Origin of the sequence: Rhizobium sp. LCM 4573 (genome assembly GCF_001854865.1) — a bacterium.
Lineage (GTDB): Bacteria > Pseudomonadota > Alphaproteobacteria > Rhizobiales > Rhizobiaceae > Neorhizobium.
This window is the reverse complement of sequence record NZ_MDDW01000012.1, coordinates 1-57,671: the sequence shown is the minus strand read 5'-3', so window position 1 is coordinate 57,671 and position 57,671 is coordinate 1. Positions and strand designations below refer to the sequence as shown.

At 61.5% G+C, this 57,671-nt stretch carries 47 protein-coding genes (1 of these 47 running past the window's edge); 28 read left to right on the top strand and 19 right to left on the bottom strand.

Features of this window, described 5'->3' with window-relative positions; genetic code table 11:
* The 3 genes in view from xdhA to xdhC are tightly spaced (at most 48 nt apart) and all read left to right on the top strand, a layout consistent with a single transcriptional unit that may run on beyond the window.
* A protein-coding gene (xdhA, locus tag LCM4573_RS16415) for a xanthine dehydrogenase small subunit (protein WP_071007466.1) crosses the window boundary here: on the top strand, positions 1-901 show its 3' portion. Its footprint begins 581 nt before the window's first position; the window shows 901 of its 1,482 coding nt (coding positions 582-1,482); its start codon lies beyond the left edge, outside the window; it ends in the stop codon at positions 899-901.
* Between the two features lie 3 nt (positions 902-904).
* The gene (xdhB, locus tag LCM4573_RS16410; RefSeq protein ID WP_071007465.1) at positions 905-3,283 is read left to right on the top strand and encodes a xanthine dehydrogenase molybdopterin binding subunit; all 2,379 of its coding nucleotides are present in this window, start codon (positions 905-907) and stop codon (positions 3,281-3,283) included.
* Positions 3,284-3,331: 48 nt separating this feature from the next.
* On the top strand, positions 3,332-4,180 hold the full coding sequence (xdhC, locus tag LCM4573_RS16405) for a xanthine dehydrogenase accessory protein XdhC (RefSeq protein WP_071007464.1): 849 nt from the start codon (positions 3,332-3,334) through the stop codon (positions 4,178-4,180).
* Here xdhC and LCM4573_RS16400 read toward each other — a convergent pair.
* On the bottom strand, positions 4,170-5,114 hold the full coding sequence (locus LCM4573_RS16400; RefSeq protein WP_071007463.1) for a LysR family transcriptional regulator: 945 nt from the start codon (positions 5,112-5,114) through the stop codon (positions 4,170-4,172). The genes xdhC and LCM4573_RS16400 overlap by 11 nt on opposite strands.
* 139 nt (positions 5,115-5,253) lie before the next feature.
* Between LCM4573_RS16400 and LCM4573_RS16395 the strand changes: the two genes are divergently transcribed.
* Positions 5,254-6,495, top strand: a complete 1,242-nt coding sequence (locus tag LCM4573_RS16395) for a urate hydroxylase PuuD (protein ID WP_071007462.1) — start codon at positions 5,254-5,256, stop codon at positions 6,493-6,495.
* A complete protein-coding gene (gene guaD, locus LCM4573_RS16390; RefSeq protein ID WP_071007461.1) occupies positions 6,492-7,832 on the top strand; it encodes a guanine deaminase in 1,341 nt (446 codons plus the stop codon). The genes LCM4573_RS16395 and guaD overlap by 4 nt, the downstream gene beginning before the upstream one ends.
* A gap of 87 nt (positions 7,833-7,919) precedes the next feature.
* Here the strand turns inward: guaD and bhcR are convergent, their stop codons facing one another.
* Entirely contained in the window at positions 7,920-8,762 is an 843-nt protein-coding gene (gene bhcR, locus LCM4573_RS16385; RefSeq protein WP_071007460.1) for an HTH-type transcriptional regulator BhcR, read from the bottom strand.
* A 159-nt stretch (positions 8,763-8,921) separates the two neighbouring features.
* Between bhcR and gcl the strand changes: the two genes are divergently transcribed.
* From gcl to acnA, 9 genes are all read left to right on the top strand, one after another.
* Positions 8,922-10,706, top strand: a complete 1,785-nt coding sequence (gene gcl / locus LCM4573_RS16380; protein WP_071007459.1) for a glyoxylate carboligase — start codon at positions 8,922-8,924, stop codon at positions 10,704-10,706.
* A 32-nt stretch (positions 10,707-10,738) separates the two neighbouring features.
* A complete protein-coding gene (hyi, locus tag LCM4573_RS16375; protein WP_071007458.1) occupies positions 10,739-11,557 on the top strand; it encodes a hydroxypyruvate isomerase in 819 nt (272 codons plus the stop codon).
* 3 nt (positions 11,558-11,560) lie between these two features.
* Positions 11,561-12,445 (top strand): 2-hydroxy-3-oxopropionate reductase, encoded by an 885-nt coding sequence (locus LCM4573_RS16370; RefSeq protein ID WP_071007457.1) that lies wholly within the window; start codon positions 11,561-11,563, stop codon positions 12,443-12,445.
* A gap of 63 nt (positions 12,446-12,508) precedes the next feature.
* Complete coding sequence (locus tag LCM4573_RS16365; protein WP_071007456.1) at positions 12,509-13,777, top strand: glycerate kinase; 1,269 nt, start codon at positions 12,509-12,511, stop codon at positions 13,775-13,777.
* A 328-nt stretch (positions 13,778-14,105) separates the two neighbouring features.
* Complete coding sequence (locus tag LCM4573_RS16360) at positions 14,106-15,050, top strand: Bug family tripartite tricarboxylate transporter substrate binding protein (protein ID WP_407071744.1); 945 nt, start codon at positions 14,106-14,108, stop codon at positions 15,048-15,050.
* Between the two features lie 47 nt (positions 15,051-15,097).
* Positions 15,098-15,571 carry a tripartite tricarboxylate transporter TctB family protein gene (locus LCM4573_RS16355; protein WP_071007454.1) on the top strand — a complete coding sequence of 158 codons (474 nt, stop codon included), beginning with the start codon at positions 15,098-15,100 and terminating at the stop codon, positions 15,569-15,571.
* Positions 15,572-15,580: 9 nt separating this feature from the next.
* On the top strand, positions 15,581-17,080 hold the full coding sequence (locus LCM4573_RS16350) for a tripartite tricarboxylate transporter permease (protein WP_071007453.1): 1,500 nt from the start codon (positions 15,581-15,583) through the stop codon (positions 17,078-17,080).
* 75 nt (positions 17,081-17,155) lie between these two features.
* On the top strand, positions 17,156-18,037 hold the full coding sequence (locus LCM4573_RS16345; RefSeq protein WP_071007452.1) for a GntR family transcriptional regulator: 882 nt from the start codon (positions 17,156-17,158) through the stop codon (positions 18,035-18,037).
* A 120-nt stretch (positions 18,038-18,157) separates the two neighbouring features.
* Positions 18,158-20,782 (top strand): aconitate hydratase AcnA, encoded by a 2,625-nt coding sequence (gene acnA / locus LCM4573_RS16340; RefSeq protein WP_071007475.1) that lies wholly within the window; start codon positions 18,158-18,160, stop codon positions 20,780-20,782.
* Positions 20,783-20,799: 17 nt separating this feature from the next.
* On the opposite strand, the gene LCM4573_RS16335 is transcribed toward acnA, so the two are convergent.
* On the bottom strand, positions 20,800-21,552 hold the full coding sequence (locus LCM4573_RS16335) for an IclR family transcriptional regulator (RefSeq protein WP_071007451.1): 753 nt from the start codon (positions 21,550-21,552) through the stop codon (positions 20,800-20,802).
* A gap of 199 nt (positions 21,553-21,751) precedes the next feature.
* Between LCM4573_RS16335 and LCM4573_RS16330 the strand changes: the two genes are divergently transcribed.
* The 8 genes from LCM4573_RS16330 to LCM4573_RS16295 all read left to right on the top strand — a co-directional run bounded on the left by LCM4573_RS16330 (position 21,752) and on the right by LCM4573_RS16295 (position 31,043).
* On the top strand, positions 21,752-23,326 hold the full coding sequence (locus LCM4573_RS16330) for an ABC transporter substrate-binding protein (protein ID WP_071007450.1): 1,575 nt from the start codon (positions 21,752-21,754) through the stop codon (positions 23,324-23,326).
* 57 nt (positions 23,327-23,383) lie between these two features.
* Positions 23,384-24,238 carry an alpha/beta hydrolase gene (locus LCM4573_RS16325; RefSeq protein ID WP_071007449.1) on the top strand — a complete coding sequence of 285 codons (855 nt, stop codon included), beginning with the start codon at positions 23,384-23,386 and terminating at the stop codon, positions 24,236-24,238.
* Positions 24,235-25,845, top strand: a complete 1,611-nt coding sequence (gene ggt / locus LCM4573_RS16320; protein WP_071007448.1) for a gamma-glutamyltransferase — start codon at positions 24,235-24,237, stop codon at positions 25,843-25,845. Before LCM4573_RS16325 ends, ggt begins: the two co-directional genes overlap by 4 nt.
* 14 nt (positions 25,846-25,859) lie before the next feature.
* Positions 25,860-26,834, top strand: a complete 975-nt coding sequence (locus tag LCM4573_RS16315) for an ABC transporter permease (protein WP_071007447.1) — start codon at positions 25,860-25,862, stop codon at positions 26,832-26,834.
* Positions 26,835-26,838: 4 nt separating this feature from the next.
* Complete coding sequence (locus LCM4573_RS16310; protein ID WP_071007446.1) at positions 26,839-27,750, top strand: ABC transporter permease; 912 nt, start codon at positions 26,839-26,841, stop codon at positions 27,748-27,750.
* On the top strand, positions 27,750-28,724 hold the full coding sequence (locus LCM4573_RS16305; protein ID WP_071007445.1) for an ABC transporter ATP-binding protein: 975 nt from the start codon (positions 27,750-27,752) through the stop codon (positions 28,722-28,724). The genes LCM4573_RS16310 and LCM4573_RS16305 overlap by 1 nt, the downstream gene beginning before the upstream one ends.
* A complete protein-coding gene (locus LCM4573_RS16300; RefSeq protein WP_071007444.1) occupies positions 28,714-29,772 on the top strand; it encodes an ABC transporter ATP-binding protein in 1,059 nt (352 codons plus the stop codon). Before LCM4573_RS16305 ends, LCM4573_RS16300 begins: the two co-directional genes overlap by 11 nt.
* A 68-nt stretch (positions 29,773-29,840) precedes the next feature.
* Positions 29,841-31,043, top strand: a complete 1,203-nt coding sequence (locus LCM4573_RS16295) for a M20 family metallopeptidase (RefSeq protein ID WP_071007443.1) — start codon at positions 29,841-29,843, stop codon at positions 31,041-31,043.
* A gap of 54 nt (positions 31,044-31,097) precedes the next feature.
* On the opposite strand, the gene LCM4573_RS16290 is transcribed toward LCM4573_RS16295, so the two are convergent.
* Genes LCM4573_RS16290 through LCM4573_RS16270 form a run of 5 tightly spaced genes read right to left on the bottom strand, consistent with a single transcriptional unit; the run spans position 31,098 to position 36,312 of the window.
* Positions 31,098-31,844: an amino acid ABC transporter ATP-binding protein gene (locus tag LCM4573_RS16290; protein ID WP_071007442.1), complete on the bottom strand. Its 747-nt coding sequence runs from the start codon at positions 31,842-31,844 to the stop codon at positions 31,098-31,100.
* A complete protein-coding gene (locus LCM4573_RS16285) occupies positions 31,841-32,938 on the bottom strand; it encodes an amino acid ABC transporter permease (RefSeq protein ID WP_071007441.1) in 1,098 nt (365 codons plus the stop codon). Before LCM4573_RS16285 ends, LCM4573_RS16290 begins: the two co-directional genes overlap by 4 nt.
* Positions 32,935-34,059, bottom strand: coding sequence for an amino acid ABC transporter permease (locus LCM4573_RS16280; protein ID WP_071007440.1), 1,125 nt, complete (start codon positions 34,057-34,059; stop codon positions 32,935-32,937). The genes LCM4573_RS16285 and LCM4573_RS16280 overlap by 4 nt, the downstream gene beginning before the upstream one ends.
* A gap of 17 nt (positions 34,060-34,076) precedes the next feature.
* On the bottom strand, positions 34,077-35,093 hold the full coding sequence (locus LCM4573_RS16275; RefSeq protein WP_071007439.1) for an amino acid ABC transporter substrate-binding protein: 1,017 nt from the start codon (positions 35,091-35,093) through the stop codon (positions 34,077-34,079).
* 37 nt (positions 35,094-35,130) lie between these two features.
* Positions 35,131-36,312, bottom strand: a complete 1,182-nt coding sequence (locus tag LCM4573_RS16270; RefSeq protein WP_071007438.1) for a PLP-dependent aspartate aminotransferase family protein — start codon at positions 36,310-36,312, stop codon at positions 35,131-35,133.
* Positions 36,313-36,420: 108 nt separating this feature from the next.
* Here LCM4573_RS16270 and LCM4573_RS16265 point away from each other — a divergent pair, with 108 nt between their 5' ends.
* Together LCM4573_RS16265 and LCM4573_RS28315 are read left to right on the top strand one after the other, a co-directional pair.
* Entirely contained in the window at positions 36,421-37,305 is an 885-nt protein-coding gene (locus LCM4573_RS16265; RefSeq protein WP_071007437.1) for a LysR substrate-binding domain-containing protein, read from the top strand.
* A 68-nt stretch (positions 37,306-37,373) separates the two neighbouring features.
* Positions 37,374-37,706 carry a hypothetical protein gene (locus LCM4573_RS28315; protein WP_198539740.1) on the top strand — a complete coding sequence of 111 codons (333 nt, stop codon included), beginning with the start codon at positions 37,374-37,376 and terminating at the stop codon, positions 37,704-37,706.
* A gap of 163 nt (positions 37,707-37,869) precedes the next feature.
* On the opposite strand, the gene LCM4573_RS16260 is transcribed toward LCM4573_RS28315, so the two are convergent.
* The 7 genes from LCM4573_RS16260 to LCM4573_RS16230 all read right to left on the bottom strand — a co-directional run bounded on the left by LCM4573_RS16260 (position 37,870) and on the right by LCM4573_RS16230 (position 46,863).
* Positions 37,870-39,198 (bottom strand): aminotransferase class III-fold pyridoxal phosphate-dependent enzyme, encoded by a 1,329-nt coding sequence (locus LCM4573_RS16260; protein WP_116285549.1) that lies wholly within the window; start codon positions 39,196-39,198, stop codon positions 37,870-37,872.
* 61 nt (positions 39,199-39,259) lie between these two features.
* A complete protein-coding gene (locus LCM4573_RS16255; RefSeq protein ID WP_071007435.1) occupies positions 39,260-40,684 on the bottom strand; it encodes a M20 family metallopeptidase in 1,425 nt (474 codons plus the stop codon).
* A 31-nt stretch (positions 40,685-40,715) separates the two neighbouring features.
* Positions 40,716-42,323: an ABC transporter ATP-binding protein gene (locus tag LCM4573_RS16250; protein ID WP_071007434.1), complete on the bottom strand. Its 1,608-nt coding sequence runs from the start codon at positions 42,321-42,323 to the stop codon at positions 40,716-40,718.
* Positions 42,323-43,138 carry an ABC transporter permease gene (locus tag LCM4573_RS16245; protein WP_198539738.1) on the bottom strand — a complete coding sequence of 272 codons (816 nt, stop codon included), beginning with the start codon at positions 43,136-43,138 and terminating at the stop codon, positions 42,323-42,325. Before LCM4573_RS16245 ends, LCM4573_RS16250 begins: the two co-directional genes overlap by 1 nt.
* Positions 43,135-44,088, bottom strand: coding sequence for an ABC transporter permease (locus LCM4573_RS16240; RefSeq protein ID WP_071007433.1), 954 nt, complete (start codon positions 44,086-44,088; stop codon positions 43,135-43,137). The genes LCM4573_RS16245 and LCM4573_RS16240 overlap by 4 nt, the downstream gene beginning before the upstream one ends.
* Before the next feature lie 4 nt (positions 44,089-44,092).
* A complete protein-coding gene (locus LCM4573_RS16235) occupies positions 44,093-45,667 on the bottom strand; it encodes an ABC transporter substrate-binding protein (RefSeq protein WP_071007432.1) in 1,575 nt (524 codons plus the stop codon).
* 35 nt (positions 45,668-45,702) lie between these two features.
* Positions 45,703-46,863: a C45 family peptidase gene (locus tag LCM4573_RS16230; protein WP_071007431.1), complete on the bottom strand. Its 1,161-nt coding sequence runs from the start codon at positions 46,861-46,863 to the stop codon at positions 45,703-45,705.
* Positions 46,864-46,971: 108 nt separating this feature from the next.
* Between LCM4573_RS16230 and LCM4573_RS16225 the strand changes: the two genes are divergently transcribed.
* Positions 46,972-47,847: a GntR family transcriptional regulator gene (locus tag LCM4573_RS16225; RefSeq protein ID WP_071007430.1), complete on the top strand. Its 876-nt coding sequence runs from the start codon at positions 46,972-46,974 to the stop codon at positions 47,845-47,847.
* Between the two features lie 241 nt (positions 47,848-48,088).
* Here the strand turns inward: LCM4573_RS16225 and LCM4573_RS16220 are convergent, their stop codons facing one another.
* The 4 genes from LCM4573_RS16220 to dsbD form a co-directional block, all read right to left on the bottom strand.
* Positions 48,089-48,379 carry a DUF1778 domain-containing protein gene (locus LCM4573_RS16220; protein WP_071007429.1) on the bottom strand — a complete coding sequence of 97 codons (291 nt, stop codon included), beginning with the start codon at positions 48,377-48,379 and terminating at the stop codon, positions 48,089-48,091.
* 100 nt (positions 48,380-48,479) lie between these two features.
* On the bottom strand, positions 48,480-49,091 hold the full coding sequence (locus LCM4573_RS16215) for a DsbA family protein (RefSeq protein ID WP_071007428.1): 612 nt from the start codon (positions 49,089-49,091) through the stop codon (positions 48,480-48,482).
* Positions 49,091-49,798, bottom strand: a complete 708-nt coding sequence (locus LCM4573_RS16210) for a L,D-transpeptidase (protein ID WP_071007427.1) — start codon at positions 49,796-49,798, stop codon at positions 49,091-49,093. Before LCM4573_RS16210 ends, LCM4573_RS16215 begins: the two co-directional genes overlap by 1 nt.
* Complete coding sequence (gene dsbD, locus LCM4573_RS16205) at positions 49,795-51,657, bottom strand: protein-disulfide reductase DsbD (RefSeq protein ID WP_157895516.1); 1,863 nt, start codon at positions 51,655-51,657, stop codon at positions 49,795-49,797. The genes LCM4573_RS16210 and dsbD overlap by 4 nt, the downstream gene beginning before the upstream one ends.
* Positions 51,658-51,768: 111 nt before the next feature.
* Here dsbD and LCM4573_RS16200 point away from each other — a divergent pair, with 111 nt between their 5' ends.
* The 3 genes from LCM4573_RS16200 to LCM4573_RS16190 form a co-directional block, all read left to right on the top strand.
* Positions 51,769-52,431: a response regulator transcription factor gene (locus LCM4573_RS16200; RefSeq protein WP_071007425.1), complete on the top strand. Its 663-nt coding sequence runs from the start codon at positions 51,769-51,771 to the stop codon at positions 52,429-52,431.
* Positions 52,428-53,786, top strand: coding sequence for an ATP-binding protein (locus LCM4573_RS16195; protein WP_071007424.1), 1,359 nt, complete (start codon positions 52,428-52,430; stop codon positions 53,784-53,786). Before LCM4573_RS16200 ends, LCM4573_RS16195 begins: the two co-directional genes overlap by 4 nt.
* Before the next feature lie 671 nt (positions 53,787-54,457).
* On the top strand, positions 54,458-57,671 hold a 3,214-nt coding region (locus LCM4573_RS16190; protein WP_206744580.1), incomplete at its 3' end, for a DUF11 domain-containing protein.

Below are 57,671 nucleotides of genomic sequence, written 5' to 3'. Positions count from 1 at the left end.
GCGTGTCGAGATCGGCGAAGGCAAGCAACGCTTCGTCGTACCGGCCAACCTGGACGATTTCGCAACGGTCTTGGAAGCATCGCCAAACGCGACGGTGGTCTCCGGCTCCACCGATGTCGGCCTCTGGGTCACCAAGCATATGCGCGACATCACGCCAGTGGTCTTCATCGCCGGGCTCGACGAGCTGAAATCGATCGCGGTGAGGGACGGCGTGGTCTCCATCGGCGCCGGCGTCACCTATTCCGAGGCGCTTACCACGCTTTCGCAGCATATCCCGGAGCTTGGGCCTCTCATCACCCGAATCGGCGGCCAGCAAGTGCGCAACATGGGAACGATCGGCGGCAATATCGCCAACGGCTCGCCGATCGGCGACACGCCGCCGGCGCTGATCGCGCTGGGGGCGCAACTGACGCTGCGCCGGGGCGGGGCACGTCGGACCATCGCGCTGGAAGACTTCTTCATTGCCTATGGCAAGCAGGATCGCCAAGCGGGCGAGTTCGTGGAAACCGTGCATGTGCCTATTCCCGCCGCGGCTGAAAAGTTCGCCATCTACAAGGTGACCAAGCGCCGCGACGAGGATATCACGGCAACACTCGGCGCCTTCCGCCTGGCGCTTGCCGCCGACGGCACGGTGGCTGGCATTACGATTGCCTATGGCGGGATGGCGGCGACGCCGAAGCGGGCCTTCGCGGTGGAAAAGGCGCTTCTCGGCCAGCCCTGGACAGAGGCCACGGTGGAGGCGGCCATGGAAAAGTATGCGGAAGACTATGCGCCGCTGACCGATATGCGCGCCACCGCGGAATACCGCGCATTGGTCGCCAAAAACCTTCTCCTGCGTTTCCATGTGGAAACGATGTCCAGCGAGGCACCCGTGCAGGTGTCCAGATATGAGGCTGCGTGAGCCATGAACAAGCACACTTCCCACCTCACCGGCGACCTCGCGGCTGAAAAGATCATTGGCAGCGTCCATTCCAGTATTCGCCACGATTCCGCGCACAAGCATGTGGCCGGCACCGCTATCTATATCGACGATATTACCGAACCGGCCGGCACGCTGCATGCGGGTCTCGGCTTGTCGACCGTCGCTCACGGCATCCTGAAATCCGTCGATCTTTCGGCGGTGCGCGCCGCACCCGGCGTCGTCGATGTGCTGACCCATGAGGATGTGCCCGGTGTCAACGACATCTCACCGTCCTACATGAACGACGATCCGGTGCTTGCCGACGGCAAGGTGGAGTTTCATGGCCAACCGATCTTCTGCGTGATTGCCGAGACGCGCGACCAGGCTCGCCGTGCCGCGCGACTTGCGAAGATCGAATACGAGGAATTGCCGGCCGATATCGACATCTGGGACCTCGACGTCAAAACCCACCGGCAGGTGGTCACGCCGCTGACGCTGAAGCGCGGCGATGCGGCCGCAGCCCTTGAAAGCGCCCCACGCCGGGTGAAGGGCCGCATGCGGCTCGGCGGCCAGGACCATTTCTATCTGGAAGGTCAGGTTTCGCTTGCCATACCCGGCGAGGATGACGAGATCATCGTCTATTGCTCGACCCAGGGACCGAGCGAGACGCAGCACATGGTCGCCCACGCGCTTGGTGTGCCAAGCAATGCGGTGACGATCGAGGTGCGCCGCATGGGTGGCGGCTTCGGCGGCAAGGAAACCCAGGCAAACCAGTGCGCGGCGATCGCGGCGATCGCCGCCAAGAAGCTGAACCGCGCGGTCAAGATCCGGCTCGACCGCGACGAAGATATGGCCGCCACCGGCAAGCGGCACGATTTCGCCATCGACTACGAGGTCGGCTTCGACGACGAAGGCCGCATCCTCGCCGTCGATTACACGTTCGCTCTCCGGGCCGGTTTTTCGGCGGACCTTTCCGGCCCGGTGGGCGACCGTGCGCTTTTCCATTGCGACAACGCCTATTTCTTCCCGCACGTGCATGCCAAATCGGCACCGCTCTATACCAACACCGTCTCCAACACGGCCTTCCGTGGCTTCGRCGGCCCGCAGGGCATGGTGGGCGCGGAACGCGTCATCGAAGAGGTGGCGTTTGCAGTCGGCAAGGATCCACTCGAAATCCGCAAGTTGAACTTCTACGATGCGATGGGTGTCGAGGGGACACGCAACCTTACGCCCTACCATCAGAAGGTGGAGGACTGCATCATCCAGCGCATCGTCGCTGAGCTGGAGGAAAGCGCCGACTATGCCGGTCGCCGCAAGGCGATCCAGGAATTCAACGCCGGGAGCCGCTTCGTGAAGCGCGGCATCGCACTGACGCCGGTGAAGTTCGGCATCTCCTTCACCAAGACGGAATCGAACCAGGCGGGCGCGCTGGTGCATGTCTACACGGACGGCTCCGTGCATATGAACCACGGCGGCACCGAAATGGGCCAGGGCCTGCACCTGAAGGTCGCGCAGGTGGTGGCGGAAGAGTTCCAAATCGACATCGATCGGGTGAGGATTACCGCCACGACAACCGCCAAGGTGCCGAATACCGCGCCGACCGCTGCATCCTCGGGCGCCGACCTGAACGGCATGGCGGCGCAGAACGCGGCCCGTCAGATCAAGGACCGGCTTATCGATTTCGCTGCGGAGAGCCATCAGGTGCCGCGCGATCAGGTTATGTTCCTGCCCAACCGGGTGCGCATCGGTCATATCGAGATTTCATTCAACGAGCTCGTGAAAAAGGCCTATATGGCGCGCGTCCAGCTCTCGGCGGCCGGTTTCTACAAGACGCCGAAGATCCATTGGGACCGTTCCAAGGGCCGCGGGCACGCCTTCTACTACTATGCCTATGGCGCAGCCTGCTCGGAGGTTTCCATGGACACGCTGACCGGTGAATATGTGGTCGAGCGCACCGATATCCTGCACGATACCGGCCGCTCGCTGAACAGGATCATCGATATCGGCCAGGTCGAGGGCGGCTTCATCCAGGGCATGGGATGGCTGACCACGGAGGAACTGTGGTGGGATGGCAAGGGACGGCTCAGAACCCATGCCCCCTCCACCTACAAGATCCCGCTTGCCTCGGACCGGCCCAAGATATTCAATGTGGCGCTGACCGACTGGTCGGAGGCCTATGAGCCGACGATCCACCGCTCCAAGGCGGTCGGCGAGCCGCCGCTGCCGCTCGGCATTTCCGTGCTGCACGCTCTTTCGGATGCCGTGGCGAGTGTGGCGGATCACAAGATCTGCCCGCGCCTTGATGCACCGGCGACACCGGAGCGTGTGCTGATGGCGATCGAGCGTCTGAAGGTTGCTCGAGCAAGCCCAGGGAAAGTGTGATGCGGTTTTCCGTCCGGAATTGCGACCAAGCAAAGAAGGGGTAGAAATATGCCGGCCGCGCGAGAAGACGTTCGGGATTTCCTGCGCCGCGAACCGGTGCCGATCCTGGTCGAAGTGACGGGCGCGGCGGGCTCGACGCCGCGCGATACCGATGCCTGGATGCTGGTGTCGGAAAGCTCGATCTTCGGGACGATCGGCGGCGGCCAGCTTGAATACATGGCGATCGACCATGCACGCCGGGCGATCCGCTCCGGTCTTGCTGCCGAGCCGATGAGCGTGCCGCTCGGACCCGAGATCGGCCAGTGCTGCGGCGGCCGCGTCGGCCTTTCCTTCAAGGCGCTCGATCGCGCGGTTACCGAAACGCTCATCGCGCGTAATGATCGGGAGATGGCCATGAGACCGCATGTCTATGTCTTCGGCGCCGGCCATGTCGGCGATGCGCTTGCATTGGCGCTGTCGCTCGCGCCGCTACGCGTGGTTCTGGTGGACACACGCGAAGAGGAGCTCGTCGCCTCGACGGTACCGCATATCGAAACCTGCCTCACCGCAATGCCGGAAGCCGTGGTGCGCGACGCTCCGCCCGGCAGCAGCTTCGTGATCCTGACCCACGATCACGCGCTCGATTTCCTCATCACCGCCGAGGCGCTGAAGCGCGAGGACGCCGCCTATGTCGGCATGATCGGTTCGAAGACCAAGCGCGCCACCTTCCGCAACTGGCTGTCGCGCGAAGCCCGCCGGCCGGAACTGTTCGAACGCCTCGTCTGCCCGATCGGCGGTACGGCGGTGAAGGACAAGCGCCCGCCGGTGATCGCCGCGCTCGCGGCGGCGGAGATCATGACCGCAGCGCTGAGATGGGCTGGAAACCAGGTGAGCAGGGCGCAAGCCATCAGCCGGTAGACGCTTCGACCGCAGCCTCGTCTTCTAGCTGCTTGCCGATCAACCGCTGACATCGCTCCGCCATGAAATCGATCATCAGCCGGACCTTAGGATCCTGAAAGCGCTTGTGCGGATAGATCGCGGCAAGCTGTACGGCGGCGGGCGGYGTATCCCTCAGGATTTCGACCAGCCTTCCTTCCCTCAGATAGGCTTTCACTTCGAAGAGCGGCTTGTTGATGATGCCACGGCCTTCCAGCGCCCATTGGGTCAGCACGTCGCCGTCGTCGCTGTCATAGGGACCTCCGACTTCGAACTTGCGCGGGCCTTCGGCTGTCATCAGCGTCCAATAATATTCCTTTGAGCCGGGATAGCGCAGCAGAAGACAGTCATGCCTGTCGGCGATCAGCGCGTCGGCTGTCGCCGGCGTGCCGCGGCGTTCGAGATAGGCGGGCGAGGCGCAGAGGACCCGCTCGCAATTCAGGATGCCGCGCATGCGCAGATTGGAATCTTCCAGAACGCCGAGCTTGAAGGCAACGTCGACGCCTTCGCTGAGAATATCGACATTGTGGTCGGAGAGCCGCAGACGCACTTCGATATCTGGATACTTGTCGTGAAATTCCGGAATGCCGGAGGCGATCAGCCGGCGGCCGATGCCGAGCGGCGCGGTAATGCGGAGCGACCCTTTAGGATTGCGCGACAGGTCGGCGATCGCGGCTTCCGCCTCGTTCACCGCCTCGATGATCTTGACCGCGCCRTCATAGAAGACGCGGCCGTGTTCGGTCGGCGAAAGCTTTCGTGTGGTGCGGTTGAAGAGCCGCACGCCGAGATGGCGCTCCAGTTCCTTGATGCGATTGCTGGCGACCGCCGGCGTGACCCGCTGGTCGCGCCCCGCCGCCGAAAGGGTACCAAGTTCCACCACGCGCACGAAGACGCGCACATTATCGAGATAGGACATGGCTTCTTCTACCACATTGAAGAGTGGATCATACCAGATGCGATCTTATAGATTTTTTTGAAAGTGTTGAGGATTTGTCGGAATATCCTTGGAAATCGTGAGGTGTCAAAAGTCCGGAAAAAGTTTCTGGGAGGACGCCTTGTACGAATATGCCATCGCCTGGGACTGGCTGACCTTCGCCGTTCGCTGGCTGCATGTGATTACGGCGATAGCCTGGATCGGCTCGTCGTTCTATTTCGTTGCGCTCGATCTGGGCCTGAAGAAGCATCCGGCATTGCCTCCGGGCGCGCATGGAGAGGAGTGGCAGGTCCATGGCGGCGGCTTCTACCATATCCAGAAATATCTGGTGGCGCCCGCCAACATGCCGGAACATCTCGTCTGGTTCAAATGGGAAAGCTACGTCACCTGGCTCTCCGGCTTCGGCATGCTGTGTCTCGTCTATTATGCCGGCGCAGACCTCTATCTGATCGATCCGAACGTGCTGGACGTGTCCAAGACGGCGGCGATCGCCATTTCGCTGGGTTCGATTGCTTTCGGCTGGATCATGTACGATCTGATCTGCAAGTCGCCGTTCGGCAATGACAATACGCGGCTGATGGTGGCGCTCTACTTCATCCTCGTCGCGGTCGCCTGGGGCTATACCCAGCTCTTCACGGGGCGCGCAGCCTTCTTGCATCTCGGCGCTTTCACCGCGACGATCATGTCGGCCAACGTTTTCTTCATCATCATTCCGAACCAGAAGATCGTCGTCGCCGACCTCATCGCCGGACGCACGCCGGACCCGAAATACGGCAAGATCGCCAAGCAGCGCTCGACGCACAACAACTACCTGACGCTGCCGGTCCTGTTCCTGATGCTGTCGAACCACTATCCGCTGGCTTTCGGCACCGAGTACAACTGGATTATCGCCTCGCTGGTCTTCCTGATGGGCGTCACGATCCGCCACTATTTCAACACGCGCCATGCGGATGCCGGCAATCCGACCTGGACCTGGCTTGTGACCCTGCTGCTCTTCATCGTCATCATGTGGCTTTCCACTGTGCCGAAGCTGCTGACGGGTGAAACCGAGGACGCCAAGGTTTCGACCGCACAGCAGCCCTTCATGACGGCTGAGAGCTTTCCCAAGGTGCGCGACACCGTTCTCGGCCGCTGTTCCATGTGCCATGCCAAGGAGCCGGGCTGGGAGGGCATCATCGTACCGCCGAAGGGCGTGGTGCTGGAAACTGATGGCGAGATCGCCGTCCATGCCCGGGAGATCTACCTGCAGGCGGGCCGCAGCCACGCGATGCCGCCGGCCAACGTCACCCAGATTTCCGACGAAGAGCGGCGCCTGATCGTAGCCTGGTACGAAAGCGCCATCAAAGGGGAGAAGACCGAATGACCGAACTCCTGATCCGCGGCCGGGTGCTGACCTTCGTTGCCGAGCCGCAGGGCATCGACGATACCGCCTCCTATCACTATTTCGAGGACGGCGCGGTTCTGGTTCGTGACGGCAAGATCGTCGATACCGGCACCTATGCCGATATCCGCAAGCTGGCCGGCGCCAATGCGGAGATCGCCGATCATCGTCCGAATCTCGTTCTGCCGGGCTTTATCGATACGCATCTGCATTTCCCGCAGACGCAGGCGATCGCTTCCTATGGCGCGCAGCTGCTCGAATGGCTGAACACCTATATTTTCGTCGAGGAGCAGAAATTCGCCCGCGCCGCTCATGCGGCCGCCGTCGCCGAGCGTTCCATGGATGAGCTGCTGTCGAACGGCACGACGACGGCGGTTGCCTACTGTTCAGTGCATCCGGAAAGCGTCGACGCCTATTTCACAGCGGCCGAGGCGCGCGGCATGCGCATGATCGGCGGCAAGGTGATGATGGACCGCAATGCTCCCGAAGCGCTTCGCGATACCGCGCAGCAGGGCTATGACGAGACGAAGCGACTGATCGAAAAGTGGCATGGCCGCGGCCGGGCCCATTATGCGATCAGCCCCCGCTTTGCCATCACATCGACGCCGGAGCAGATGGAGATGAGCCAGGCGCTCGTCGCCGAGCATCCGGAATGCTTCGTCCAGACGCATCTTTCGGAAAACCGCGACGAGGTCGCCTTCGCAACCTCGCTCTATCCGGAGGCGAAGGACTACACCGATATCTACGCCCGTTACGGCCTGCTCAACGAACGCATGCTGCTCGGCCATTGCATCTATCTGAGCGATCGCGAGATCTCGGTTCTTGYCGAAACGGGCGCGGTCGGCGTCTTCTGTCCGACATCGAACCTCTTCCTTGGTTCCGGGCTTTTCGACCGAGACCGGTTCGACCGGCTGGGAGCCCGCTGGTCGGTTGCCACCGATGTCGGCGGCGGAACCAGCTTCTCCATGCTGGAGACCATGGGCGAGGCTTACAAGGTGCTGCACATGCAGGGTCAGCGGCTGACGCCGTTCAGTTCCTTCTACCGCATGACGCTCGGCAATGCCCAGGCGCTCGGACTGGAACAGCATATCGRCTCGCTCCATACCGGAGCGGATGCGGATATCGTGGTACTGGATTCGGGTGCAAAGTCAGCCATGGAATACCGCATGCGGACGGCGACCTCGCTTGCGGAGGAACTCTTCATCCTTCAGACCATGGGCGACGATCGCTGCATCGCAGAGGTCTATGTCGCCGGCAAACCGAAGAAGGCAGAGGGCAAGGCCGGCGTCGCGCGGCAGCGCATTTTCGAAACGGCCTGATACGTTCGGTCCGGCATGACCCCTCGTCCGAACCAATCGGGGCCTTCTCCTCTGCTTGTTGGGAGAAGGTCCCGAGCTTCTCAAAGCTCATCCCGCTGACCGGGATGATCTCAAGCGTCCGCCCATCTCCTTGGTCAGAGCCTCCGCCGCTGCGCCTACGATGGGGCCGATAGTTTCGATCCTTGCGTCCGGCAGCCGTACCGCGGGGCCCGACACCGAAATACCCGCGACAGCTTCTCCATATTCATCGAAGATCGGTGCCGCGACACAGCGCATGCCGAGCGTATGCTCCTCGTCGTCGATCGACCAGCCACGGCTGCGGATCTTTGCGATGTCATCCAGAAGAGCGGGCAGCGTATCGCGGGTCTTTTCGGTGAAGTGCCGGAGGTTGCGGCCGGTGAGCAGCGCTTCGATGCGGGCATCTGTCCAGGTTGAGAGAATTGCCTTGCCGATGCCGGATGCATGAATCGGCCCACGATGTCCGGGACGGAAGAAGGCGCGCATCGGCGAATGGCTTTCCACCTGGGAGATGAAGACGACATCGCCTTCCTCCTCGATCGCCATATTGGCGGTCTCCCCGCATTCCTCCATCAACTGCTTGAGAAATGGCCGGCTGATCGTGCCGAGCTTGCGGAAGCGMAGATAGGCCGTGCCGATCTCGAAAGCCTTGACGCCGATCGTCCAGGCACCTGTCTCGGCATCATGGGCGACCATGYCGTGTCCTGCCAGGGAAGTCAGCAGCCGGTGTGCGGTGGAAGGCGCCATGCCGGAATGGTCAGCAAGATCCGTTAGCGTCGCGCCGTCGGCTTCAGCCACGAGTTCGAGGAGTTTCAGGCTCCGGTCGAGAACCTGGACGGAAGACGGCGCGAAATTTTCGCCTGGCTTGCGGCCCGGCTTTCCCCTCGGCTTTTCGTGCTGCTGCTCGGTCATGGCGTAACTCCTCTGCACTTTCTGGCACGTCCGCGCCGTCGGGGATTACCGCAGATTACTTGAAAATGTTTATTTCCACATGATGGGAATGATTTCCATTCTTTTATTGCCCGCTGCGCTGAATGGGGTAACCTCCAGGCCAAGAGACGGAGGAAGCCCATGGCTAAGATGCGTGCTGTAGACGCGGCGGTACTGGTTCTGGAACGGGAAGGCATCGACTGCGCCTTCGGTGTTCCCGGCGCCGCGATCAATCCCTTTTATTCGGCGCTGAAGGCGCGCGGTTTCGTGCGCCATATCCTCGCCCGCCATGTCGAGGGCGCAAGCCACATGGCCGAGGGCTATACCCGTGCCCGCGCCGGCAATATCGGCGTGTGCATCGGTACTTCGGGCCCTGCCGGCACGGACATGATCACCGGCCTCTACTCGGCTTCAGCGGATTCGATCCCGATCCTCTGCATCACCGGCCAGGCGCCGCGCGCGCGCCTCGACAAGGAGGATTTCCAGGCGGTCGATATCGCCAAGATCGCGGCGCCCGTCACTAAATGGGCCGTCACCGTCATGGAGCCGGCGCTGGTGCCCTTCGTCTTCCAGAAGGCGTTCCACACCATGCGGTCCGGCCGCCCCGGTCCTGTCCTGATCGATCTGCCGCTCGACGTCCAGCTCGCCGAAATAGAGTTCGATATCGAGACGTATGCTCCGCTTGAGCCCTATAAGCCGTCCGCGACCCGGGCCCAGGCCGAAAAGGCGCTTGCCATGCTGAACGCGGCGGAGCGGCCGCTGATCGTCGCCGGCGGCGGCATCATCAATGCCGATGCTTCCGACCTGTTGGTCGAATTCGCGGAGATCACCGGCGTTCCGGTCATACCGACGCTGATGGGCTGGGGCACGATCCCCGACGACCACCGGCTGATGGCCGGCATGTGCGGCCTGCAGACCTCGCATCGCTACGGCAATGCCACGCTGCTTGCCTCCGATTTCGTCCTCGGCATCGGCAATCGCTGGGCAAACCGCCATACCGGCAATGTCCCGACCTATACGGAAGGCCGTACCTTCGTCCACGTCGACATCGAGCCCACCCAGATCGGCCGCGTCTTCGCTCCCGATTTCGGCATCGTCTCGGATGCAGGCGCGGCTCTGAAGCTCCTCCTCGACGTCGCGACGGAGTGGAAGGTTGCCGGCAAGCTCAAGGACTGGTCCGCCTGGGCGGAAGAGTGCCGCGAGCGCAAGCGCACCATGCTGCGCAAGACCCATTTCGATCAGACGCCATTGAAGCCCCAGCGCGTCTACGAAGAGATGAACAAGGCGTTCGACCGCGACACCTGCTATGTCTCGACCATCGGCTTGAGCCAGATCGCCGGCGCGCAGTTCCTGCATATCTACAAGCCGCGCAACTGGATCAACTGCGGCCAGGCCGGCCCGCTCGGCTGGACGCTGCCGGCGGCGCTCGGCGTCCGCGCGGCCGATCCGGATCGTCCGATCGTAGCCCTCTCCGGCGACTACGACTTCCAGTTCATGATCGAGGAACTGGCGGTCGGCGCGCAGCACAAGCTGCCCTACCTGCATGTGGTCGTGAACAATTCATACCTCGGTCTCATCCGCCAGGCGCAGCGCGGCTTCAACATGGATTTCGAAGTCAGCCTCGCCTTCGACAACATCAACGCCTCGGGGGATTCTGAAGCGGGCTACGGCGTCGACCACGTTGCGGTCGCCGAAGGCCTCGGCTGCAAGGCGATCCGCGTGCGCGGCCCGAACGAGTTCCAGGAAGCCTTCACCACGGCGCAGAAGCTCATGGAGGAGCATCAGGTTCCGGTCGTCGTCGAGTTCATCCTCGAACGCGTCACCAATATTTCCATGGGGGCCGACATCAATGCCGTGGTCGAGTTCGAAGAACTTGCCGAACGCGGGGAGGACGCTCCGACCGCCACGCTGATCGGTCTCGACTGAAGGCAATTGCGCCAAATAGAGGGAGAACAACCATGCCGAAATTTGCGGCCAATCTGACGATGCTCTTCAACGAGGTGCCGTTCCTCGATCGCTTCGCGCTCGCCGCGAAGGCCGGCTTCGAGGGTGTTGAGTACCTCTTCCCTTATGATTTCGACAAGGAGGCGCTACGCGCCGCGCTCGATCTCAACGGGTTGACCCAGGTGCTGCACAACCTGCCGGCGGGCAATTGGGCCGGCGGCGAGCGCGGCATCGCCATCCTGCCGGACCGGGTGGATGAGTTCCGCCGCGGCGTGGCGTCCGCGATTGACTATGCGACCCTGCTTGGCTGCAAGCAGATCAACTGCCTTTCCGGCATCGCGCCGGTCGGTGTTTCGGACGATGTGCTCAGGGCAACCTTCGTCGCCAACCTGAAATTCGCGGCCGATGAACTCGGCAAGCATGGAATCCGGCTGCTGATCGAGCCGATCAACCGCTTCGACATTCCGGGCTTCTACCTGAACACGCCGGATCAGGCGGCCTCGATCATCGCCGGGGTCGGCAGCGACAACCTGTTCATCCAGTACGACCTCTACCACCAGCAGCGCACCGAGGGCGAGCTGATCGGCACGTTCAAGAAGCACCAGGCGCAGATCGCCCACGTGCAGCTTGCCGACAATCCCGGCCGTAACGAGCCGGGCACCGGCGAGATCGCCTATCCCTTCGTTTTCGATGCGCTCGACGCGCTCGGCTACGACGGCTGGATCGGCTGCGAGTACAAGCCGCGCTCCACGACCCAGGAAGGGCTCGGCTGGTTCGCCACCGCCGTCGGCCGGCAGGCCAAGAGCGCAGACATTCTCAAGATCAGGAGCTAAGTTATGGCAACAATCGGATTTATCGGCCTCGGCATCATGGGCACGCCGATGGCGCGCCACCTTCAGGACGCTGGCCACAAGGTCGTTACCTCGAAGTTCGTCATCCCGCCGCGCCAGGAACTTCTCGACAACGGGCTGGAATTCGTAGAGACGCCGAAGGCGCTTGCGGAAACGGTCGATACGATCATCCTGATGCTGCCGGATACGCCGGAAGTGAAGGATGTCCTCTTCGGCGAAAACGGCGTCGCTTATGGTCTCGGCAAGGGCAAGCTCGTCATCGACATGAGCTCGATCTCGCCGATCGAGACCAAGGAATTCGCGAAGAAGGTTCGCGAAACCGGTGCCGAATATATCGACGCTCCGGTTTCCGGCGGCGAGGTTGGCGCCAAGAACGCGAGCTTGTCGATCATGGCAGGCGGCTCGCAGGAGAGCTTCGACCGCGCGCTGCCGCTCCTCCAGCTGATGGGTAAGAACATCACGCTCGTCGGCGATTGCGGCGACGGCCAGGTGACCAAGGTCGCCAACCAGATCATCGTGGCGCTGACGATCGAGGCGGTTTCCGAGGCGCTCGTCTTCGCCTCCAAGGCTGGCGCGGACCCCGCACGGGTACGCGAGGCCCTGATGGGCGGATTTGCTTCCTCCCGCATTCTGGAGGTTCATGGCGACCGCATGATCAAGCGCACGTTCGATCCGGGCTTCCGCATCTCCCTGCACCAGAAGGACCTGAACCTGGCGCTGCAGGGCGCCAAGTCGCTCGGCATCGCTCTGCCAAACACCGCCTCGACGCAGGAACTCTTCAACCTCTGCGCAGCCAATGGCGACAGCGGTCTGGATCATTCCGGTCTCGTCAAGGCACTTGAGCGCATGGCGAACCACGCCGTCGCATGACGGCTCGAGCCGGGTGGCGAAGAGGAGCGCCGCCCGGCTTTTCTCACAAGACGGGAAAACCTGATGCCGACCATTGCCGATCCGCGCGCCTTTCTCGAAGGGCTTTTCCATGTAGCGGTGGCTGCCGCCGATCCGGAGAAGGTGCTGGCCGCCAATTTGCCGGAAAAGCCGAAGGGCCGGACGGTGGTAATCGGGGCCGGCAAGGGTGCCGCGCAGATGGCGCGGGCCTTCGAACGGCTTTGGGACGCACCACTTTCCGGCGTCGTCGTCACGCGCTACGGCTATGCCATCCCCTGCGAGCGGATCGAGGTTCTGGAAGCCGCCCACCCGGTGCCGGACCAGAACGGCCTGATAGCCTCCGGCCGGCTGATGGGCGCGGTGCGGGGGCTGACGGAAGACGATCTCGTGGTCGCGCTCATCTGTGGCGGTGGTTCAGCGCTGCTGCCCGCACCGGCGGGCGAGCTGACACTGGAGGACGAGGTTGCCGTGAACCGGGCGCTGCTGGCCTCCGGCGCGCCGATCAGCGCCATGAATGCCGTACGCAAGCAGGTCTCGCGTATCAAGGGCGGCCGCCTTGCGGCACTCGCCCATCCGGCGCGTGTCGTCTCGCTCGTGGTTTCCGACATTCCGGGCGACAATCCCGCCCTTGTCGCCTCAGGGCCGACCATTGCCGATGCGACGACCCGCGCCGATGCGCTGCGCCTCATCGAACGCTATCGCCTCGACCTGCCCCAAACGGTCATGCGCCACATTCGCGAGAACAACGACGCGCCACCCCTGCCATCCGATGCCCGCTTTGCCCGCAACGCGGTGAAGCTCGTCGCCTCCGCCGCCGTTTCGCTGGAGGCTGCCGCCGAAGCCGCGCGCAAGGCCGGTGTCGAAGTGGTCATCCTTTCCGATGCCATCGAGGGGGAAGCCTCGGAGGTCGGCCGCGTCCATGCGGCGATCGCAGCCGAAGTCGTCCGTCGCAACCGGCCGTTCCGGAAACCCACCGTCATTCTCTCCGGCGGCGAAACGACCGTGACGATCAAAGGCAAGGGCAAAGGTGGGCGAAATGGCGAATTCCTGCTGTCACTGGCCTGCGGCGTCGACGGTCTGGAGGGTGTTTTCGCTCTTGCAGCCGATACCGACGGTATCGACGGTTCGGAAGACAATGCGGGCGCTTTCGCCGATGRCACGACCGTCTCGCGCCTTGCCGAACACCAGGCGGACGCCGCCGAATTCCTCGTTCGCAACGACAGCTGGACCGCATTTTCGCAGCTGGGCGACCTTTTCGTGCCGGGCCCGACGGGCACCAATGTCAATGATTTCAGGGCGATCCTCATCCAATAGCTGATGGCGCCATAAATCTGCGTGCGCCCGAGAAGCTACGGGCATGCCGAAAGTAGCGCTCCGGCGCTGCGGTTCGCGCATCGCGCGGTCTTCCTCTTCTGTATCCCGATCTCAAATCCCATGGGTGTTCGCTGAAACCGAGGCGCGGCACTCCGCCCAAGGCGCGAAAGCCGCGCTTCCTCATGCGGTGGTGTGGCTGCCTTTTATGATCGCTCTATTTACTTTTGTAATTATATAATGCAAATCTCTTCATCTCGGCTCCGGAGGGGAGCCGGCAAGAATATGAGGAGGGCAATCGCTCATGCGTAATTTCTTCAGGCACGGCCTCATGGTCGCGATGATCGGCGGCTCGCTTGCCGCCGGCGCAGTTTCCGTTTCGGCCCAGGGGCTCGAGTTGACGATCACGGCTCCCGCCGGGGCCGGTGGAGGATGGGATGCGGCATCCCGTTCGCTCCAGGAAGTGATGATGGCGACGGGTGCCGCGAAAAGCGTGCAGGTCGTCAACGTTCCGGGCGCGGGCGGCACCGTTGGCCTCGCCCAGTTCRTCGGCTCGGCGAAAGGCAGCCCCGACCAGTTGCTGGTCGCCGGCATCACCCTGGTTGGWGCAAGTATTTCCAACAAATCACCCGTTGATCTTACCCAGGTGACACCGCTCGCCCGGCTGACCGGTGATCCGCTGGTCATCGTCGTGCCGAAGGATTCGCCGATCCGGACGATCGACGACCTCCTGAAGACCATCAAAAGCGACGTTGCCAAGGCAATCTGGGTCGGCGGTTCCGCCGGCGGCGCGGACCATATCCTGGCGGCGCTCGTCACCCAGGCGGCCGGAGAAGATCCGAGTAAGATCAATTATGTCGCCTATTCCGGGGGCGGCGAGGCGCTGGCCGCCATGTTGGGCGGACAGGCGACCGCCGGTATTTCCGGTTACGGCGAATGGCAGGGGCAGATCGAGTCTGGCGACCTGAGGGCCTTGGCGATCTCCTATCCCGAGCCGATCGAGGGCATCGAGGCAAAGCCGCTGAAAGCCCAGGGCCTCGATATCGAACTGGTGAACTGGCGCGGTGTTTTCGCCGGGCCTGGCGTCGAAGGGGACGACCTGGAGGCGCTGAAGGCCGCCATCGAGAAGACGGTCACCTCCGACCGATGGAAAGAGCTTCTTAAGGCGCGCGGCTGGACGGATTACTACGCTCCCTCCGACGAATTCAAAACCTTCGTCGCTTCGGAAACGGATCGTGTCCAGGGCATCCTCAAGTCCATCGGACTGGCGGATTAATTCGGGAGGCGCAGGGAGGGACATCCTTCCTGCGCCAAGAGGACGTTATGAGCGGCAAGACCCTGCACACTCCCAATCGCCCGGCCGCCGTCGTGGCGGTCATACTCTTCGCCATCGCCTTCATCACCTATTGGGACGCGAGCGCCATGACGGTCCGCGCAAGCTACGGCATGGGCGCCAACGCGACGTCCTATTTCGTCGCGGTGCTGTTCGTCGCCCTCGGCGTCGGGCATCTCGTCAGCGCGTTCAAGCCGTCCGATCTGGAGACGGAAGCATCCGACTGGAAAGCCATCGGCTGGATAGGCCTGGCGCTTGCTTCGCTCATCGGGTCCATCTGGCTCGGCGGCGGGTTCATTTTAGGCTCGACCCTGCTCTTCGCATTCACAGCGCGCGCCTTCGGCCGAAGGGCCTTGCTGGCCGACATTTGTCTTGGCGCCGTGCTCGCGGTCCTGATCTTCCTGCTGTTCAACAAGCTCCTGACGCTGGCTTTGCCACAGGGGCCGCTTGAACGGCTCTTCTGAGGTGCGGTGATGGAATCCTTTGCTCTTCTGTTCGACGGATTTTCGCTGGCAACCCAGCCGGCCAATCTGATCTATGCGGCGATCGGCGTCATCATCGGCACGGCGGTCGGCGTTCTTCCCGGCATAGGCCCGGCGCTGACAGTTGCGCTTCTTCTTCCGGTGACGTTCAAGCTCGATCCCGGCGGTTCGATCATCATGTTCGCGGGCATCTACTATGGCGGCATGTATGGCGGCTCCACGACCGCGATCCTGCTGAACACGCCGGGAGAAAGCGCTTCCGTCGTCACCGCGTTGGAAGGCAATCGGATGGCTCGGTCCGGCCGCGGCGGACCGGCGCTCGCAACGGCGGCGATCGGTTCCTTCGTCGCCGCGCTCGTCGCAACAATTGCGCTGGCCTTCCTGGCACCGCTGCTAGTCAAGATCGCGGTGAAATTTGCACCCTGGGACTATTTCGGGCTGATGCTGATCGCCTTCGTGACCGTGTCGGCCACTTTCGGGTCTTCTCCGCTGCGCGGCCTGACAAGTCTGGCCTTCGGCCTATGGCTCGGGTTGATGGGGATCGACCAGCTGACGGGCCAGGCGCGCCTCACCTTCGGTGTGCCCGAGCTTCTCGACGGGATCGAAGTCACCACGCTGGCCGTGGGTCTCTTCGCGATCGGCGAGGCGCTGGTGGTGGCCTCGCGCCATCTCTACAAACCCGAAAAGCCGATCCCGGTCAACGGCTCGATATGGATGAGCATGGAGGACTGGGCGAGATCCTGGAAGCCTTGGCTTCGCGGGACCGCAATCGGGTTTCCGATCGGAGCGTTGCCCGCAGGGGGCGCGGAAATTCCGACGTTTCTCAGTTACAATATCGAGAGAAAGCTCAGCCGGAAATCCGAGGAGTTCGGCTCGGGGGCGATCGAGGGGGTGGCCGGCCCGGAGGCTGCCAACAATGCCTCGGCGGCGGGCACTCTCGTGCCCCTGCTGACGCTCGGCCTTCCCACGTCGGCGACGGCGGCGGTCATGCTGGCGGGGTTCCAGCAGTACAACATCCAGCCCGGTCCTCTCCTGTTTGCCCAGCATGCCGATCTGGTCTGGGGTCTGGTCGCCAGCCTGTTCATCGCCAACGTCATGCTTCTGGTGCTGAACCTGCCGCTGATCGGTCTGTGGGTACGTCTCCTGGCGATTCCGCTGCCCTGGCTCTATGCAGGCATTCTCGTCTTCGCCTCCATGGGAACGATCGCCGCCAATCCATCAGTCGTGGAGCTTCTCCTGCTGACCGGCTTCGGTGTGGTCGGCTTCCTCATGCGGCGCTATGATTATCCCATCGCTCCGGCGGTCGTCGGATTGATCCTTGGCCCGCTTGCCGATAATGCGCTCAGAAGATCGCTTCAGATGAGTCTTGGCGATCCAATGGTCTTTCTGCAGCATCCAAGTTCGGCGATCATGGTCGGGATAGCGTTGAGTGCGCTGGTTGCGCCGTTCATCTTCAAGGGCCTGTCCCGCTTCCAGCAGGATGAAGACTAGAGGATACTGGAATAGCCCGGCCGCCACGGCAGGTCGGTCGGAGTACGGTGGGATTGGAGAAGCGCGGGTATCTGGATGGCAAGGAACAGTCTTTCTCCTCAGATCAGCAACAGCATCATCGAGTTTGTGAAATCGAAGGAGATGCGGAAAGGCGAGCACCTTCCCCTCCAGATGTTGGCGGACGCATTTCGCGTTTCCCGCGCGCCTGTGATGAGCGCGCTTCGCCGCCTCGAAGAGGAAGGGGTTGTGCGCGCGGAGGCTAACCGGGGCTATTTCCTCGCGGTCGATGCGGAAAATCTGGGCATCACGTCCCGACCGACGGAACAGGAAAGCGGCGAGGACGCCATCTATTTCAAGATCGCGGAGGACCGGCTGGCCGGCAGACTGCCGGAGCGGGTAAGCGAAGCGGAACTCATGCGGCTCTACGAGCTACCGCGCAGCCGGCTTCTGAAGATCCTGCACCGCATTGCGGACGAAGGCTGGGTCGAGCGCCTCCCGGGAAATGGCTGGGCCTTCAGGCAGACATTGACATCCAGGCAAAGCTATGAGGATGGCTACGCCTTCCGCGCCGTCATCGAGCAGCAGGCGATGCTGCTTCCAAGCTTCGAGCCGGACCTCGAGGAACTGCAGCGTGCCCGCCAGACGCAGACGGCGCTATCGGCCGGCGGGTATCAGACCTGGTCCCGCGCCGAGATATTCAAGGCGAACAACGAGTTTCACGAAATGCTCGTCGGCTGGTCGAAGAACGAATTTTTCCTGGACGCGATCAGGAGAATCAATCGCCTGCGCCGGCTGATCGAATACCACATCACGATCGATCGCAGCCGCCTTCCCAAGCAGACGGAGGAGCATCTGCACATTCTCGACCTCATCGAGAGCGGTCGCAGAAGCGAGGCTGCAGCGTTTCTCTACACCCACATCATGGGTGCGGGACGGATCAAGGCTCCGCAGGTCTAGCGCGCGATCATGTCCCTGCGGAGGATTTTTCGTATCCTCCGAATATTGCATTTTATAATCATAATATGTAGAAACGAAATAGGCGGCCGGAGCAGGTCCGGCGGCGAGTTGGGTAGCATGATGGCAGCAGTCGATACGTTGGAAGAAGAAGGGCGCGTCTATCAATTCATCGACCTCGAGAAGGAGGCCGATGGCAAGCTGAACCGGATGCCCTTCATCCATCGCATCCTGCTCGAAAACGTCCTGCGGCGCGGGGACGAGGACGCTGAAGCCGCCAAGGCGGCGATCCTGGCCTGGCTGGATGCCGGTACGAGCGAGGCGGAAATTCCGTTCCTGCCCAACCGCGTGCTCATGCACGACACAACTTGCGGCCCGGCCCTGGTGGATATCGCGGGAATGCGCTCGGCGCTGGCCGAAGCCGGCGGAGATCCATCCCTGCTCAACCCGGTAGTGCCCGTCGACGTATCCACGGACCATTCAGTAGCGGTGGATGTCTTCGGTTCGTCCAACGCCCTCCAGCTGAACATGCAGCGCGAATATGGCCGCAACAGCGAGCGATATCGTTTCATGAAATGGGCGGCGAACACGCTGAAGGATTTTCGGGTGCATCCGCCGGGCACGGGCATCATGCACACCCTCAATCTCGAACGGCTGGCGACGGTGGTCGCGACCGAGGAGAGGGGAGGCCGGCGGTGGGTGATGCCGGATACGCTCATCGGCACGGACAGTCATACTCCGATGGTTAACGGGATCGGAGTGCTGGCATGGGGTGTCGGGGGACTGGAGGCCGAAAGCGTTTTTTTTGGCATGCCCGTCGCCCTTCGCGTGCCGGAGGTTGTCGGGGTGCGTCTCACTAGCCGCCTCAAGGAAGGCGTGATGGCGACCGATTTCGCGCTGACGGTGACCCATATCCTTCGCCAGATGGATTTGCAGGACAAATTCGTCGAGTTCTTCGGGCCGGGCGTCTCGACGCTGACGGCAGGCGAACGGGCGGTGGTGGCCAACATGACGCCGGAGTTCGGCGGAAACAGCGGCTATTTTCCCATCGACCGGATGGTTCTGGACTATCTGGTCTCCACGGGCCGCTCGCGTGAGCATGTCGATCTGGTGGAGCGTTATGCCCGGCGGGTCGGGCTGTGGTTCGATCCGGCGGTGGAACCGCGCTACACGTCCGTCGTGTCGCTCGATCTGAGCGGGATCGAGGCGAGCCTTGCTGGACCACGCAGGCCACAGGACCGGATTGCCGTCGACGAGGCTGCCGCTTCCCTTGAACCGTTGAAGAGAAAAAGCTCGAAAGCTGGAGGAGAAGGCGAACCGGACGATGGCGCGGTTGCGATCGCGGCGATCACCAGCTGCACGAATACGTCCGACCCTCGGCTGCTTCTTGCCGCGGGATTATTGGCGAGAAAGGCAAGGACATTCGGCCTGCGGCCGCCCCATTGGGTGAAGACCTCGCTCGCGCCCGGCTCGCCGACCGCCGAGCGTTACCTGACGCGTGCGGGTCTGCTTGAAGACCTGGAAGCGATCGGCTTCGGCATCGTGGGATACGGCTGCACGACCTGCATCGGCAATTCAGGGCCATTGACGGAACCGATCGAACGGGCGATGTCGGAGCGAGATATTCTCCCCGTCGCCATTCTCTCGGGAAACCGCAATTTTCCGGGACGCGTGCATCCGCAACTGGAGGCAGGGTTCCTGGCCTCGCCGCCGCTCGTCATCGCCTTTGCCCTGGCTGGCACGGTCGATATCGACGTTACCCGCGAACCCATCGGCGTGACGGCTGGCGGTCAGCCGGTGACACTCGCGATGCTCTGGCCGACGGCAGCCGAGATCGACGAGGTGGTGGCAGTGGCGTCGGATCATGGGGATTTCTCGCCGGCTTACGAGGAAGCTGAAGCCAGTTCCACTTGGCAGGCGCTAGACGCGCCGACCACAACGCTTTTCCCATGGAACGACAAATCGACCTATATCCGCCGGCCGTCATTCGCTGGTTTCGGCAATGGCACGCTCCTCGGCCGCTATCTGGCCTATCCGATCATGGTGCTCGGAGACGATGTCACCACGGATCACATTTCCCCGGCCGGGGCCATTCCCGCCGGCAGCGTTGCCGGGAAATACCTGGCCGAACGCGGCGAGAACCCGCTTGATCTGAATGTCTTTTCTTCCCGCCGCGGCAATTGGGAGGCGATGGTCCGGGGCCTGTTCACGAACAAGACCGTCCAAAACCTGTTGGGATCGGAGATCCCCCCCGGCTCCACCGTGCACGTTCCTTCGGGGCAAGTCATGCCGCTTTGGGATGCGGCAGAGCGGTACAAGCTCGAACAGCACCCCCTCGTTCTCGTGGCAGGGGAGCGCTATGGAATGGGCTCATCCAGGGATTGGGCCGCCAAGGGTGTGTCTCTGCTCGGGGTTCGGGCGGTACTTGCTTTGAGTTTCGAGCGCATACACCGCTGGAACCTCATCGGCATGGGCATCCTTCCCCTGCGGCTGCCAGCGGAATGGGGGCCGTCCGGGCTTGCGTTGCAGCCGGGCGACCTCCTCGAGGTGGACGCCGAGGAGACGCACATCGCGCCAAGAAGGCCCGTGCGCATCGCCATTAGGAGACGGAGCGGCGAAACGGTTTCGTTCCAGGCGACGGCCGCAATCGAGACCTCGTCCGAGGTGAACATCCTGCGAGCCGGCGGAATACTGCCGCTCATCCTRCGTAATGCCTTGGAAAGCTCCAGAAACAGGGCAGTCGTGTAGCGTGTCACGGTTGGGGTTTACCAGCCGATCCCCTTGGAGATTTGCTGGGCCGCATCCTTCAAGAGGACCACGAACCGCTGAAGGTCGTCTTCCTGGGTGCGGAAGGCGGGAGCGGCGATGTTCAGGGAGGCGACGACCGAGCCGTCAAAGGCAAGTACCGGCACCGCCGCCGAAACAAGCTGATCGCTGACCTCGCCGCGGCTGATGCAATATCCGTCTTTCCGGATGGCCTGCAGCTGAGCGGCCAAGCGGCCCGGATGAGTAATGGTGCGGGCGGTGAAGCGGCTGAGCTGCTCGGGCAGCATCTGCTTTTGAACCTGCGGCGGGAGGAATGCCAACAGCACCTTGCTGGAACCCGCATGCAGCGGTCGGCGCCGGCCAATCATCGCGTGTACCCTAAGATCCCTGGTCGGCTCGAACTTGGCGATGCAAAGGGCTTCGGAATTGTCGATGATCCGAAGCTGGACGGTTTCGTTCACCTTCTGGCCGACATCCTCCATGATCGGACTTGCAATTCTCACGAGATCGACCTGGGTTGATGCCGCCGTTCCCAGGACGAGAATGGCGTTTCCAAGACGAAACCCTCCTTTGGTGGTCTTCTGCACCATTCCACGGTGTTCCAGTGTGCGTAACATTCGGAGGATGCGTGGTTTTGTTTCACCCAGTGACCGGGCTATGTCGGACAACCTGTTGCCGGGATGCTTGGCAACCTCCATGAGCACCGAGATTGCTGTATCAACAGATTGAATAATATCATGTTTGTCGGTCATATTCGGATCAGTTTCGCGCTTTCGACAAAGGCCGATGGTTGGGAGAAAATGCGCCCTCAAAGGCGTTTCGAAGAGCGTAACACAGCTTATTTCTATTTGACAGCCATGTGACGGATTTCTAACAATCTCCATCAGCGGTCGTACCGCGGGAAGCCGGCAGCAAGATCGGCGGCAGGTCGAGCCAATCGAGAGAGGAACAATGACGAACAGTATAGTGAAATCGGCAGCCATCGCGCTGCTTGCAACCGTTGCCATTCCCGCCGTTTCGCTGGCGCAAAGCGCGCCGCTCGTCATCGGCATGTCGACGACGCCCACGACGCTCGATCCTCACGAGGACAGCTCGGCGCCGAACAACGCGACCTCACGGCATATCTGGGACAGCCTCATCAACCTGACGGGCACCTCCGCCAACGAGCCGGAACTGGCAACCGAGTGGAAGGCGGTGGATCCCACGCATTGGGAGTTCAAGCTGCGGGAAGGCGTGAAATTCCACGACGGCAGTACGTTCGATGCGCAAGATGTGATCGCTTCGCTGCTGCGGGCCCGTGACAAGCCCAGCCAGGGCTTTGCCTCCTACACCCGTAACATCGTCAACGTCACGGCAAAGGACCCGCTGACGGTGGTCGTCGAAACCAGCGTGCCGGACCCGCTGCTTCTGAATTCGGTCAGCCGTATCCGTATCATCAGCGCGGATTGTGCCGAGGCTCCGGTCCAGGACTTCGACAATGGTAAATGCGCTGTCGGCACTGGTGCCTATGTTTTCTCCTCCTTCTCCCCCGGCGACCGCCTCGTCCTCAAGCGCAACAACGACTATTTCGCGGGCGCCTCCCACTGGTCGGACGTGACGCTTCGCTTCCTTCCCGACGATGGCGCGCGCCTCGCGTCGCTTCTGTCGAGCGAGATCGACATCATCGAAGCCCTGCCGGCCGATGGCATGGCGCGCGTCGAAGAGAGCAGCGATCTGCAGGTCATCAACGGCCAGTCGTCACGCTTCGTCTATATCGGCATGGATGTGAGCAAGGATGTTTCGCCCTTCGTCAAGGCGGCCGACGGTTCGGCGCTGGACGGCAATCCATTGAAGGACGAGCGTGTCCGCCGCGCTATCCTGATGGCGATCAACCGACCGGCCATCGTCGAACGCGTCATGCAGAAGAACGGCACGGTCGCCGATCAGTTCGTCGCGAAAGGCTATATGGGGCACTCGGATGYGGTCGAGCCCGTCGGCTATGATCCGGCGACGGCCAAGGCGCTTCTTGCCGATGCCGGCTATCCTGATGGCTTCCGTCTGACGCTTCACGGCCCGTCCGGCCGCTATGTCAAGGATAGCGAAGTGGTCCAGGCGGTCGGCCAGATGCTGGCCCGGATCGGCATCCAGACGCAAGTTGAGGTCCAGCCGTGGTCGATGTATTCCGACGCCTATGCGAACGGCGATTTCAGCATGTTCCTGGGGTCCTKGGGCGTCAATACCGGTGAAACCACCAATCCGACGGTCGCGCTTGTCGCGAGCCGGGACGAGGAAAAGGGTACCGGTCGCTACAATGGCGGCGGCATCTCGGATGCCAAGATAGACGAGGTCCTGGCCAAGGCCAGTTCGACGCTCGATGAAGCGGAACGACTTCCGCTACTTGAGGAATTGTCGAAGCTCACCTTCGACAAGCTCTGGCTGCTGCCGATGCATTACGAGAACGTCGTTCTCGGCGCCAAGGCATCCGTCCGCTACACGCCTCGCGGCGACAAGTACACGCTCGCCTATTTCGTGGAACCCGCTCAATAATCGCGGCAGGGAAGGCGGTTCAGGCCGCCTTTCCGTTTTCATTCTCAGGAGATCAGCATGCAGGAACTCGGTACGAGCGGCGCAGCCGCCCGGGCACGGGCGATCTATGACTACGGGCAGACGGCGATCTTTGCGTCGTCGGCGGATCCGAGGCTTCATCTTCTTCTCTATGTCCCGCCGACAGCGGCAGAGGGGCGAAAGGTCGATCTCCTCGTGGCCGTCCACGGGACGGGACGCACATCGGCGATCGACTTCCGCGACGGCTTTTCCGAGTTCGGCCTCTATAACGACTGCGCCGTGCTCTGCCCGATCTTTCCCATGAACGTTCTCGGTGACGGCGCGCGATCCGGCTACAAATACATGCAGGAAGGCGATATCCGCTACGATCAGGCCGTGCTTTCGATGGTCGCCGAAATGGCGGCCAAGTACGGGCAGGACTGGTCGAAGTTCGCGATATTCGGCTTCTCCGGCGGTGGGCATTTCGCGCACCGGTTCGCGATCCTTCACCCCGAAAAGCTGTGGGCAGCCTCCGTCGGCGCGCCGGGCTCCGTCACGCTTCTCGACCCAAGCCGCGACTGGTGGGTGGGGATCCGCGATATCGAGGCCCGCTTCGGCAAGCGGTTCAATGCCGAGGCCCTTTCCAATCTCCCCGTGCATATGGTGGTCGGCGATGCCGACCTGGAAACCTGGGAGATCACCCACAAGCCGGGAAGCGCCTATTACATGGAGGGCGCCAACGATGCCGGAGCGACCCGGCCGGAGCGTCTCGAAGCGCTCGCCGCCTCCTTCCGCGCAGCCGGCGTCGACGTCACGCTCGATAAGGTGGCCGGCGTATCCCACGACCGTATGAAGGTGCTGGGTCACGTCAAGGCGTTTCTGGCGAAGGTTCTGTCCGAAAGGCGCGCTGTATGAGAAATGCGACAATCGTTGCGCCGCAGCCGGAGGCCGTGGAAGCCGGGGCCGCGGTCCTGGAGCGCGGCGGCAATGCCGTCGATGCGGCACTTGCCTGCGCCTTCGTCCAGGGGGTGGTCGATCCGCAGATGGCCGGCATCGGTGGGTTCGGCTCGATGCATGTCTACATGCCCTCGAAAGGGGTGCATGACATTCTCGAATTCTACGCCCGCGCACCGCTTTCGGCGACGCCCGACATGTGGGTCGACAAGGTTTTGGGTCAGAGCCGGGATGGCTTCGGATATATCCTCGACGGCAATATTTCCGATATCGGCTACCTGGCGGTATGCACGCCGGGTTCGCTGAAGGGTTACGAGACGGCTCTTCGCGATTATGGCAGCTTCGATTGGGCGGACATCATCGCCCCGGCGATCGATTATGCCCGCAACGGCTTCATGATCCGCAACCACATGCATTGGTATTGGAGCAAGGATCAGTCGTCGGACGGTTTCGCCAATACGCGTGACAAGCTGCAGCTTTCCCGGACGGGACGCGACGTCTACTTCCATCCGGATGGCAACCTGCGCGATGTCGGGGAAATCCTGAAGAACCCGGATATGGCCGATACTTTGGCGCGGATTGCCGCAAGCGGCGGATCAGACATCTTCTATCACGGAGAGATTGCGGAGCAGATCGCCGCGGATTTCGCCGCGCATGGCGGGCTGATCACGCGCGATGATCTTTCAGCTTACGAGCTTTCGAAGACCGCTCCCATATGGGGTGATTATCGCGGCCATCGCATTGCTACGTCGCCGCCGCCCGGTTCGGGTTTTCCGATGATCGAGTTTCTGCACATCATGGAGAATTTCGACGTCGGCGCGATGCGGCATGCCGGCACCGAACATGTGAGAATATTGTTCGAGGCGATGAAGCGCATGACCGTCGACAAGGATGCTCATATGGGCGATCCGGAATATGTCGAGGTGCCGTTCAAGCGTCTGATATCGAAAGACCATGCGGCCGCTCACGCGCGTTCCATCCGGACGGGAGAGCGTGCCGAAGTCAGTCGCCTGGATCGTTCACAGCGTGATACGACGCATGTGTCGGTGGTCGACAAATATGGAAACGCGGTGGCGATGACCCACACGCTCGGCAGCCCGTCAGGCGTGATCACCGATGGACTGGGCTTCATGTACAACGGTACGATGAGCCGGTTCAATCCATTTCCCGGCAAGCCCGGTTCCATCGCGCCGGGCAAGCGCCGGCCGAGTTCCGCGGCGCCGACGATCGTCTTCAAGGGCGACGATCCCTATGTGGTGGTCGGGGCGCCCGGTGGAAGTTACATCGCGCCGACGGTCGCCCAGTGCGTGATGAACGTCATCGATTTCGACATGTCGGTGCTCGAAGCCGTGGTGGCGCCGAGGGTGGTCGGGGTCTCCAACAAGATCGACATCTGCAACCGTATCCGCCGCTCGGTCGAGAAGGAATTGCGTGAGATGGGCTATGACGTGGCCCGTTCGCCGCAGACCTATGCGTTTGCGGCCCTCCATGCGATCAAGATCGAGGATGGTGTGTCCGCAGGTGCTGCGGACCCCCAACGTGACGGTCTTTCATTGTCGGTGGATTAGGAGAAGGAGGCATCATGGCAGTCTCCCTGATACGGCGGTTGATTCAGGCGATATTCGTCATCCTGGCGATGACGGTCATCGTCTTCGTCGGCGTCAACGTCATCGGCAATCCGGTCGATATCCTGATCAACCCGGACGCCAACCAAGCCGAAAGACTGCGCGTGATCGCGCACTACGGTCTCGACCAGCCATTATGGAAGCAATATCTGCTGTTCCTGCAGGGGCTTTTGCATGGGGACTTCGGCAACAGCTTCGTCTACGGGCGCCCGGCGTTAGGCCTCATCCTGGAGAGGCTGCCGGCAACCCTGGAACTGGCGATCTCCGCCCTGCTGATCGCCATCGTGATAGGCCTGCCCCTGGGCCTTTATGCCGGGCTCTATCCTAACCGCATCTCCTCCCGTCTCATCATGAGCGGCTCCATCCTCGGCTTCTCCCTGCCCACCTTCTGGGTGGGGCTGATGCTGATCATGGTCTTTGCGGTGGAACTGCGCTGGCTTCCGACCAATGGACGCGGTGCGACTGCGGAATTCCTGGGAGCGCAATGGTCGTTTCTGACGCGGAACGGCTTGTCGCATCTGCTTCTGCCGGCGTTCAATCTAGCGCTGTTCAAGACCTCGCTCATTCTCCGGCTGACGCGCGCCGGCGTGCAGGAGGTCCTGCCCCAGGACTATGTCAAATTCGCCCGCGCCAAGGGGCTTTCCGAGCGGCGGATCATCTTCGTGCATGTCCTCAAGAACCTGATGATCCCGCTTGTGACGATCATCGGGCTGGAGTTCGGTTCGCTGATCGCGTTTTCGGTGGTGACGGAAAGCATCTTTGCCTGGCCGGGCATGGGCAAGCTGATCATCGATTCGATCAATCTCCTCGATCGTCCGGTCATCGTGGCTTACCTGATGATGATGGTGGTCCTCTTCGTCGGTCTGAACTTCATCATCGACGTCTGCTACACATTGCTGGACCCGCGCGTCCGGCTGGATGCGAAGGCATAAAGATATGGCAAACCTTCCTCTTCCAGACGAATCTGCGGCTCCGCTGGAGCCGAGCCGCCTGCGGCGGCAGTTACGGGATTTCTCCCGATCGCCCGGCGCAATGATCGGCATCGTTCTTCTGGTGCTGATTGTCGCGCTTGCCGTGCTCGCGCCGGTGATCGCACCGCAAAACCCGTATGACCTGACGCAACTCGATATTCTCGACGGCCGTCTGTCGCCCGGTTCGGAATCCTTTTCCGGCCTCGTCTACCATCTCGGAACCGACAGTCAGGGCCGAGATATCCTCTCAGGCATTCTCTAYGGGCTGCGCACCTCTCTCATCGTCGGCGTCCTTTCCGCCTTTGCCGCGGCAATCATCGGGACGACTGTTGGGCTGATCGCCGCTTATGTCGGTGGCCGCACGGAGAGTGCGATCATGCGGTTGGTGGATCTGCAGCTGTCCTTTCCGACCATTCTGATGGCGCTGATGATGCTGGCCATCCTGGGCAAGGGTGTTCTCAACGTGGTGATCGCGCTGATCATCGCGGAATGGGCAACCTATGCCCGCACGGTCCGCGCAACCGCGCTAGTGGAGCGCGAGAAGGAATATATCGAGGCCGCGGAGGCTTTCCGGCTACCGCGATGGCGCATTCTGTTCCGGCACCTTTTGCCCAACTGTCTTGCGCCGGTGATCGTCATCGCCACCATGCAAGTCGCTCGCGCCATCGGGCTGGAGGCGACCCTCTCCTTCCTGGGATTGGGCGCCTCGGTCACCGAGCCCTCGCTCGGCATGCTGATCTCGACCGGCTACCAATATCTCCTGACCGGCCTTTACTGGATCAGCTTCTTTCCCGGCATCGCGCTTTTGATCACCATCGTTTCCATCAACCTGGTCGGTGACCGCCTGCGCGACGTCCTCAATCCGAGGAATGCGTGATGACCGCTCTGCTCGAAGTTCGCAATCTGGTCACGGAATTCGGCAAGGGGCTCGGATTGCTGGCGGTCAACGGCGTCTCCTTCACGCTCGATCGCGGCAGGGTTTTGGGCCTCGTGGGTGAATCGGGTTCAGGCAAATCCGTCACGGGTTTTTCGATCATGCGCCTGCTCGACAAGCCGGGGCGGATCGCCTCCGGACAGATCCTGTTCGACGGGGTGGACCTTGCGACCATATCCGAGAGCGAGATGCGCCGGCTGCGCGGCAAGCGGATCGCCATGGTCTTCCAGGACCCGATGATGACGCTCAACCCGGTTCTGACCGTGGGCACGCAGCTCACCGAAGCGGTGCTTGCCCATGAAGATGTGTCGAAGGAGGTGGCGCGGCAGCGTGCCCGCGATACGCTTGGCCTGGTCGGCATTCCGAGTCCGGAGGAGAGGCTTTCGGCCTATCCGCACGAATTTTCCGGCGGAATGCGGCAGCGCGTGGCGATTGCGATCGCTCTTCTCCATCGTCCTGACCTCATCATCGCCGATGAGCCGACGACTGCGCTCGACGTCACGATCCAGAGCCAGATCATCTCCGAGTTCCAGCGGCTTACCGAACAGTCGAATACGGCGGTGATCTGGATCACGCACGATCTGGCGATCGTCTCCCGGCTCGCGGATGACATCGCCGTCATGTATGCTGGCAGGCTGGTGGAGACGGGCAGCGTCGCGCATGTGCTCGGAACTCCGCGTCATCCATATACGCGCGGACTTATCATGTCCGTTCCCTCACAGAACCGGCGCGGAGAACCGCTTCGGCAGATCCCCGGAATTACGCCTGCGATCAACCGCCTGCCTCCCGGGTGCAGTTTCAGGGCGCGCTGCGACAGGGCAACCGAGGGCTGTTCGACGATGCCTGAACTTAGCTGGGAGGGCACGCGCGCATACCGTTGCTTTCACCCCGCGGAGGGACCGACACATGAGCGATGAGACGATGCCCCCGATGATCGAAGCCCGGAATGTTTCCCGTCGTTTCGGGGCAAAGCCGGACCTGGCAACCAAGATTGCTCTCAAACTGCGCCTCGCAAAACCTCCATCGACGGTCCATGCGCTCGACAATGTCAGCCTGAGTATCCGTAAGGGTGAAGTCGTCGGACTGGTGGGGGAAAGCGGCTGCGGAAAATCCACGCTCGGCCGCGTGATTGCCGGGATATTGGAGCCGAGCGAGGGGCAGATCATCTGGCGCGGCAAGCATCGCAACAGCCTGTCGCCGAAGGAGCGTCATGCCGCGGCTCTTGCCACCCAGATGATTTTCCAAAACCCGATGGCGGCGCTCAACCCGCGCATGACCATAGAGGATATCGTATCGGAGGCGCCTCGCGCCCACGGACTGATACCCAAAGGCGGGCGTCGCGACTACGTGGATCGCTATCTACGCCTCGCYGGCTTCGATCCGGTGCTGAAGGGCCGCTATCCCCATCAGTTTTCAGGGGGACAGCGCCAGCGGGTGAATATAGCACGTGCRCTGGCGGTGCAGCCGGATTTCCTCGTCTGCGACGAAAGCGTCGCCGCTCTCGACGTGTCGATCCAGGCGCAGGTGATCAACCTCTTCATGGAATTGCGCGAGCGTCTTGACCTTACCTATCTCTTCGTAAGCCATGATCTGGGCGTCGTGGAGCATATCTCCGATCGGGTCGCGATCATGTATCTCGGGCGGATCGTCGAGGAGGCTCCGGTCGAGGAGGTCTTCCGCCGGCCCAATCACCCCTATACGCAGGCGCTCCTGTCGGAAATACCGCGCATCGAACTGACCAAGCGGCGGTTCAAGGCCATCCAGGGCGAGTTGCCGAGCCCTCTCAACCCTCCCAAGGGATGCCATTTCCATCCGCGCTGTCCATTCGCGATAGAGCGCTGCCGAGTGGAGGTTCCGGCAAAGCGCGAGGTGGCGCCTCGTCATTGGTCGGCATGTCACCTGAATGACGAGGCCGTTACCAGTACCGGGATCGGCGCGGTCGCGGCCTCAGGCGCCTCGATGTGAGATATTTCCGCCGGAGCCCACGGGCGCCGGCTGTTGGTCCGTAGGAAGCCACCCAAGGGGAGAATTCGATGGCGGATATTACCACGGCCGCGGGCGGTGTCGGCGATATAACCTCGATCATCGCGGACATCGTTGCCGGAAACGAACGTCGCTTCATCGAGATTCGGCGCGAGCTTCATCAGTACCCGGAACTCGCCTTCGAGGAAACCCGGACGGCCGCCCTCGTCGCCGAAATCCTGACCGAGCTTGGGATCGAAAATCGCAGCGGGATCGGCCGTACCGGCGTCGTCGGATCGATATACGGCGCCAGGCCGGGACCGACGCTGTTGATCAGGGCCGATATGGACGCCTTGCCCATTCAGGAGGAGACCGGCCTGCCTTTTGCGAGCAAGATCCCCAATCGCATGCATGCGTGCGGTCATGATATCCATACGGCCACCGTGCTTGGGGTCGGGGCCGTCCTGAACAGTCTTCGTGATCGAATCGAGGGTAATGTCCGTCTGGTCTTTCAACCTGCGGAGGAGGCTATCGGCGGCGCCGCGGAAATGATTGCGGACGGGATCATGGAGGGCGTCGACATGGCACTCAGCCTTCACAATCGGCCGGAGATTCCCGTCGGGCAATTTGGCATCGTGCACGGCTACGCCAACTCGTCGTCGGATGCTTTCGACATCGTGATCCACGGAAAAACCGGGCATGCGGCTCGGCCCTATGCCGCCGTCGATCCCATCGTTGCCGCCGCTCAGATCATCAATCAGATTCAGACGATCGTATCACGCGAGGTTCGGGCGCTCGATTCCTGTGTCGTGACGATCGGCTCCATCCATGCCGGGAATGCCAGGAATGTCATCCCCGACCGCTGTGAGATGAAAGGAACCGTCCGCTGCCGGCAACCCGAACTGCGGGACCTGGCGGAAGAGGGCATCCGGCGCATCTGCGAGGGGATTTCGAAAAGCATGCGCGTCGACTGCGAAATTCTCTACAGGCGCGGCACGCCGCCGATCTTCAACGACGCGCGCATGGTGAGGCATACGCTCGACGCCATCCACGCGCAGCTGGGCGATGTGGCTATCGACTATGAACCCAGCATGGGAGGCGAGGATTTCGCTCTCATCGCGGCCCTGGTTCCATCGTTCAGGCTTCTGGTCGGCTCTTCCCAGCCGGGTCGAAGCGACAAGGTCCATAGCTCCGTCTATCAGCCGGACGAGCGCGCGATCGCGTTTGGGACCTTGGCGCTTGCGCGGACGGCGATCAACGTTCTGTGTGCGTAAGGAGTGGGTCGGGGATCGGTGAAAATGCCGATCCCGCGCAGCACGGCATCATTCTCAATGCATGATATTCGCCAGGAAGTTTTTCGTTCGTGAATGTCTCGGCGTATCGAAGAACGCTGAGGGATCGCCCACCTCCACGATCTCTCCCGTTTCCATGAAGACGACCCGATCGGCGACCCGCCGTGCAAAACCCATTTCGTGGGTCACCACGATCATCGTCATCCCCTCTTCGGTCAGCGCCACCATGGTATCGAGCACCTCCTTCACCATTTCGGGATCCAGGGCGGATGTCGGCTCGTCGAACAGCATGATCTTCGGGGTCATGCAGAGCGCCCGGGCTATGGCGACGCGCTGTTGCTGGCCACCCGATAGTTGCCCGGGATATTTGTCGGCCTGTTCGGGGATCCTGACCTTGGTCAGGAAGTGCATCGCCATCTCCTCGGCTTCTTTGCGTTTCTTGCCTCGGGAAAGAATCTGCGGGATTGCGCAATTCTCCCTGACCGTCAGATGCGGGAAGAGGTTGAAGTGTTGGAAGACCATGCCCACCTCGCGCCTGATCGCGTCCAGGTTTTTCAGGCTGTCGTTGAGCGAGATCCCATTGACCGCGATGCTGCCTCGCTGATGTTCCTCAAGGCGGTTGATGCAGCGTATCAGGGTGGATTTGCCGGAGCCGGATGGCCCGCAGACCACGATCCGTTCTCCTGGAGCGACGCAGAGATCGATGTTCTTCAGAACCTGAAAGTTCCCGTACCACTTGTCGAGGCCYGAGATTTCGATTGCGGATAAGGTATGGTCGATCATCGGTAGCTCCTTGCCTGAACGCGGCTCTCCAGCCAGCGAGCGTAGTTGGATATGCCGAAGCAAATCAGGAAATAGATCATGGCGACGAAGACGTAGCTCTCGACATAGGGCGACGGCCAGGCGGGATCGGTTGCGGCTACCCGGCTGGCGCTCAGCATGTCGAAGACGCCGACGATCAGCACCAGGCTGGTGTTCTTGACCATGACGATCGCCGTATTCGTAAGAGGCGGAATGACCTTCTGGAGCGCTTGGGGCAGGACAATGTGCCAAACCGCCTTCCATGCGGGGATACCGAGGGCTCTTGCGGCTTCGATCTGGCCGGAAGGCACGCCCTGCAGGCCGCCACGAATAACCTCGGCGAGATATGCGGCGGCGAACACGGTCAGYGCCGCCAGCGTCCGCCCGAGCTTGTCGATGGACCATCCGGCGGGAAGCAGTAGGGGCAGCAGGATCGACGCCACGAACAAGAGGCCGACCAGCGGAAGGCCACGAACGAGCTCAATGGTGATGACCGAAAGCAGGCGCGGAACCGGCAGGGCTGACCGCCGGCCCAAAGCAAGGAAGACGGCGAACGGGAAGCCGAGGCCGAGGGACAGGAGGGCCAGCAGCAATGTGACGGGAAGGCCGCCCCAGTTCGAGGTCGAGACCGCGGTCATTCCGAACACACCGCCCCACATGAGAACGAGCATGGCAGCGACTGCGGCGAGCCACGCATAGACCAGCCGCATGCCCCAGAGCCTTGGTGACAGAGAAGCAAGGATCATCGCCAGGATCAATCCCATCACCAGGAGGGGACGCCATTGCTCTTCCGGGGGATAGACCCCGAAGATGATGAAGCGAAACTTGGCGGCTATATATGTCCAGCAGGCTCCGCCTTCGCGGCATGCGGAGGGATCGTCGGTAGTCCAGACCGCATCGAACACGGCCCAGTTAACGGCCGGGATCATCGAGATCAGCAGGGCTGCCGTGAGCACGGTCAGGCAGGATGCGGCGAAGTCGCCGAAGAACAGCTGGACAAGTGACCTGCGGGGTGGCCCGGGCGGGCTTAATGACTCGATGCGGCCACTGGGTGGGTTCATGTCGATAGCGGTCATCGTGCCTCCACCAGGGCCACGCGGGCGTTATACCAGTTCATGAAGAGCGATACTGTAATGCTGATGGTCAGGAAGATTCCGAGCAGCAATACGATGCTCTCGATAGCCTGACCTGTCTGGTTGATGACCGTGCCTACGACGAGGCCGAGTTCCGGGTATCCGACRGCGAGCGCAAGGGTCGTGTTCTTCACCGTCGAGAGATATTGGGAGGTCATCGGCGGGATAATGATGCGGAGCGCCTGCGGAATGACGACCTTGGTCAGCGTATGGCGCTCCGAAAGCCCGATGGCCCGGCCGGCCTCCCACTGGCCGAGCGGCACGGCGTCTATGCCGCCCCGGATGATCTCTCCAATGAAGGCGGACGTGTAGATCACGAGGCCGAGCATCAGAGCCGCGAACTCGGGAGATAGCCTAAGCCCGCCCGTGAAATTGAACCCCTTCATCTCAGGAGTGTCGAGTCCTACCGAGGGTCGGATGACTGCCGCCAGGGCGACCGCAATCACAATGGCTATCGCAAATCCGATCCGCGTCCGACCGAATCTGCGACGGAAGCAGACGAACAGCGCCAGCACTCCTCCCATCGCACATAGGAAAGCGACGGCGGCAGCATCCAGTTGAAGGGATGGGATGTAGAAGCCGCGAAGTGAGAGGAACACGCCCGGCATCGGATTGAAGGCCTGGCGGGGAGCCGGCAGGGCAGTCGTCGCCAGCGCATACCAGAACAGGAGGTGGACGATCAGCGGCATGTTCCGCATCGTCGTCACGAAAACACCCGCCACGCCGGATGTCAGAGGATGTTTCGAGCGCCGCGCGAGCCCGACAACGAGCCCGAGCACAGTCGACAAAAGAATCGCCAGGATAGAGATCGTGAGTGTGTTCCCCAGTCCGGTGACGTAGGCCCAGAGGAATGTATCGGAAGGATCGTAGGGCAGCACGCTTTCCGAAATCGGAAAGTTGGCGGGCCGCGACAGGAAGTCGAGGCCTACCCTTATCCCCCGGGCGTGGAGATTGGCGACGGTGTTGCTGACGAGCCAGGCGAGCAGGGCGGCAAAGCCACCAAGCAGCAGGGCCTGGCCGCCCCAGCTTCTGAACCGTCTGCTGTCCAGAAGAGCCGAGATCATGAGTGCCTCCTCCCAAGCTATTGGAAGGCCATCGGGAACATGAGGCCGCCATCGGAGAACAGGCGGTTCGGGCCGCGCTCGATCTTCAAGGGGCTGTCCTTGCCGACATTGCGGTCGAACATCTCGCCGTAGTTTCCGAGCTGCTTGATGATGTTGTAGGCGAACTTGTCCTCAAGGCCGAGCGCCTTGCCATTGCCCGGCTCGACGCCGAGGAAGCGTTTCACGCGCGGATCGTCGGACTCCGTCATCTGGTCGATATTGGCTTGGGTGATCCCGTATAGTTCGGCATTGAGGAGAGCCTGGATCGACCAGTTGACGATATCCAGCCACTGGTCGTCCCCGTGCCGCACGGCAGGCGTGAGCGCATCCATATACTTGGTCGCCGGGAAGATCACATAGTCGTCCGGGTTGTTCGACTGGGTTGCGCGTACCGATGCCAACGCCGAGGCGTCGGTGATGAGCGCGTCGCAGCGTCCCGAGAAGAAGGCCTGGCGGGTCGCCGCGACATTGTCGAACACGACCGGCTTCAGCTCGAGATTGAGTTTGGTCGACACGTCGTTGACGACGACTTCCGTGGTGGAGCCCGTCTGTACGCAGACCGATGCACCCGTCATGTCCTCGGCTTTGGTGACGCCGGACGATTTCGCAACCATGAAGCCCGTGAACTCGTAATAATTGGGCGTCGTGAAGTTGATGCCGTTGGCGTCCCGCTGCAGCGTCCAGGTGAGGGTGCGGGGGAGAATGTCGATCTCCCCTGTTTGCAGCGCGGGGACCCGCTGCTGACCGCTCAAGGGTACGAACTCGACCTTGTCCTTGTCACCGAACACAGCGATGGCGACCGCTCTGCAGGTCTCGACATCGAGACCTCTCCAGTAGCCCTTGTCGTCCGGCGCGCCGAAACCGACCGTCCCCTGGCTGGCGCCGCACACGAGATGTCCGCGGGCTTTGACCTTGTCCAGCGTCGGCCCCGCTTGAGCTGCGCTCGCCGAAAACAGCATTCCTAAGGTGATGGTGGCGATCGTCCAGTTCTTCATGTCTTCGTTCCCTTTGTTGTTTTTTGGCTAGGGTCAGTCAGCCGGTTCTCGCCATCGCAGGTTCTGTCGCGATGAGGTTGATGATCGGCTCCAGATCGGCCCAAAGGTCGTCCTGGTCCTCAAGGCCGATGCTGATGCGCAGGATGGTTCCCGGAGGGGCGTTGCTTTTGGTTGCGCGCGTGATCGTCATCGGAGCAAGCAGGCTGTGCGTGCCCCCCCAGGAGGCGCCGATCGAGAACACTTTCGCAGCCGTCAATAGATCGGGCAGGGCCGCCTCGGCGTGCGGAGGGATCACGATGCTGAACACGCCGCTTGATCCGGTAAAATCGCGCTTCCAGATTTCGTGGCCTTGTGCGCGAGGCAGAGCCGGGTGAAGGACCAGAGCTTCCGGAACACGATCCGCGATCTTCCTTGCGAAATCGAGAGCAACGCGCCCGCAATGGGCGAGACGGACACCCATGGTCTCCATGCCGCGCAATGCGAGAGCGCAGTCGTCCGGCGAAACTCCGAGCCCGATCATCCTCATCGTGGCCTTGAGCCGGCGATGCAGGTCGATGTCCTTGACGGCGATCGATCCCATCAGGAGATCCGAGTGGCCGCCGAGGTATTTCGTGAGCGCCATCGACGAGAAGTCCATTCCGAAGGATAGCGGCTTGAAATGGAGCGGTGTCGCCCAGGTGTTGTCGCAGCCGGTCAGTACGCCTCTCTCCCTGGCAGCGGCGACGATCGCGGGAATGTCCTGGATCTCCATCGTGGTCGATCCCGGCGACTCCGTCCAGATGAGCTTGACCGTGTCGTCGATCAGGCCGGTGATCGCCCGCCCGGTCATCGGGTCATAGACACGGTAGGAGATGCCGCGGGGCTTCAAGTAGTTCTCGCAGAAACCGGCCACCGGCGGATAGGCGGTATCGGGTATGAGCACGGTGTCGCCCGGCATCAGCACGGACAGGAATACGATCGTAATCGCCGCCTGACCAGAAGGAACCAGGACCGTGCGAAGACCCTGCTCCAGCTCGGTGATCGAGGCCTCCAGCGTGCGCGATGTCGGCGTGCCGTGGAGCCCGTAAGTATACCCGTCGGGACCGCGCTGGCTTCGTTTGGCATAGGCCTCGGCGCTGTCRAAGACGATGGTAGATGCCCGATAGGTCGGGACTGCGAGGCTCGCGAAGCCTTCATGGGATATATCGGGTCGCTTCACGCAAAGCGTCTTGTCGCGCATTGTCTGTCCTTCATTTTCGAATTTTCCCGACTGTACGCGGGACGGGGGTAGACAAACAATTGACGAGAACGTCTAAGTTCATGCCAAAAGCTTATAGGATGAGGTTCCATGAACTTCCGGCAGATCGAGGCGTTTCGAGCCGTCATCCGCAGTGGGACCGTTTCCCGCGCAGCCGAGCTGATGGGCGTGACCCAGCCCAATGTCAGCAGACTGGTCGGCGAACTGGAGGAGGCTGTTGGCTTTGCACTTTTCGACCGGGTCAAGGGCCGGTTGATACCAACGCCAGAGGGACAGGCGTTCTACCGCGACGTCGACGCGAGCTTTCGGGGGCTCGATCTGCTGCGCTCGTCGGCCGCGAGGATCAGGGATTTTGGGTCGGGGCAGATACGGGTGGCGAGCCTCGCAGCCGCGGGGTCGACCATCGTGCCGAGAGCGGTGAAGAAATTCAGGGAGATATATCCAGCGGCGATCGTGACACTCAGCATCATGTCTTCGGCAGCTGTGCGGAATCACGTCGTAGACGGGGAGTTCGATCTTGGCCTGGCGGCGGACGAGGTCGATCTTTCAGGCGTGGAACACCAGGTGTTCGGCAGTTTTCCCGCGCTTTGCGCCATTCCGCCAGGGCACCCGCTCGCCTCGCGCAGGGTGATCCGCCCGAAGGACTTGCATGAGGTCGACTACGTCGCCCTTTCCCCCGAAGACAGGGCAAGACTGCAGTTCGACCGACTGTGCGATGAAGCCGGGTCGAAGCCCAACCTGGTGATCGAGACACCGTTTGCCATCACCGCGTGCGCTCTGGCACTCGAGGGAGTGGGTGTGGCGATCGTCAACCCGCTTGCCGTGGACGGCTTCGAAGACCGCGGACTTGCCTTGCGGCCGCTGGAGCCTGCGGTCTATTTCAAGAGCTATCTCCTGTTTCGACCAGACATGCAGAAGGCAAGCCTCGTTCGGGCCTTTGTCGCGGCATTGATGGATGTCAGGAATACGAGATAGGCACGCTCATTCTTTGAACGCCACCGCCGCTTGGCTTGTTATTTGATTGTCTGATGCTGGATATGTCGATGGCGACGACATTTCGCCAAAACATGTCGACAAAATCAGAATCCATCGACAGGTTGCCGCGCTGGCAAGAGTTTTGTTCAACTACAGAAGACGATGGTAAACGATCGTTGGTGAAGGTCGATAGGCACTCGTGGATAAATGTTCTGCAAAGCCCGATGCTCAATCAATCGCGACGATCAAGAAAATATTCGTTTAAATTCGCGGTTCATGGAGTTCTCGTCGGGCATAGAGCCGCCAAAAGCGATGTGGCGCTTTCCGGATTCAACCGAACAAGTTTCCAATGCTTGACGGATAAGAGCCGCCGTACTGGGCTTGACCGTCTCTCTGGCTAAATCGGGTTCCAGTCTGTTCGTCRAACCACGCCCTATCGGTGACGGAGATAGGCCGACATTGCCCGAAAACCCCCACTGTGGTTGGCGACCGCAAGGGTCTGCCAGACATGAAGGCAAGCCTGGTTCCGGCGTTCGTCGCGGCATTGATGGGCTGCCTGTTCGATTAAAGCGTTTTCAGGCCATTGGCGATCGTCGAAAACAGCGTGTCGATTTCCGCCTCGGAGATGACGAGGGGCGGAGAAAGCACGATCGTGTTGGCGACCGGCCGTATCAATACACTTCGCTCGAAACAATAGTCATAGACCTTTCTGGCCATAGCCTTGCCGTGTGCGACGTCCTCGCTCAGCTCGATACCGGCAAGAAGGCCGAGATTGCGTATGTCGACGACACCGGGAAGGCCCCTGAGTGCATGCGCCTGTTCCTGCCAGGTCGGTTCGATCGACGCGGCATGCTTGAAGACGCCCTCGCCGAGATAGACATCCAGCGTTGCAAGCGCTGCGGCTGAGGCGAGGGGATGTCCCGAATAGGTATAGCCATGGGAAAACTCGACAGCGCCCTGCGCTGCGTTTTGCATGAGCGTCTCGTAAATCCCGTTTGATGCTATCACGCCTCCCATAGGCACCGCGCCATTTGTCATGCCTTTGGCGATCGCGATGAGATCGGGGGTGACGGCGAAGCGGCCGGCCGCGAACGGATGGCCGAGCCGGCCGAACCCGGTAACGACCTCGTCGAAGATCAACAGGATGCCGTGCCGCGTGCAGATCTCTCTCAGGCGCTCGAGATAGCCGACCGGAGGAATGAGCACGCCGGTGGAGCCGGCGATCGGCTCGACGATGACGGCCGCGACGGTCGATGGGTCGTAGGTCTGCAGCATCTGTTCCAGAGCGTCGGCGATCTCCGCACCATGGATAGGCTGGCCACGGCTGAAGGAATTGCGTACTGGATCATGGGTATGGGGCATGTGGGCGCTACCCGGCAGAAGCATGCCGAACTGCTTCTTGTGTGGTCCCATGCCGGCAGCCGAGAGGCCRCCAAAACCAACGCCATGATAGCCGCGCTGGCGGCCGATGATGCGCTGGCGCTGACCTTGCCCGCGGGCGTGGTAATAGGCGAGGGCGAGTTTCAATGCCGTATCGGTGGCCTCGGACCCGGAATTGGTGAAAAAGACGTGGTCGAGCCCCTCGGGCGCGACTGATGTCAGGCGATTGGCATATTCGAAGGCGGATGGATGGCCCATCCCGAAGGACGAGGCGAAATCCAGCTGCGCCGCCTGCCTTTGGATCGCTTCGACGATCTTCGGATGTCCGTGCCCGGCATTCACGCACCAAAGGCCGGCAATGCCATCAAGCAGCTTACGGCCATCGCTCGTGTGGTAGTACATGCCGGAGGCGCCGGTCACCATCTGGGGCTTCTTTTTGAAGTCGCGGTTGGCTGTAAAAGGCATCCAGTAGGATTCGAGCGAATTGGCGTTGAGTTGCTGCTGCGTGTCCATGGGGAGTTTGCCGTCTTTCAGATGATTGTCGTATGCGGTGCAGTAAGGTCGAAGCTGGCGTCTATGAACCGGTCGTGGCTGGTATCGGGGGCATCACAWCGTCAGGAATGGGATTGACGAAGGGATTGCCGTCGAGGCGGTCCTTATGGTCGGCCTTGGCCGCCTCGATGAGTGCCGGATCGAGGAAGAGTGCTATCGCGGTCCCAGCCATGGCCTTGGCCGCATGAGCCATGCCCTTGTGGGCGGCCGGCAGCTTGCCCTGCGCAACGAGCTGCCAGGAATGGCCGGGTGTGCCGATCGCATAGGTCGCGCCGCGCATCTGCACGGTCGGCACGACCCAGCTGACGCTGCCGACATCGGTCGAACCAACCATCGATCCGTCGCCCGCGTAAAGCGGCACGATGAGATCGCAGAGCGGTTCGTCCTTCTTCGGTTTCAAATGGAAGCGCGCATAGGACGAAGCAATGTCTTCGGGCGTAAAGGTCGCCTGGAATTTCCGGGCCGTTGCTTTGTCGTCCTCGTTGAATATTGCCGGACCGAGGCGTTCGAGTTGTGCGTGCATGCACGCTTCCAGCGGCTCGTTGCCCATCAGGTTGGCGTCACCGGAGATGATTTCCTGGCGCATGGTCGTCTCGGTCATCCAGGCAGCACCCTCCGCGACCCGCTTCACCCTCGCGACAAGCGCGAGGAGATCGGGAAGCGTTCGCGCGCGGACGAGGTAACGCACCGTGGCATTGGCCTGCACGACGTTGGGGGCCGATCCACCGGTATCGGTGATCGCATAGTGAATGCGGGCCGTGGTCGGCATGTGTTCGCGCAGGAAGTTCACGCCGACATTCATCAGCTCGACGGCGTCGAGCGCGCTTCGCCCAAGGTGCGGTGTTGCTGCAGCATGGGAGGCGCGGCCGCAAAAATGGAAGTTCATCTCGCTGCAGGCAAGCGAGATCGGATTGTTGACCCCGCTGAAGGCGGCCGGATGCCATGAGATCGCGATATCGACATCGTCGAAGACGCCGGCGCGCACCATGAAGCCTTTCGAGGAACCGCCTTCCTCTGCCGGGCATCCGTAATAGCGCACGCGTCCTTTCACGCCATTTTGGGCAAGATAATCCTTGACCGCCGCGGCTGCGAGCATCGAGCCCGAGCCGAGCAAGTTGTGGCCGCATCCGTGGCCATGTCCGCCCGCGATGACCGGCCGCTGTTCGGCGATACCTGCTTCCTGGCTGAGACCAGGCAGGGCGTCATATTCAMCCAGGATCGCGATCACCGGGYCGCCTTCACCGGCTTCTCCCATGATCGCGGTCGGAATGTCGGCGACGTTGCGCTCGATGCGAAAGCCCTCCCCCTCCAGAACGCGCAGGTGTTCGGCGCAGGAGCGGAATTCCTCGTAATTGATCTCCGGCATATCCCAGACGCGGTCGCTGAGTTCGAAGAAAGCCGGGCTCTTTTCATCGACAATAGCCCAGACGGATTCGGAATTCTTCATCCTGCCCTCGGTTTTTCCAATTACTCGATCTTTATGCGGCGACACCCAAGGTCGGTGTCGCTTCCAGCAGAGCCTGCGTATAGGGGTGTTTTGGGTGATCCAGGACTTGGCCGACGCTGCCTTCCTCCACGATCAGCCCTTGTTCCATGACGACGATACGATCCGCGATGCGCGAAACGGCGCCGAGATCATGCGATATGAAAAGGCAGGCAAAGCCGTGGGTTTCCTRCAGCCTTCGGAAGAGATCGAGGACCTGTTTCTGGATCGTCATGTCGAGCGCGGAGACCGGCTCGTCGGCGACGACGAAGGCGGGATTGCGGATGACGGCGCGGGCGATCGCCACCCGCTGCCTCTGGCCGCCCGACAGGGCATGTGGATAGCGCTCGCCAAGCCCGGCCAGTCCGACGTCGTTCAGGATTTCCTTCACACGCTCTGCCTTCTCGGCGCGTCCGAGCTTGGGTCCGTGTACCAGCGGCTCGCCGACGATGTCGGCGATCTTCTGGCGCGGATCGAGAGAGGAATAGGGGTCTTGAAACACGAGCTGGCACTGCAGGCGGTAATCCCGCGCTGCGGCCTTGTCGACGGATGCCATAGATCGGTTGCGGAAGAGAACGTCCCCGCCCGACAGTGGAAGCAGGCCGAGCATTGCGCGTCCAAGCGTCGTCTTGCCGGAACCGGAGCCCCCGACGACAGCGACGACCTCGCTGGGCTGCACGCTGAGTGAAACGCCTCTGACGGCGAGCTTCTTCTCTGCCGCGCTGAACATGTTGCCGGCGCCGGCGAAAGTGACCTCGACATTGCGCGCCTCGATGAGCGGTGCTGCGGCGGCAAGAGGCTTACGGCCGTGGTCGCGTTTGGGAAGCGCGTCGATCAGTGTGCGGGTATATTGCTCCTTCGGCCGGTAGAGAACGTCTTCGACGGATCCGGCCTCGATCAGCTTGCCTCGCTCGAGAACGATCACCTTTTTCGCATATTGCGCGACGAGGCCGAGATTGTGGGTGATCAGCAGGACCGCGGTGCCGAAGGTGCGTGTGAGGTCGACCATGACCTCCAGGACCTCGCGCTGGGTCAACGTGTCGAGCGCCGTCGTCGGCTCGTCGGCTATCAGCAGCTTCGGCCTGAGCAACATCACGGAGGCGAGCATGATGCGCTGGCGCATGCCGCCGGAAAACTGATGCGGATAGGCGGAAAGACAGGCCTGAGGGTCCGGGATCTTGACCCGCTCGAGCATTTCGGTGGCGCGGGCAAGGGCTGCCTCGACGCTGAGCTTTTCGTGCAGCCGCAGCCCTTCGACAAGCTGCGCGCCAATCGTCATCGCTGGATTGAGCGACACCATCGGTTCCTGGAAGACCATGCCGATCTCGGCGCCGCGAACCGTGCGGATCTCGCTTTCCGACATCTTCAGAACGTCGCGCCCTTGAAACAGGATCTCGCCCGAGACCGGCTTGATCGCCTTGGGCAGGAGCCGCATCGAGGCGCGCGCGGCAACCGTCTTGCCGCTGCCGCTTTCGCCGACCAGCGCGACGATGCTGCCGCTATCGACATCAAACGACACATCGTCCAGGATCGGCAGGCCGTTCGAGGTCGCGACGCGGAGTGCGCGGACGTTCAGAAGCGGGGAGAAATTTCCGGCAATCATCACCGTTGCTCCATTCGAGGGTCGAAGCGGTCACGCAGTGCATCGCCGAGCAGATTGATGCCGAGCAGCGTCAAAGAGATGCAGATGCCGGGGGCAAGTCCGAGCCAGGGCGCCTTCTCGATATAGGTTCGGGCCGCCGACAGCATGTTGCCCCAGGTCGGCGCCGGCGGTGGCACGCCGAGACCGAGGAAGCTCAGGCCGCTTTCCGCAAGCACCACCCAGCCGAACATCGAGGTGGCGAGCACCACGATCGGGGCGATGCAGTTAGGCAGAACATGAAGAAACATGGTGGCGGCTTCGGAATTGCCGAWGACCCGCGACGCCTCGACATATTCCCGTTCCCTGGCCGACAGGACGCTGGCGCGCACAACACGCAGGACGGATGGGGCGTAGGCGATCCCGAGTGCCAGGATGATGCCGTATTTGTTCGGGCCGGAGATCACCATCAGGCCGAGCGCGAGCAAGGTGCCGGGAAAGGCCAGCAGCGCATCGCTGAATACCATCAATATCCTGTCGATGAGCCCGCGGGTATAGCCGGCGATGAGGCCGGTGATCGTGCCGACGGTGATCGCAAGCGCAACGGTCAGCACCGCGACGATCATGCTCTGCGAGGCGCCTGCCATGAGGCGGGAAACGACGTCGCGGCCGAATTCGTCCGTACCCAGCCAGTAATCCGGGGAGGGCGGCTTGAGGCGGGCGACGAGTTTGATCGCCGCCGGATCATAGGGCGTCCAGATGAGGGCGAGGAGCGCCATGCCCCCRATGAAGATCAGCAAGGCGGAGCCGATGATCATGTTTGCCGGTTGTCTGATCATGAGGCTGTGACCCGCGGATCGAACAGGGGATAGCAGAGATCGACGATCAGGTTGACGATGACATAGATGACGGCCGTGAACAGCAGGCATCCCTGCACCACCGGATAGTCGCGCGCGAAGATCGCATCGACAAGAAGACGTCCAAGGCCGGGCAAGGTGAAGACGGTTTCCAGCACCGCGATGCCGCCGAGAAGACCGCCCAGAACGAGGCCGATCATCGTCCAGGTCGGCGCGAAGGCGTTGGGCAGCACGTGGCGCAGCAGAACCTTGCGTTCCGATAACCCCTTGGCGCGGGCATGCATGACATATTCCAGGCGCAGGATTTCGATGGCGCTGGCGCGCATCATGCGGGTGAGTACGCCGACCTCGATCAGCATCAGCGTCACGACGGGCAGGATGACATAGGTGATCGCGGTCCAGGGATTTTCGGTAAACGGCACGAAGCCGACCACGGGCAGCCAACCGAGCTTCAGCCCGAAGATCAGAAGGAGGACGAGGCCCAGCCAGAAGCTCGGGACCGACATCAGAAGCGTCGATACGGCCACGACGGCGATGTCGACGTGATCGTTCTGCCGCCAGGCGGCGATGAGACCGGCGGGGATGGCGATGATGGTTGCGAGCCCGACGGCCACGAGGACGATGGTGGCGCTGACCTGGAAACGGTCCAGCATCAATGGCAACACAGCGGCGCCATTGGAGATCGATTGGCCGAGGTCACCTTGAATTACGTCGCCGAGCCAGTAGGCGAACTGAACCGGGACCGGTTGGTCGAGGCCGAGATCGGTGCGCAGGCTGGCGAGTTCTTCCGGGCTAGCCCCATCGCCCAGGATGAGCTGGGCGGGATCGCCTGGGATCATTCGGACCAGGAAGAACACCATCGCGGCTACGATGAGCAGTGTCGGAAGCGTCCATAACAGACGCTTCGCGATATATTTCGAAAGGGCATGCATGGGCTTAGTTACCCGGAGCGAAGGACACACCCCACATGCGCGCATAGCCGACCGGCCAGGTCTTGTAGCCTTCCACATTGGAGCGCACCGCGCCGATGCGCGTGCCGGAGTAAAGCGGGATCAGCGGTACATCCGCGCGGATCATGGCMTCGAGCTTGTCGAAGATGGCCTGGCGCTGAGCCTGGTCGGTGATCGTCGTGCTCTCGGCGATCAGCTTGAGGCCTTCCGGATTGTCCCAGACCTTGTTGGGGCTTTTGTCCTTGTTGCCGCTGACCATGTCATAGGAGAGCGAGGGATCGAGGCGCGCGGAATAAGTGAACGACATGGCGCTGTAATTGCCGGTCGTATATCGGTCGAGCAGGGTCGCCCAGTCGAGCGTTTCCACTTCGATATTGATCCCGGCCTCCTGCGCCATGGCCTGGACGAGCACCGCGGCGTCGAACAGCGACGGATAGTGCTTGGTCGTCAGCCACTTGATCGGCTGGCCGTTGTAGCCGGCTTCAGCGAGAAGCTTCTTGGCCTCCTCGACATTGCGTGCCGGAACCTCCTTTTGGGCCGCGCCGGAATAAGGGCTCGGTCCTGGAACGACGGAGGCGCTCGCCGGTGCCTGGCCATTCGTCAGCGCCTCCGCGATTTGCGGAAGATCAAGCGAAAGAAGCAGGGCCTTGCGGATTTTGACATCCTTCAGCGAAGGGTCGCGGGTCTGGAAGAGCAAGCCGGTCAGGCCCATGGCGGCCGTCTTGTCCACCTTGATCTGCTCGTTCCCGGTCAGTTCCTCGATATCGGCATTGTTGACGTCCGCAATGACGTCGATGTCGCCGGAATAGAGCGCGGCCTTGGCGGCAGCGTCGTCCGGGACGATCATGAACCGCACGGCATCGATCTTCGGCGTCTTGTCGCCGACATAGCCGGTCCGCTCTCCGCCGGGGGAGACATAGTTGGGGTTGGCCACGAGCTGCACATATTGGCCGCTGCGCCACTCCTGAAGCGTAAAGGGACCGGTCCCGATCGGCTTCACCCATTTGCCTTCGGCGTCGAGTGAGCTCTTATGATAGATGCCCGTGCCGCCGCAATCGGTGCGGGCAAGCGTTGCCAGAAAGAGCGCAGTCGGTTTTTCCAGGGTAAAGACCACCGTGGACGCGTCGGGTGCGGCGACGTTCGTGACATTGGCGACGCCGGAACCTGTCACGTCTTTCAGGCAGCGCCATGCCGTTTTCGGATCGGTGTAGCGTTGCCAGGAGCTCAGTACGTCCGCAGAGGTTAGCGGTTCGCCGTTGCTGAACTTCAGCCCGTCACGCAGCTTGAACGTATAGGTCTTGCCGTCGGCGGACATGTCGACCGATTTCGCCAGCAGGGGAGCGACGGATGCGTCGTCGCGATAGCCGACGAGGCCTTCGACCATGTGCAGGACGACTGCGTCGCTATTGGCGTCTCTGTTGACCCCCGGGTCCGTCGAGCGAATGTCCGCATTGATGCGTACGCGCATCGTCGACGTTTCTTGCGCAAGCGAAGTTCCCGCCGCTGCGGTCGCAAGCAGCGCTGTCGTTGCCGTCGTTCTCAGCAGATTAGCGTATTTCATCGGAAGCTCCCGTTTGTTCCCTTATTGGTTCTTCGTTAGGCCGCGTCAGGTTGTGCGGCCACCGCCTGATCGATCGGCTTGACCTGCATGTCGAGATCGTAGCTCCAGAAATGCGCCCCAAGCGCCGGCAGAAGCGCGACCTCCAGGCGGCCTTCCCCAGGAACCATGACGATCATCGCAACGGTGGCGGACTGGTTGTTGGAGAGCGACCTGCGCGGAGGACGGCACACCGACCAAGGCGTTTCGAACGTGTCCGAAAGCGCGTTCTTGACCGCATCGACCGTGACCTCGCCGATATGCGGCTCGATCAGCTGGCGGACACGCAGATCGCGGTAGAGGCTGTCCGGCATGTTCACCACACCCTTATCGAGGAGCTTCGACAGCGCGACCTGGCTCTGGAAATGGTTGGCATGGACGAGGACGCCGTTTGTCGGATGGATCAGGAAAGTCTCATCTGGGGCGCATTCGAAATCGATCGCAATCCCGTGGGCGTGGCCCACCATCATGTTGTTCGATGCGGATTTTCGGGTCCCGTAAACGGCCTGCATCGACATTGCGAGATGCGGCTGCTCCAGCACCTTGCGGCGAATGATGGCCAGCGGTACGCCGAGTTCGCGGTAATCTCGGTCCGTTTCGAGATAGTTGCCGCTGATCGAAATTCCGGCGGAATTGAAGCCGGTGCGGGCAAGGCCGCCGGCTTCGGTGAACGTGATAATGTCCGGGCCATCGTCACGCTTGATCTTGAGCACGATCGCGGTTTCAGCGCACTCGGTCTTCCAGTCCCAGTTCTGCGCATGGATGAATACGTTGTCGCGGCTGGCCGACGGCATGACGAAGACGCCGGTGCAGCCATCCGATTGGATGAAGTCCTGCTGGCCCCTCTCCCGGCGGCGCGCAAGCTTGAGGATTTCGGTTCTCGCGTTGAGCAGCAATACCGCGGAGAGATCCTTGTTCACCGCGCGGGCGATGCCCTGCATTTCCTCGATATACTGGCTGCCGTAATCCGCGATCGCGCCGGCAAAGCGATCGATGATCGTCGCAAGGTCATCGTCCTTGAGGCCGGACGATTGCAGTTGGTCCTTGTAGTGGCCGATGCCTTTAAGGATGCGCTCGGCCGCCTGCTCGCCATATTGTTGACCACGCTCGAAAGGGGTACCAGAAACCTCGATAAGCGGGCAGGGAAGGGGCGCGATCATGACAGTCTGTTCCAGCGAGCGAATGAAAGGCGAGGCAGGTTGATTTGACTTCGCCAAAAAAGTATTTTGGAAAACAAAAACCAAAACTCATCGGAAGGCAAGCGGAAAATGTCCGACACGGGCACGCCTCTTCAACAGGATCTGATGCGTCGCATCGTCGACGTCATTCACGAAGACGGCCTCAAGCCGGGAGCCAGGCTTCGCCAAAATCAGCTTGCCGATCGCTTGCGGGTTTCCCGAACGCCGGTGCGGATCGCGCTGGAGCGTTTGGAGGAAGAGGGCTTCGTTCAGCACGAACCCAATCGGGGGATGATGCTCGCGGCCATCCCTCCCCGTATCGAGGTGCTGGAAGCGCCGCCGGCGGACGAGGAACTGCTGATCGCGATCGCCAAGCTGCGGCGGGAAGGCAGGCTGGGGGAGCAATTTGCCGAGCTGGAGCTGATGCGCCTGACGGGGCGCGAGCGAACGCCGGTTCGCCAGGCTCTGATCAAGCTCGAAGGGCTCGGGGTCATACAGCGTAGAAAAGGCTATGGCTGGCAGTTCTTTGATCCGGTGCGAGACATGCGCGCCCGGGAGGAAAGCTATAATTTCCGCCTGCTGATCGAATGCGCGGCGATCCTGTCGCCCGAGTTTTCGCTTTCCGCCGAATGGGTGAGTTCGATGAGGAAGCGGCACGAAGCCATGCTCGCCAGCCCATGGACAGAGACCTCAAGCGTCACGCTCTTCGAGATGAACGCGGAATTTCATCTCGGGATCAGCGCGGCCTCAAAAAATCGCTATATCGAGGAAGCGATGCACCGCCAGAACCAGCTCCGGCGCCTGTCGAACTATAACTGGCAGCACGGGTCCGACCGGGTGGCCGTCACCTGCCGGGAGCACCTGGAAATCCTCGATCGGCTGGAGCATGGCGACAACGAGATCGCCGCCGCCCTCATGCGAAAGCATCTGACGGGCGCACGGGAGACTGTGAAGGTTGCATTTTGAATTTTGTAAAATGAAATGCGTATGATTGGCTGATGACATCGGAACGAAAAGCTATTGCTCTTTTTCGGGAGATGGCGCAGTGCAGTCGCAACGGAAAACTAGTGGGTATTGGGCCGATCGATCAGCGCCGTAAACCCGAAGGCGGCGTAGAAAGCCACGGCCTTCTCGTCGATGGCATTGGCGAATGTGGCATGAACGCCTATCCGTGCTGTTGGAAAGTGCCTCTATCGCAAACCTTGCATCAGCGGCGCGCGATCAGGTCGGCGTGACGCTTCGCGGCACGAGCCAAGCGGGCATTGGGCGCCGGTGGATCGATCAATGGTTTGGCAAAGCGCACCTGATCCTCGGTAGCCAGGCGCAATACGTCTGCTTCCTCGACGGTGCGGCGGGCGTCCTCGCCCCCCGTTGCGATGAGATAGCCGGTCAGCGTCATACCGCGCAGCACGGCGGCACGCTGTATCTGCTCGTAGACATTGACGGATACCTGCGCCTCAAGGCGGACGGTTTCGACTTCACTTGCGGGTCTAGGCATGATCGATCTCCTTGCTTCGTCATATACGGCGTATTGCCGGCTTATAAAAAACGAACGAGCCAAGAGTTCATCGAACAGGTCGCCGATCCATTACACGGAATCACTCCGGCCTCGCCTTAACAATGGCCTCCCTCAACCCCTTTTCGTCGAGAACACCGGGGAAAATCGCCGAACCGATGACGAATGAGGGTGTGCCGGCGAAGTTGAGGGCGAGCGCCTGTTTGTAGTTGCGGTCGAGCAGGCCGGCGATCTTGCCGTTGTGCTTGTTCACGGCTGCAGCGATCTCAGTCATGGAAAGGCCGGCCTCCGTCAAGGTCTTCTCGATATCGGCTTGGGAGAGACGTCCGGTGGTTTCCATCASCGCTTTCATCGCGGTCTCATATTTACCGATCTGAGCGGCGCCGAGCACGGCCTGGGCGGCGAAGACGGAGGCGTCGCCGAGGATCGGCCAGTCCTTCAGGACGAGCCGGACATTGCCGTCCTCCGCCACGACTTTTTCCACCATCGGATGCGCCTTCTTGCAATAGGGGCACTGATAGTCGAAGAACTCGACGATGGTTACGTCTCCCTTCGGATTGCCGAGGACGGGTGCATCCTTATCGAAGAAGACGTCCTCTTTCGTCAGCTGCTGGGCAAATGAAAGGCGCGAACCGAGCGTCGACGCAGCGGCGGCGGCAAGCGAGACGGTCAAAACGGTTCTGCGTGTCAGCATTAGTTTTCTCCTTGTCCGGTTTCGTTGGCGCCGAGAACGACGACCCGGGAACCCTTTGGTACGCGCTGGTGTAGATCGATGATGTCCTGGTTGAGCAGGCGGATGCAGCCGGAGGAGACGGATTTGCCGATCGACCATGCCTCGTTCGTGCCATGGATACGATAGAGCGTGTCCTGCCCATCCTTGTAGAGATAGAGCGCGCGGGCGCCGAGYGGATTGCGCAACCCGCCCTCCATGCCACCGGCGAGAGGTCCGTAGCGCTCGGGCTGGCGCTGGATCATGTTCGGTGTCGGCACCCAACCGGGCCAGCGCGCCTTCCTAGCGATGTCGGCTTCGCCTTTGAATTCGAGCCCCGCCTTGGCGACGCCCACGCCGTAGCGCATCGCCTTGCCGCCTTCCATGACAAGGTAGAGAAAGCGCGCATGCGGATCGACGACGATGGTGCCGGGCGGATATTTCGTCTGGTAATCGACAATCTGGCGGATGTTCTTCGGGTCCATCTTGGAGGTGTCGATTGCCGGCACCAGCGTATCTCCGTCCTGCACGGCGGCATACATCATCTGGACGTTGGGATCGGCGCGTGGGCTGACCAGTTCCTTCGATGGAGCCGTGGTCTGGGCGCAGGCCGAGAGAACGCCGACCGCAACGGTGGCAAGAAGCACCCCGCGGATGCGCGGGATGCAGGCCGGGATAGCCGAGAATATCATTCTGTTTGGTGTCCTGTCCTGTGATGGAAGAGCGTCGACACGTGCGTTCTTTGTCCCGAGGCTTTCGCGGCCCGGGCGGCGCTGGCAAGCGATATCGCGGTGATGTCGCCGACGAGGCGCGTGCCGAAAGCCTCGCGGCTGTTGCTGTCGAAGAAGATTATGGTGGGCGGTCCGACGACCTCGAGCGATCGCATCAAGGCGCTGCGATCCCCATCGAGAGCCGTGACATCGAGACTTGCGAGATCTATGCCGTCGAGCGCAGCGGCAACGTCCGGCGCCGTCAACACGGAGCGCTCGATCGTGCGGYAGGTAACGCACCAGTCGGCGGTCACATAGACCAATGTCGGCTTATCCTGCGCGGCGGCGGTTTGAAGCAGCGTCGAGAGTTCGCCGGTTGTGCTGATCCTGGCAAAATCTGCCTTATCGATCGTCCCGTTATGCGCATTGCTAATCGCTCCCTTCAGCGGGCCGAGCGGCGTCAGTGGGTCACTTGCGCCAAGGCTGAAGCCAACCAGAAGGAGGCTGCCCCAAAGAAGCGAGACGACGGCTGCGGACCTTGCCAGGACGCCATATCCACCTGAGGTTCGCGATGTCTTATGCCCGCCGGCATAGACTCCGACGGCAAGCGCCAGAAGTGCCCAGGGCAGGAGGATGAGACGTTCCGGTACCAGAGGTGCCGCCAGCCAGATTGACGTGGCCAGGAAAAGGAAACCGAACGCATGGCGGACCATCTCCATCCATGCRCCGGCGCGCGGCAATGCCCTGCCGCCAATGGTCGCCATGACAATTAAAGGAATTCCCTTGCCGAGACCGAGCGAGAAAAGAGCAAGCGCGCCTATTACGGTATCTCCGGTGCGGGCGATATAAAGGAGGGCGCCGGCAAGCGGCGCGGTGACACAGGGACCGATCAGGAAGGCTGAGGAGAAGCCGAGCAGGGCCGCACCGGCGAGCGAGCCGCCCTTGCGCTCGGCCGTGTTGAAGCGATTTCCAATCGCGGCCGGTATCTGGATCTGGAACAGCCCGAAATTGGAAAGCGCAAGCAGAACGAAGAGGCCGGCGACCGTCCCGATCGCCCAGGGTCCCTGAAGCGCCATCTGCAGGTTCTGGCCCGCCCATGCGGCCGCCATTCCAAACAGGGCGAATGCCAGAGCAAGCGCGATCACGTAAGAAGTCGCCAGCATGAAGCCGCGCCGGGCGGTCATCGTCCCGCCCTGGCGTGACAGCATCGCTGCGACGATGGGATACATCGGAAAGACGCAAGGCGTGAATGCAAGAAGCAGGCCGAAGCCGAGAAAGCCGGCAATGAGCAGGGGCAGGCCGCCATTCACCAGCAGCCGGTCTACCGCCGTATCGTTGCTGCCGCTTGCAATAGTGAGCCCACCATCGACGCTTTTCGTCCCTTGCCCTTCTGAGAAGACCGGAAGCGCAAGGAGTCCTTCGCTGGGGCCGCTGATCGTCATTGCGGCACGATCGATCGTCCTGGTCTGCGGCGGATAGCAGAGCCCGCCGTCCTGGCAGCCCTGATAGGTGAGGCGGAAGGTTGGCGGGGCATTGACGACCGAGGCCGAAGCCCGGTCGTAATARACCTCCGTGGCACCGAAACCCGGATCATCCTTGATCGTGCCAGACTCGGTTTTGAGGCTCAGTGTCTGGCCATCGCTGTCTGCCGCCGCAAGATAATCCCTGTAGAGATAATATCCTTCGGCGATCCGCCAGGTGATGGTGAGGCTGCCGTCTTTTGCATTTTCGATTGCTGGGACGAAGGCTTCATCCATCGGCAACGGCGCCTCCAAGGCCCGTGYCGGCAAGGCTGCCGCAATCAGGACCCAAACCAACGCCAACAGGGTTGCTTTCCACATCGTGCTACCGTCCTCGTCATTCATCGTGGGCGGAGCGATCTCGTCGCCAGCTTAAGGCAGGCTTAAGGTAGGCATCGCAAGCGGGATGCCCGCAGGAATTATGGAGATGTGATGCGCATACTTGTGCTCGAAGATGACGCAGTGCTGCTCGACGGRCTGAAGGTCGGCCTCGGCCTTTCCGGCTTCACGGTCGATACGGTTTCGACCGTGGCCGATGCGATCGAGGCTCTCGCGTCTGATCGGTTCGACGCTGTCGTTCTCGACCGCATGCTGCCGGACGGCTGCGGACTGGAGGTGCTGAGTCGCATGCGTGGAAAGGGGGACCGGACGCCCGTCCTTTTGCTGACTGCGAAGGACGAGATCGCCGACCGCATTGACGGCCTCGATGCTGGTGCGGACGACTATCTCGGCAAGCCCTTCGATCTCGACGAGGTCGCAGCCCGGCTGCGGGCTATTACCCGGCGGGCGGAGGGGCGGGCCAGGCCTGTGCTGGAATGCGGCGACATCGTTCTCGACCTTGCCGGAATGACCGTGCGCAAAGGCGGCGACAGCATGGCTCTGTCGCGGCGCGAATTCTCGATCCTGCAGGCGCTCATGGAAAATCCCGCGATGATCCATTCGAAGCATGCGCTGGAGCAGCGCCTCTACGGCTGGCAGGAGGAGGTCGAGAGCAACACGGTCGAAGTCCATGTGCACAAGTTGCGCGCCAAACTCGGGGCCTCGATCATCGAGACGGTGCGCGGCGTCGGTTATCGGATGGGCAGACTTCTATGACCTCGATCCGCGTCCGTCTCATCGCCATCCTGCTCGCGACGACCGGTGCTGTCTGGTGCAGCGCGGTGTTCTGGACCTATCTCAGCACCCAGCACCAGGTGGAGCGGGTGCTCGACGCCCGGCTTACCGAGGCGGCGCGGATGGTGAGTTCGCTTCTTACGGACCATCACATCGAGGTGGCCGCCGTTGCCGCTGCGGCCACGGCCGGCGATATCCCGCCGGAATTCACAGCCGGGCGGAGCAACTACAATCGCCAGCTTTCCTGTCAGATCTGGTCGCTCGAGGGGCGACTTGTCAGCCGCTCGGAAAGCGCTCCCGCGATCTCGCTCGCAAATCACAGTGACGGCTTCGAGGAGACGGTGATCAACGGAGAGCGATGGCGGGTCTATGCGGTGGTCAATAAGACCTTGGGCGTTCGTGTGCTGGTGGGAGACAGCCTCGAGATACGGGACGGACTTGTGGATGATGTCGTCAAGGGGCAGCTGATACCCGCCCTGGCGATCCTGCCGCTGCTTGCAGCGCTGATCTGGTTCAGCGTCGATCGTGGGCTCGCTCCACTGAACCGAATTGCAAATGCTCTATCCGGCCGTTCGGCTGATACGCTTCACCCTATCGAGGAGGCAGGCGCGCCAAGAGAGGTCCGGCCGCTTCTGGCTTCGCTGAACGCACTGTTCGGGAGAGTGCGCGAGGCGCGCGAGCGGGAAAAGACCTTCATCGCCTATGCCGCGCATGAGCTTAAGACACCGCTGGCCGGCCTCAAGACGCAGGCGCAGGTCGCGTTGCGAAGCGACGATGGCAGTATCCGCGATACCGCTCTGCGACATATATCGACCAGCGTGGATCGCACCGGCCGGCTGGTCCGCCAGCTCATAGACATGGCCGCGGTGGATTCGGCAGACGGTTCCCGTTCGATCGAAGTGGTCGATGTCGCCACTGTGATCGAGGAGATCTGCGCTCACCTGGACACCTTGCGGGCCGCGAGGAAAATCACGATCAGGATGCATGCCGGCAATGCTGTAAAAGCCGCTTCCCTGGACCGAACGCTCCTTGATCTGGCCGTGAAGAACATTCTGGAGAACGCGGTTCTGCATTCTCCCTTCGGGTCGCAGATCGAAGTCATGTTGGTAGAAACGGAAGGCTTGATCCATATCGATGTGATCGATGCGGGGCAGGGCATGACGCCAGAAGAGGTAAGGCGTCTTATCGGCCGCTTCAACCGAGGCGCACATCAAGGCGGAGAGGGAACTGGCCTGGGGTTGCCTATCGCGGAGATGGCGGTGCAGAAGCTCGGCGGCCGGCTTTCGTTCGCGCAGCAGGCCGCCGGCTTCGTCGTGCGAATTTCCTTTCCAAGCTAGCTTTTTAGCTTATTGGTTATGAATCAAACGAATATCAATATAAGATATTGCTTATAAAAAAACATTCTTAAGTACTATGTTCGGGATTTGGCGTTGCAAAAACAGCACTAAATTAGCCATTTCCCGAAAAGCACTCCGGAATATACCGGGAATCTACGGATCCTGCAAAACACCTACGTATCCTGAAAGACAGTTTTTTTGATTTCTGCGCTCCTCGGCTTGATTTCGGTCAAGTTCGATTCGCGGTGAGGGGACAAGATCCGCTGTGAAAAGGCTTGATCGAAGAACTGACTTCGAGGGGGCCTTTCATGCGGAAGCTCGTTTCGCTGCGCGATGTCGCGCGCCGTTCAATTAAGAACCGTGTTGCGACCACACCTGTATCGGCTTCAAGTTTAATCTTGGCTGACACCTCAGTCGCGAAAAGAACAGCTACGCCGTTATCCCAATGGAGGCTGTCAGTAGCGGCGCTTGCGATAGCTTTTGCAGGCCAGGCCGAAGCTGCCGAAGCACCTGCGCAAGCCTGGCCAACCGCGCTCTCCGGGACAGGCGCGGCGGTGGGTTCCGCCCGTACATTTACCTGGGGAAGTAGCCCCTACGGAAATCCGGGAGTGTCGGCCACTCAGACCATCACGTCCCGTGTTGCTGCACCTTCGGCCGCCGGATGCCTTTTCATGGGCGGAGGAGGAACAGGGGTCGGCAGCCARCCCAATTACCTCACTTACACCGAGCCTGACGTTCCGTCTTATGCGTTATTTGCGAGCGCCTGCATCGAGGGAAGCAATGGCTTCGTCTCCAGCTTTGTCTTCAGCAAGCCGCTGATCGCGCCGATTTTCCACTTTCACAATCTTGATGCATCGCGTTTTGCGATCACCGGCTCGAGCACTACCGGCGCGGCGGTCAGTCTGACGACCGTAGCTAAGAATAATCTTATGGATGTCAGCGGCAATACGCTGAACAATACCGTCCAGCCTGCAACCCAAGCAGGCTGTAACAACAACAGCGGCTCGAATCCGATCAATGGGGCCTGCGGCTCATTCCGCGTGACGGCCGCCTCTGGCTTGATCCGGACCCTGACGCTCAACAACAACGCCACGCCGCCCACGGGTACAACGACCGGCTTCAATGACGGTCATAACTGGACCGTTTCCTTCCCAACCGCACCGCTGACCAAACAGTTCAGTCCTTCTTCGATCGCGGTGGGAGGAACGAGTCAGCTTACCTTTTCGATAACCAACCCCAACCAGTCGGCGTCCGTGACCCTCACGCCGCTGGACTTCACCGACAATCTGCCGGCGGGACTGACGGTCGCTTCTGGTACCGCAACGAATAACGGAAGCTGCGGAAGCCCTTCCGTCACAGACGGTTCCGGCGGAGCGCTGGCCGCGGGCGCGACTTCCGTGCGGGCGACCAACATCAGTGTCGCGCCGGGTGCGACCTGCACAATCACTGTGGAGGCTACGGCAACCGCCTCGGGCAACTACACCAACAGCGCAAGCAACATGTCGTCGAGCGTGGGAAATCTTGTCCCCAGCGGCAGCGCATCCCTATCCGTCGATACGCAGCCTTCATTCGGTGCGTGCACCTCGACCATGTATCTAGCGCAAAACCAACCCACATCGTTGTACCGGTTCGATACGTCGTCGAATCCCATTGCCGTCCAGCCGGTAGGCCCGAGCTCATCACTCTCTTACAACGCTGTCGGTTATAATCCGCGCGACAATTACCTCTACGCAATTTCCGCCCCGAACAACCTTCTCCGTATCGGCAGCGATGGTAGCGTCGTCAATCTGGGTGCGGTGGCAAACCTGCCGGTACCCACGCAACCATACAATTCAGGGGAAATTGGCTCCGACGGCAGCTACTACATACGTTCGCAATCCGGCAATCAGCTTTATCGGATCGACATCGATACAAAGACTGCGTCCAGCATATCACTGAGCCGTTCGCTATCGACAGCCGATCTGGCATGGTACAACGGCCTTCTTTACACGGTTGACAACCAGAACTCTACGCTCACCCTTTACGCGATCAACCCGACAAGCGGCCAGGTAACGACAGTCGGGCCTGCCGGTATGACAAGCGGTCTCTTCGGTGCGCTTTTTGGAGCGAGCAACGGGCTCTATGGCGGCAACAATAGCGGCGGCTTCTACAAGTTCGATCCTACAACCGGCGCGGCGACGCTGATTTCGGATCTACCTGGGTCGGGGAATAACGATGGGGCTAAATGCGCTCTGTCACCGATGGAGTTCGGTGCCGATCTCGCCATAACCAAGGACGATGGTGAAACGACCTACACTCCTGGCACCGACGCCAGCTACACGATCGTCGTCAGCAACAACGGCCCATTCGGCGTTCAGAATGCGCGCGTGGCCGACCCGCTACCGGCCGGTGTCACCACAGCCAACTGGACCTGCGGCAATCCGACGGGTGGAGCGGTGTGCAGCGTGCCGAGCGGTACGGGCGCTATCGACACCACCGCTAACCTTCCGGCAGGTAGCTCCGTCACCTACACGATCAGCATGGCGATACCAGCGAGCCAGACAGGCAGCTTCACCAATACCGCAACTGTGACAGCGCCGGATGGCGCGATCGATACGAATACCGCGAATAACTCCGCTACCGACACGAACAGCATGGAGCCGCCGCCTACGTCGGGTCTGTGCTCGCCGCGTCTGGTCACGGCCGGTAACAGCTTTACGCTGGCGCCGTTCGGCATAACCGGAACCGTTCAAAAATCGGGCAGCTCATGGCAGGTCGACAATCCTTGGGCGACAAACGGCGGTGGAAACTACACGTTGCGTTGGACCTTCTCGCAACCGGTGCCGGCGAGCTGGATCCGTTTCCACGTTCAAGACCTCAATGGAGCTTACACGACGGCAAGCCCGGCAACTGTGACGGTGATGCTTGGGTCGGGAAGCACTGCTTCTGTTTCAAACTTCACTCAGGTAGGCGGCGATCTGCCTTGGACCGCTTCGACCGGTGCGTTGCGCTACAATCCCTCTGGTCCCTATAGACAGAGCGCTTTTCTTCAGGGAAATGGCAGCGGTCTCGTTACGTCCATCACCCTCACTGCCAGCGGCATTGCGAGCGGCGACAACATTGCCAACCAGCTCTACGTCCGGCCGCCTTGTGTGACGGTTTCGAAGGTGAGCCAGGAAGGGACGGGCAGCTTCCAGATCGACATGAGCAATGTCGGGGCTTCGAACGGTTCGGCGGTAGCCAGCACTACGCTCACGACGGCGACAGCGGGCACGGCGGTTTCCTCGCCAATGTATTTCGCGCGAGATACGCGGACCGATCTCGTGCTCAGCGAGGTTGTGCCGGCTGGCTGGAGTGCGGCGTCGGCGGTTTGTACGGATCAGAATGCTGGCAATACGGGCAATCCGACGGTAATCGGCAGTTTTGCCTCTCCGACGCTTACGATACCGGCTGCCAATGTTCGGCCCGAGGCGGCGATCCAGTGCCTGTTTACGAACGTGCCCGGCGACCCGAAGGTATCGGTGAGGAAGGAGCTGGTCGGGGAAAGCATCACCACCAACAACGTGGCCGAGCCGGGCGAGGTGTTGACCTACCGGGTGACTGTGACCCACGAGGGCGGGCCTGCCTTCGATAATTTCGAGTTCATCGAGAACATTCCGAACGGCGCGACGATGACGCGGGTGTCGGGTGCGAACGGCTTTACCGATCCGGTCGCGGGGGCCTCGACGGTTCTTCTGACGGTGCCGCAGGTTCCGGTGGGCGGAGAGGCGGTGGTCGAGATCGACCTGACTGTTGCAGCACCTCTGCCGCTGGGTGTGACGCAAATCCGCAATATGGTGAGTGGCGGTGATGTGCCCGAGGATTGCGCGACGTGTTCGGTGACGACCCCGACGCCACCTTATACCC

Coding starts and splice junctions, on each gene's coding strand:
- xdhC (WP_071007464.1), top strand. CDS start 3,332: ATGCCGGCCGCGCGAGAAGACGTTCGGGATTTCCTGCGCCGCGAACCG.
- gcl (WP_071007459.1), top strand. CDS start 8,922: ATGGCTAAGATGCGTGCTGTAGACGCGGCGGTACTGGTTCTGGAACGG.
- hyi (WP_071007458.1), top strand. CDS start 10,739: ATGCCGAAATTTGCGGCCAATCTGACGATGCTCTTCAACGAGGTGCCG.
- LCM4573_RS16370 (WP_071007457.1), top strand. CDS start 11,561: ATGGCAACAATCGGATTTATCGGCCTCGGCATCATGGGCACGCCGATG.
- LCM4573_RS16355 (WP_071007454.1), top strand. CDS start 15,098: ATGAGCGGCAAGACCCTGCACACTCCCAATCGCCCGGCCGCCGTCGTG.
- LCM4573_RS16350 (WP_071007453.1), top strand. CDS start 15,581: ATGGAATCCTTTGCTCTTCTGTTCGACGGATTTTCGCTGGCAACCCAG.
- LCM4573_RS16345 (WP_071007452.1), top strand. CDS start 17,156: ATGGCAAGGAACAGTCTTTCTCCTCAGATCAGCAACAGCATCATCGAG.
- LCM4573_RS16335 (WP_071007451.1), bottom strand. CDS start 21,552: ATGACCGACAAACATGATATTATTCAATCTGTTGATACAGCAATCTCG.
- LCM4573_RS16325 (WP_071007449.1), top strand. CDS start 23,384: ATGCAGGAACTCGGTACGAGCGGCGCAGCCGCCCGGGCACGGGCGATC.
- ggt (WP_071007448.1), top strand. CDS start 24,235: ATGAGAAATGCGACAATCGTTGCGCCGCAGCCGGAGGCCGTGGAAGCC.
- LCM4573_RS16315 (WP_071007447.1), top strand. CDS start 25,860: ATGGCAGTCTCCCTGATACGGCGGTTGATTCAGGCGATATTCGTCATC.
- LCM4573_RS16305 (WP_071007445.1), top strand. CDS start 27,750: ATGACCGCTCTGCTCGAAGTTCGCAATCTGGTCACGGAATTCGGCAAG.
- LCM4573_RS16295 (WP_071007443.1), top strand. CDS start 29,841: ATGGCGGATATTACCACGGCCGCGGGCGGTGTCGGCGATATAACCTCG.
- LCM4573_RS16275 (WP_071007439.1), bottom strand. CDS start 35,093: ATGAAGAACTGGACGATCGCCACCATCACCTTAGGAATGCTGTTTTCG.
- LCM4573_RS16265 (WP_071007437.1), top strand. CDS start 36,421: ATGAACTTCCGGCAGATCGAGGCGTTTCGAGCCGTCATCCGCAGTGGG.
- LCM4573_RS28315 (WP_198539740.1), top strand. CDS start 37,374: ATGGCGACGACATTTCGCCAAAACATGTCGACAAAATCAGAATCCATC.
- LCM4573_RS16240 (WP_071007433.1), bottom strand. CDS start 44,088: ATGCATGCCCTTTCGAAATATATCGCGAAGCGTCTGTTATGGACGCTT.
- LCM4573_RS16230 (WP_071007431.1), bottom strand. CDS start 46,863: ATGATCGCGCCCCTTCCCTGCCCGCTTATCGAGGTTTCTGGTACCCCT.
- LCM4573_RS16225 (WP_071007430.1), top strand. CDS start 46,972: ATGTCCGACACGGGCACGCCTCTTCAACAGGATCTGATGCGTCGCATC.
- LCM4573_RS16220 (WP_071007429.1), bottom strand. CDS start 48,379: ATGCCTAGACCCGCAAGTGAAGTCGAAACCGTCCGCCTTGAGGCGCAG.
- LCM4573_RS16195 (WP_071007424.1), top strand. CDS start 52,428: ATGACCTCGATCCGCGTCCGTCTCATCGCCATCCTGCTCGCGACGACC.